We start from the raw sequence: 57671 nt of genomic DNA, 5'->3' as shown, positions 1-57671 counted from the left end.
GTCTCGCCACCGTGCGCGCATCTGGCCGGTCTGCCGCCGACGCTGTGCTCCATGCCGCGCGCACCGCGCTCACCGACTTCGGCGGCTTCGCCCGTCAGCACCTCGGGTGATTCCGCAGGTGGGTGGCACGAGCGCGCTTGTTCTCCCATCATGGTGACGAAGGGCATGGCTGTGAGCGCTCAAGCTCTCCGCGGCGTCGCCCTTCATCCGGCAAGGGGATGTCGGTGGCCGCCCGTTGACCTGACGGCACACCTTCGCTGAAGGAGGGAGACACCGATGAATGGAATCGGATGCCGACTGCCGGGCGCCCTCGTGATCGCGGCGTCGGTCCTCGCGCTGTCGGGGTGCTCACTGATGATCCCCGTCGGGCCGATGACCTCCGAGGAGCGAGACATCGACGAGGTGTCGCATGTGGTCCTCGACACATCCGGTGATCTCGTCGTGTCGGAGGGGGAGCCGGCACTCACGGTGCACGCTCCGGAGGGGGTGATCGAGCGTCTCACTTCCGAGGTAGACGGCGACACCCTCGTACTGGCCGCCGAGCCTGGCTTCACGATGGGGCTGGGCGACGTGCGGTACGAGCTGACCGTGCTCCGGCTGGAGCTGATCGAGCTGAACGGCTCCGGCGATGTCGAGGCGACGGTCTCCGCAGACGGCACCGTACAGCTCGACCTCGATGGCTCGGGCGACGTCGACTGGTCGGACCTCGACGCCGATCGTGTCGAGGTACGGCTGTCCGGGTCGGGCGACGTCGTCCTGACGGGCTCCGCCGCCGAGCTCTCCGTCGACCTGGAGGGCAGCGGCCACGTCGACGCCCAAGAGCTCGAGGCGCAGGATGCCGTCGTCAACCTCTCCGGATCGGGCGAAGTCGATGTTTCGGCGAGCGACAGTCTCTCCGTCGACCTTTCGGGCAGCGGTCAAGTCACGTACTCCGGCGACCCGAGCACCGACGTGCGCGTGTCGGGCTCGGGAGACGTTGTGCAGCGCTGAGCGGGAGAGGACTCACGACCCGACGCGACGGCGGGAGTCGAAACTCCGGTTGGCTGGTGTCCGCGGCATCCGTTTGAGTGCGGAATCTCACGGGTCGGGGCGTTCTGCTCCGGAAAATCAAGGGCTTCCGCCCCCTGGAGTGTCTTGTCTCGTTCGGTCTCGATCAGCCTTCTGGGTTGCGATCTGCACGGCTTGTGTCCATCTCGTGTCCACGATGGAGGCGACTGCTACCGCCCAGCTAGCGCACAGCCAACAGTCCGCCGACACGTTACGAGCGCGCACTCGTCCGGCGATCCTAGGATCCGCCGACGCCATTGAGTGGCACTGGTTGGCTAGGCCAGTTGCTGCTCAGCGCTTCATGAGCCTTTGCGGGTCTGCATATGGCGTGTCCAGGTAGCCCGAATCTCGTAGCCGCTTCACGAGCAGGTCGATCGGTCGCCGCATCGAACGACGGAACCAGTCCCGATCGCCGAGCAAGCGAACTAGGTGGGGACTGAAGGCATAGTACGCGGCAACGAAAGCGCGGCCCGCCGCATTCGTTATGAGACGTGTATCGCGCCAGCGACGCAACACCCAGACCTCGGGGCAGTCGTAGTTGCCGTATACGGCAGTGGCGACGTAGCACCCCCCGGAACGGCTGGTCGGGGTAGCTGAAGCAGGCGCCGACGCGCTTGCACGGTGGGTGCTACCCGCAGACATTGGCTCTTCGGGTCGAACCGCGTTGGTCGTTGAGGAGACCTCCACTTGCAACGACGCGAGCATCTGCTTCTTCTCCTCTGAGATGAGGAGCCATTGGCCGGCTGCCGTGAGCACGCCCCGGAGGTAGTCCGCTACTCGCTGAGTTCCCACGGCGGACAGTGACCGACCATCGGCTTGGAAGAACTCAGGTCCGGCTGGCACTTCCTTCGCATAGACAGTCCAGGCGCGGCCATCCGGGCCTTCGAGGCGCAGGTGGTCCAGATCTGACCTCTCAGCCAGTTCCGATTCTGCTCTTGCTGCGAGTTCCCGCTTTGCCGGGTCGCCCTCATGCCCTGAGAAGAGCGGTCCACCGACTGTAACTCCGAGGAACGAGGGGAAAGTGCACAGCAGGGCCCGCTCCCGCTTGCGATCAATAAGGACGAGCACGCTGTCCAGGATCAAGCCCGACACGGTATGGAGCGCTCTGTACGCTTCGACTCCGACGGGGTAGGTGTATCGGCCCTTGGCCGCGTCCTGATAGTGATCTGTGAGTGTCGATGTCCAGTACTTCCAGTTGCCCCACCAGGTCATGTGCGCGGGCAGTCCAGCTTGGTACCAGTCAGGCATTGTTCCCCAGATCTCGAATGCCGATATCAGTTTGCTCCACCGTAGTGGGTGCGCATTGCGGCGGCGACTGCATTCTTGGAGGCCCGCATGCGCAGCCTTGGTGGTTGCAGTATCCACGACGCAAACGTTCGGTCCCGCCTACGCCACTACCGAACGGGTCGCGCTCGTGCGGTCGGATCCGATTGATCGAGTGGTGACGTAGGTCGCTGGTTCGACACTCCATGCCCAGTCGCGGAAATCAGTTTGGCAGTCGGAGCGGAACGCATCACCCACCCGCTGGCCTGCCCACATTCGACGTCATGCCGACCAGCCACCCTGCCGCGCGAGCCTTCTGGATCCAGTCCGAGGCAGTGCGCTCCGGCACTTCGAGTTCGAGCGCGATGAGCTTGACAGGCGGAAGGTCCGCGAGCGCTGCTGTGCCGTAGAGGATCTCGATGACCTCCCACCGCTCGTCCTTCATGCCTCGCTTCACGACGGCTTGCGCCATCCATGGGGGGATGATGCGGCCCTCTGCAGTCGTGAGGTCCGCGACCGTCGTCCACGGTGCCTCGGGATCCTCGTGGAGTTGAAGAGCGACGCAGTGGGGGATGGCGACTTGCAGGATCGCCTGCGGCGCTGCGTGCTTCAAACGATCCTCGTTGAAGTCCTCGGCGATCGCGCGGTTGACGATGGTCGTGATGATGTAGCGGCCGCGGACTGCGCTGTAGTGAGCCTCGATCGTGGTCTCGACTCCAGTCGCCTCGTCGACGGCCGTGGCGACGAAGGCTGGTGCAATTCGCAGCGCGGATCCGACCGACTGCGAAGCAGCCTCCGCCGACATCGTCTTGCCATCGGGTGTCTTCACGTCGACCTTCACCCCCTCATCTTGTCCTACTGCGGAGGAGTTCTGCAGAAACCTCTTGACTAAGGATACGCATTAGGGGTGTACTGCTGTCAAACGTCCGATTGAATCCGCAAAAGGAGGCGACCTCCATGACGACAGCGATGAACTCTGACACTTCCGGTCTCAGCCACGTCTTCTTGAGCCCAGACGAACTCGCGGCGGCTTTGCCCGGCGTGACCAAGAACACCCTCGCGATGTGGCGATACGAGGGCAAAGGGCCGCGCTATCGCAAGCTCGGCCGCATCGTGGTCTACGCGCTCGATGAGGTCGAGGCCTGGATCGAGGACGGTGCTCGGGACGGCGGCGCTCATGCTCACTAGGCATCAGCTGCAGCATCCCGGACTGCATGCAGGCTCGTCGGCGGAGGTGATCACTGTCTACACGACCGGGCCTGCGTGCATGCGGTGCACGCTGACCAAGAGGATGCTCGCGCAGAAGGGCGTTCGATTCATCGAGGTCGACATCCGAGACAACCAAGCTGCGCGTGAGTACGTTGTCGACGATCTCGGATACACCGAAGCGCCAGTCGTCGTCGTCAGCGATGAGGACCACTGGAGCGGGTTCCGTCCCGACAAACTCGATGGTCTCGCTTCGCGACTGGGGATCCTCTGATGAGCCGACTGAGCACGCCGGTGAAGGGGGAGAGTCTCGCCGAAGCCGGGGAGTGGATCCGCGCAGCGGCGCCGATCCGCGGTGCTCGCGCCACGGATGAGGATTGCCGCATCCGTCGCCAACTGATCAACGAGGCTCTCGCGGCGCGCGCAGTCGAGTCGGGTGACCGCAACTGGCACACGGCTCAGCTCATCGACGGTCACGTCGTTGGAGTGTGGGCGCACTCCGCGGAGGAGGCAGAACTGGACCTCACCGTGTGGTGTGGCGTCCGCTGCCACTGGATCGTCACGGATCCGGGATGCCGGCTGTTCCGGGAATACTTCCCGCGTGGCAAGCGGTCGGCGGCCGAGGCCGATCGTCGGTTCCCGCTGGCGCCGCCGCGCAGAATCCGTGATCGGTTCGCACCAGTCGATTCGCTGCTCGACGAAATCTGGGCACAGCCTCGGTCCGACACGTCGATGGCGAGGTGAAGACCGTGACCGACGACGAAGCCGAGCGCCTCGAGCGCGAAAGCGAAGACATCCGCCTGCAGATCGCGCACGCGCGTGCTGCGCTTCACAACCGCGAGAAGCAGCGCAAGGAAGCGCGCCGGCAGTATGCGCGCGACTACTACGCACAGCGCCGCGAGGAGTATCTCGAGTACCAGCGGCAGTATCGAGCCGAGCTGCGGGAGAAGGATCCGGAGGCGTACCGGCGGGGCAAGCGGGAGCGGAATCAGCGCTGGCGCGACAAGCACAAGGATGAGGTCAACGCGCGGCTCCGCGAGAAGTACCGCGAGCATCCCGAGAAGCATCGCGAACGTCGGCGCGAGTTCTACGCCGAGCACGCTGAAGAGCAACGGGCGCGCCGTCGCGAGTACTACGCCCGCAACAAGGAAAAGCAGAATGCCGTCCACCGCGCGTGGCGCGACCGCGAGAAGCGTCGACGCGAGGCAGGGCTGCCGGCGCGCCGCATCCATCGCACCTCGAGAGACGAGCGATTCGCGAACCGCGCAGCCGCTGACGAGTTCTTCTCGCGGGCGTGGACGAAGGAGGAGCTTGCGGTGGCGATGAAGGACGTCGAGACGCCCGCCGAGGCGTGGGCAGCGTGGAAGCGCGATTGCCTCAAGGCTCGTGCCGCGTACACGCTGGCACTGCAGAAGCAAGAGTTGGCGCGACTGCAGAAGGAACTCCGCCGCGCGAAGCCCGGTCCCAAGCCGAAGCCGCGTCCGACGCCGGAACAGATCGAGGAGGCCCGGATGAATGCCATCGCTCGACAGATCAACGAACGACTGCGGCACCGCGAACAGCCGCGCCGACCGCACCACCTCGACCCCGCTGCGCCGCACCCGATGCTGCAGCCGAACAACCCGATGGGAGTGAGGCGATGAGGACGATCGACCGCAGCCAGACCGAGAAGGTGCTCTACCGCGCCGCGATCTGCGCGTTCTCCTACTACCCGGAGAAGCCCGAACAGGAGCCCGGATACGACGTCGAGGAGGACGTCGCGTGGTGCACGGCGCCGTTCGAGAAGCGACTGCCGCAGCCAGATCTCGAGGTCTTCCGAGATGTGATCCGGATGCTGATCACCGTGCCGACGGCAGACCGGCGGCCGTTCATCCAGAAACTGGCTGCGCTGTCAGGTGAGGAATAGAGAGTCGGTCCTTCCTGGCGGCTGATGGTAGCGACCTGCGCCGTGCTCCGTTCCGGCCCTGCGGCATATCCTCCCTCGCTGCGCTCAGTCCGGTAATCCTCGGGCTCGGCACTGCGCACGCCTCCGGTCGCGATGTGAGCCACTGCCAGGAAGAACCCGAGGAGTGGTCAGGGGCGGTCGGGAGACGCTGCAAGGCAGCGTTGAACCGCGTTCGCGCTCACCCCGAGCACGCGGGCAATATGCGTCACCGGCCGGCCGAGATTCCGAAGCTCCAGTGCCATCGCGACTCGCTCCGGAGTCATGACGGTCGGGCGACCGGGGCGCCGGCCCTCGGCGGCCGCGGATGCCATCCCCGCCCGAGTCTGGAGGCTCGATAGCCGACGTCGCAGTGACTCGAGCGCAGCGAACACGTCTGCCGGATCGACCTGCACTCCGGTGGAGAGGGCCGACTCAGAGAGCGAACGGAAGCGAACGTCTCTTGCCGACAGCCCCGCGATCGCACCTAGGAACTGTGGGACGGTCGGTGCGAGCATCGCCGCGCTGGTGACGATGAGCGTGTCGCCGGGCTGAAGAGACTCGAGGCACGCGCGAAGCCCGGTGCACTTGGTTGAATCGGCAGAGTCGTCATCCGTGAACACAGCAGTGGCGCCGGCGAGCATCAGTTGCTCCGCATCCGACGTCGTCCCTAGTCCCGGTGCGAGCGCGCGCGAGTAGCCGACTACTCGGTTCACCGCGAGATACCCCCACGCTCCGGACCGACAGGCACGATCACCGGCGCCGCGACATCCACTGCCTGCTCCCGCGGGAGCGAACGGCGCAACGCGACGAGGTTCGCCACCGTCTTCTGCTCGATCGCGATCGTGAACTTGCCATCGCTCGGAACGTGCAACTCAGGAATCACCTCGCGAAGCGCCACCTCGTGCAGATCCACAAGCAGGTCGGTCACGCCGCGCGGGAGATCGCGACGGGATGCCGCGAATCCGGTGACGTGGTGCAGTTCGCTCAGCCACTGCGTGGCGTCGAACCGGCTCAATCGGGCTGACTGGGCATCGTCGAGCGCCGCACCGGCGCCGCGGAACGCCTCATCGCCATCGACACTGTGAGCATCGAATGCAGTCTGGCCATTCCGCTTCAGGATCGTCAGGCGGTCTACCGATGCCGCATCCCCTACGGCCTCGACGAGCTTGCGCGTCGCCTCGAAGGCTCGGTCATGAGCATCACGGCTCACTAACCGAGCGGGGCCGGAGGACTGAACGTCGCGAAGGTAGAGGGATGCAACCGACAACAGACTCTCAGCACGTCGGGATGCCACGACGACGACGCGCGTCTGGAACCCCTCGCCCGCGAACCGCTCGGCCGTCCCGATAGCGACCTTCGGGTCGAGGAACGCTCCCTCGAGCACCAGCGAGTATTTGTTCTCACGCGCGTAGCGGATGCAGTCGCGAACCCACCCGGCTGTTGCGCGTGCTAGCCCATCCCGGTCTTCCGATGTGAGTGGATGACCGCGTTCAGCGAAGCGAGGATGGAAGGCTCTCAGGTCGTCCCCGCTAACGACGGCCGTCCCCGACCCGTGCTCGGCGACGACAAGGCCAACTGTGCGCGTTCTCCCCGCGCCTGGCTGGCCCGCAAGGAGCGTAAAGCTAGGGGGGGCGCCGCGCAGTTCGGTGTCGGGAAAGTACAAGGGCAGGATGCTGCGGCGCAGGATGTCGTCGTGCTCACCATCCTCGAGCGCCCACTCGCTCATGGCTTCGGCTCCTCCAGGTCCGCGATGCGGCATCTGATGCGCGCGGCAAGTTCAGACACCGCGATGCGATCGTGCCCATCCACGTGTAGAACGTCGTGCCGGAAACGGACTAGCTCCACGGGTACACCGGAGCCCTCGGATTGAGCCATCAGAAGGAGCGCCGCAAGTCGAGTCGCAGACTCGCGCATCGCGTCGTACTCGACGACGTCGTTGGCCCGCCACGCCGAGGTCCCAGCCAATTGTGCCTCCCGCGCTAATGGTATCGGCGCGCTGCGGAAAAGGGGCTGGACGTATATTGGCGCCGGTTCATGCGGACTCGCACACAGTCCGGAGGGGCGGACGTCGATGCCGTTGTATAGGCTCGCGTCGGGGAAGCGCTTGCGCTCATGTAGGACGATGATGGGGAGAGTTCAGCGTTGGATTCGGGGTGTGCGCGATGGAGCGGATATCCGGCAGGTCAGCTGCCGTTTCGCGGGTTAGGAGATGCTGAGTGAGGGTTGGCAGTTTCGTAACCTTCGCAGGTGCACCGGGCATTGGCCGGGTTGGGCAGGCTGAAGACTCACAAATCAGGGTTGACTTCTTCGAGTCGCCGGCAGAACCTCGGGCTGACTCGGTGTGGAAGACCGTGTCGATCGTTCGGAGGGTCCAACTGGAGGAGGAGACGCGTGTCTTCTTTCAGGATGGGAAAAGGCGTTGGCGTGCCGGTCGAGTGATCGGAGCGAAGGACGGGTTCTACTACATCAAGGTTCCGAACGTCGACGGGCGCGTGGAGATCGACGAGTGGAACCTCTACACACGATGGGACAAAGCGCCCCGCGATCCGCTGCAGGTATTGCTCAGCGGAGCCAATGAGACACCGCGTTATCGGGACGCCCGCGAACCCGTTCGACGACTCCTACTGGAGGAGCGCGCCGCGACGGCCTCTGCAACGGGGATCATGTCCGCCGGCGTTCGGATTCACGCTCACCAGGTCAGCGCCGCACTTCGCATCATCCGTGATCCCGTTCAGCGCTACTTGCTTGCGGACGAAGTTGGCATGGGCAAGACCATCCAAGCCGGCCTTGTCATGCGGCAGTTGCTCATCGACCAACCTGGGCGACGCATCGGCGTGATCGTGCCAGACGCGCTGATCGCGCAGTGGCGCTCCGAACTCCGAGACAAGTTCCACCTCGATGACTTTCCCATCGGGCCCGGCGGGTCGCCGTACGAGATCTTGGGTCACTCCGAAGTTTCGAGCTGGCGCGATCTTGGAGACGTTGACCTTCTGGTGGTCGACGAGGCGCACCTCCTGGCGAAGACAAACTCGCCGGACTCGTCGCCATACGCTGAACTGGCGGCGGTCGCACACGCTGCACCTCGAGTGCTTATGCTCTCCGCGACTCCGTTCGCTCGTAGCGCCACTACGCACCTCGCCCTACTGCACTTGCTCGACCCGCAGTTGTTCCGGTGGGAGGAGCGAGACCAGTTCCAACGGTTGCTCTCAGCACGGCGTGAGCTCGCTTTCGCGGTCTTCGGCCTAGATCCGGACCCGGACCCCGACAACCCTGAGTTGCTCGAGCTTCAGTTCGACGAGATCCGCTCGCTGATTCCCGAAGACGAGGTCCTCCAGGAAGCCATGTCCCGTACGATGGCCGTCTTCGGAACCAGGGGCGAGACCCCACAGGTCGATGAGGAAGCGCTCCGCACCGCCGTAGAGGCAGTCCGCACTCACATCTCAGAGACTTATCGACTTCACCACCGAGTGATTCGCAATCGACGTCACGAGATCGCTCGCCAGAAGTTGGACGATGACGGATTGCTGACGCCGTTCGAATTCACCGGCCGGACACGCCCGAAGGCTATCCGTCTCGAGGCAAGCGTGGAGGACGAGGCCGGCGCGCGCGCTGTTGCGGCGTGGGCGGCAGGCTGCGCCGCCGCAATCCTTGACCACAACATTGACGCGGCACGGTATGGCCAGGTGCTGGGGGTGCTGGCTTCGCGCGTTGGTGGGCCTGTCGATGATCTCATCGAGATTCTGGAGTATCGCTCGGGCGCGGGCGCTGATGACTCTGTGCTGGACCCGGCAGAGCGCTCGGTACTCGATGCTGCGCCCATCCACGAATTCGAATCGCAGGTTCTGACCCAACTCAGGGACCTGAGTAGTTCCGACGGTCTCCAAGCCCTCGTCGGCGCCCTCATCGCCCGCCTGAACCCGTCCGATCGCACCCTGGTCTTCTGCGGCCGCGGATCCTTGGGCAAGAAACTCGTCGCGGCAGCTCGCAATGCTCCTGACTTCGCATCCCCTGTGCACGCGCACCTCCGCGAACAATCCGAGGCCCAACGGGAACACTCAATGGGTGCATGGCGGACCTCGGGCGGCCTGCTGGTCGTCGATGAAAGCGGTGAGGTCGGGAAGAACTTTCAGGACGCGGCCGTCGTCTTCCACGCGCGACTGCCATGGAGCCCGAATGCGCTTGAGCAGCGGATTGGTCGTGTTGATCGCTATGGCGACAACGCTGCCGCCCAGCAGTACGTCGTGGTCCCGGGTGAGCGTGGCGAGATCCTCGACTCTTGGCTACGGCTTCTCGCAACGGGGTTCGAGATCTTCAGCGATTCCATCTCCGCACTCCAGGAGGCAGCGGACGAGATTGCGCTCGAAGCATGGATGGTCTGCGCGACGGACGGAGTTGAGGCCTTCCTCGAACGCACCGAGGGGATCCGGGATCAACTTCGAAAGGAGCGGAGTCGAATCAATGAATTGGATGCGCTGGAGTCGAGTTTCGGTACGCACTCCGAGGGTGAGTCGATCGCGGCGTCGATCGCTCGCTACGAGGAGAGTCCCCGCGGCCTCGAGGATGCTTACCTCCGGTTGGTCACGGGCGCCGAAGGCTTCCGGCTGACGGCGTCGCGCGACAAGGGCGGAGCCCTCACCTTTGGTCGCGACGCCATGGAGCAACCGTTGTTCAGCCCGCGTCTGCTTGCGAGGTTGATGTCTGTCGATGCGGCGCGGACGGGCTCCTTCGACCGATGGCTTTTGCGTCCCCGCGAAAGACTCTTCCGTAGGGGCAATCCGTTCATCGACGGCATCGAAAGTCTTCTCAATCTCGATGACCGTGGACAGGCGGTCGCGATGTGGCGGCTCGATCCGCGTTGGCCGAACGACCCGTTCACGTTCTTCGGTTTCGACTTCCTCATCGAAGCGGATCTCGATCCGATAATCCAGGTCCTGGAGAGTGACGCCATCGCCGAACCGGTCGCGCGTCGGCGGGCGGATGCCGCGTTCCCTCCGCAGCGCCGGCGAGTCTGGGTCCCGGTCCACAACCGAGAACCCGTAACGAGCGCCAACTTCGCCGCCTACTTGGACCGCCCCTTTGAGAAGGGGCCGGACCAGAATCTGAATCATCAAAGGATTCCGGCTCTTCATTCGATTCTCGGCGGCGAACAGAATCTCGCCCCCAACGCGACGGCGTGCTTCGAGGCAGCGCGTCGCCACGTCGGCATCCTTGCGGACGTCGTCGAGGTGTCTGAGCAGGCTGCGCGGAAGGTGCGACGCGAGACTGAGGTAGTTATCGCGCAGAGTCGAGCTCGGGCGCGAGCCACGGGGCTGGTAGGTGATCCTTCCGCACTCGAGTTTGAGGTTGCGATCGGGGGAGCACTCGAAGCCGGAGTCAACAATCCCGTCATTCGATTGAGCGGCGTGACGTGCGTCGTGGTCTCGGCGCAGCCATGGAGGGCATATGTCGAGGGATGACATTTCGACCACCCAGTCCGCGCTTGATCGGTGGCCCGAAGCCGTATCGACCATCGGGCGAGACGTCTCGGATGCCTGTCGGCGCCTGCTCGACGCACTGAGGGGTTTGGAGGCGGGCAAGTCGGCATGGCGCGATGTGGCAGCGCTCATTCGACAGGTGCTTCTCACGGCTCAAGAGACGTATGGCGGAGATCGCGCTCTCGCCCTGCCAGACTCCCGACCATGGCCCACCGCAGCGCAATGGGAAGACCTCGAATGTCAAGCCACGAGACTGGCGGATGGACGTCTGTCCGTCCGGGCATTGGATTGGGAGCCTCCCGCAACTTCCGAAGGGGGCGATGTCGGCCGAGAGGCAGCGCGTCAACAGGTCCGAGACGTCTACCGGGACGTCGAACCCGACGAACTGCGCGTTATCGAAGCGGATCCGTTCTGGAAGGAAGCCCACCACTATCCGACGTATCGCGGTGAGCCGCAAAGGCAGGCCGCCCGAGCGGCCGTGCTCAATGACGAAGGCTCTCTGGTCATTTGTCTTCCCACTGGCCGCGGCAAGACGGCCGTCGCTTGGAGCAGGGTTCTCCTGTCGACAAGTGGGGTCACTGTCATTGTCGTTCCGACGGTCGTTCTTGCTCTAGACATGGAGCGCCGGACCCACGAGATGGCACGGGATCGGGGAATTCAACTCAGCCCGCTCGGTCGGTACGCCTATGTCGGTTCGCTCGACGCCGACACCAAGGCTCAGTTGCGCGAGGCGGTACGATCCGGGAGTCAGAGGCTCCTATATACATCTCCCGAAGCGTTCGTATCCGGACTCGCGCCGGCGATGCTCGCCTGCGCTGAGGCGGGGATGCTTCAGCAAGTCGTGATTGATGAAGCTCACCTCGTCGATCAATGGGGTACCGACTTCCGACCGGAGTTCCAGACCATGCCCGGCTTGATTCGAGATGCGTACGATAACGCTCCCCAAGGACGCAAGCCATCGGTCCTCCTCTTGAGTGCAACCCTCGCTCAGCGTCCGGTCGACCTCCTGACGACGCTCTTCTCCGTGGGGGAGGCGCGTGCCCAATTGGTGTGGGGGTCTGAGATCCGTACCGAGCCGGCATACTTCATCGACTCGCATGCTGAGGAAGACTCGCGCGTCGCAGCGGTTCTCAAAGCGGTCAGTTGCCTTCCGCGCCCACTGATTCTCTACGTCACCAAGGTCGAGGATGCGACCGCATGGGTTCGGCGGTTGAATGAGGCTGGCTTCAGTCGGGTCGGTGCTGTGACCGGTAAGTCGTCTGATGAACAGCGTCGAACGGTTATGGAGCAGTGGCGTAGCTCGGGCGGCGACGCGACTGGGTACGACATTGTTGTCGGAACGTCCGCGTTTGGCCTTGGGCTTGACATGCCCAACGTGCGCACCGTGATCCATGCCTGCCTCCCCGAGACGATTGACCGCTATTACCAAGAAGTGGGTCGTTCGGGGCGCGATGGAAGGCCCTCTATTGCGTACCTCTCTATCGGGCCAGGTGACCGCCGACTTGCTGAACGACTGAGTGACGTCACGATGATTGGTGACGAGGTGGGCTGGACGCGATGGGAGCAGCTTCGTCGCGGCGGTGTGGCGCTTAGTGGTCTTCGATTTCGGGTGCGAAAGAGTTCACTCCCGGAACACCTTGACAAGGGCTACGGGCGCAGCGCGGCATGGAACGTAAGGACCCTCACCCTCATGGCTCAAGCGGGCATCATTGAACTACGGGTGCCCCAGTTCACGCCAGATCCGCTCGCCTCATCGGACGAGGTGGAGGAGGCGCGCGCAAAGTTCTTCGACGAGGTCGAGGACTACATCGAGTTTGAGTTGAAGAACGGCGAGTACCTCAGTCGCAGCGGGTGGACCTCAGCGATGGGAAAGGTGCGCGACCAGGTGAGAGAGGCGCAACGTCACGCCTTGTCGTCATCGCTGGGACTCGCGACGGGCGCAGAGTGCGTCGGTCGACGCATTGCAAAGCACTATCGAGTCTCACACCGGGGCGGCCAGCTCATCACGCAGTCGGCGTGCAGGGGTTGCCCGTCCTGCCGACGTGATCCGTCGTCGGCGCCACCAAATCCACCGGAACCCGTTCCGAGCCTGCCTGAGCCGGGGCCGGTGCCGGATCCGTTGGCAAGGTGGCGCGGAGAAAGCGCGACGCTGTTCGTCTGGTATGACGACGGGGAAGACGTCGAACCACTTATGGTGCGGATGGCGCAACGCCGCGTTCACGTCTTCGCCGGGTTGAGCGCGCAGGCTGCTCTGCGACTGCAGCGCGCCGCGGCACACACGCCGATAGTGCTGGATGACCCAACCTCCGTGGCTCCTCTGGCACAGTCGTACTCAGGACCTGTCGCCTTCATCCTTGAGGAGTCCCATATTCCGGGCGAGGCGCTGGATCGCAATAGCTTGGGAGACGTGTCTTACATCGTGGGGCCAAAGGACACCCCCAACCCGGACCGGCCAGGCTGGCCGCGCCGTGACGCGCAAGACTCGATCTCCGCACGCGCACTCATGAAGGAACTTTGACGTGGACGTCCTAAACCCGAGCCCAGCGCTCTGCCTGCCACAAACCATGTGGTTGACATACCAGGTGATTATGAACTCGCCAGGACTCGGCCCCGACGATGTCATTGCGATGGTCGCGCCGGAGGGTCTCGCCTCGCAAACGCAGCATGGCAAGCGGGCCCTATCTGGATTGCGCGACTTCCGCTTGGTGGAGCAAGACGACGACGGCGCCCTTTCGGCGGAGCCCATTGGCAGTGCCTCTCAGTTCCTGCGTGTCCTTCGTCGACGTGCCGTCGTCGCGCCATTGGACCAAGGTGCTGACTTCGTTGGCGCGCCTGACCTCCGCGCCGGACTCATATGGCTGATGAGACAGGCCCCGATGCTTCCACTCGACTACGACACGGTGCAGACGGAGGCGACGGCAAATCCGTTCGTGAACGACACCCGCTGGAATGGATTTCGGCTGTGGAGCCAGGCTTTGGGTTTCAGTCGGCCGGCGTTGGGAGCACTGTCCAAGAACGCAAACCGGGGGGCAAAGATTGTTCCCGATCCGACTGAGGCCCTCATCGATGCGATTCGCGCACCTTTTGGTGACCCCCTTCCACGTGATCAACAACTCCCCATCGGACAGTTGCTGAGTTTCTTGCGCACCGAGTTGCCGGTGCTGCCTGGTCACCCGAGCGCTACGTATGAGGGCATGCCAGTGGACGACGACTCCAGCCTGCGCGTGCTCGGTCTAGCCCTGTCGAGCGCCGAACAGCGGGGCGTTTTGACCATGGCCTATCAATCTGACCCGTCGGGGGTCATGGCACTACCCGATGCGCAGGACTTCGGCCATAACCGCTACGTCTCGACAGTGGCAGTCAAGGGATAACGAGAATGAGCGCACAGATCAACTACGTCTGCTGGACGCCGGAAGATGTCATCTCCACAATTCCCACCGAGGCCGCCGTTCCGTCTGATCAGGTCCTTCTGGCAACTCACGCACCGCTCCGAATCACAAGGCGAGGTGGTCATGGAGGACACCAAGCTTCCGAACTCGTCAGCGAGAAGCAGGTACTTGAAGAGTTTCTCGGGGCTGCGCCCAACAACGGTGTGCTTGTGGCAACGGTTATCGGGGAGTCCGGAGCCGGCAAATCCCACCTTGTCCGGTGGGTCAACGCCACTATCCCGCGCACGCCAAGGCGACACGTTGTCTACCTCCAGAAAACCGAGACGAGCCTCAAGGACGTCGTCGAGGCACTTCTCGTCGGTCAGCGGGATCCTGAGTTCGAGGAGCTCCGGCGAAAGGTGTCGAGTCTCGGGAGTGGGATGACCCTCGACGAGATGGAGCACAAGCTGCTCGCGGAACTCGCCGAAGCACTACGCACTGCTGATGCCGACAGCGCTTACGGGAGGGCTTTGGTAGGGGAGAACGGACTTCGGCTGTTCTTCACGGATCCCCTTTTCGAACAGCATCTCTTGAGAGATGGATCATTCATTCGCCGTCGCGCGGAGCACGCGCTCCGTGGCAGGGACGCAGATGAAGGCGACGTTCCGTTGGAGTTCACGGCGGCCGAGTTGCCAACCGACATCGGCGACTATGCGAACGTTCAAGAAGCGGCCGCCGCGACCCAGAAACTCTTCCGTCGGATGATCGCGCAACCGGCAATGCAAGCCGAAGCCGCACGTCTAATAAATGAGAATCTCGACATCGCAGTGATGAAGGCAGCGAGTCTCGCAGTAGGTGACATCGGACAAGCCTTCAAGAAGATCCGCGAAAAGCTGGTCGGCGACGAGATCATTCTCCTGGTCGAGGACGTCGCTCTGATTCAGGGCGTGAGACGCGACCTCCTCGACGCGATGATCGAGGTCGGCGTTGTTCAGGGCGTCGAGCGGTACGCGACGGTTCGCACGATGATGGCGGTCACCCCGGGCTACTACCGAGAGTCATTGCCGGAGACCTTCAGACGCCGGTCTGAGGCGACGTCGCCGATCTATGCGGTCGACGTTGAGTTGGATGGAAGTAGTGAAGGCGAGGACGACCTCGTCGACTTTGTGGGGCGCTACCTCAACGCAGCGCGAGTCGGCAAGGCGACCCTCGAAGCAGAGTCGCCGAACGTTCCAAACGCCTGTTTCACGTGCCAGTTCCAGACCTCCTGCCACGACACTTTCGGGACCTCCCGGCAGGGCTACGGGCTATATCCGTACAACAAACCCGCAGTTCTTCGGGCGGTTCGGGCTTGCGCGGAGAGGGATCCCGGGCTCGACCACGCGTACTTCAACCCCCGCAAGGTGCTGTCCCGTGCAGTTCGGAATGCCCTTACGGATAACGTCTCGACCATTCGGAATGGAGAGTTCCCGCCTTCGAACTTCCTCGCTGAGGAGTCGGCGGAGATGCGACTTACACGTCTGCCGATCCACATCCGCGAGCACATCGAAGGATCTCTCGCGGACGACCAGGCCGGGCGACTCGAAGCGCTTGTGACGTTCTGGGGGAGCGTCGGCACTCAACCGATCTCGCACGGGATTCTCGAAGCGTTCTCGCACCCGCCAGTGTCCCCGTCGATCTACGCGCCGGACGCAGCGGATCGACCGCGCGGGGATGAGTCTACTCCGCGGCCGAATCGCTCCGTCGACGGTCTCCCGCGGTCTGTCCAGAGCAAACTCGACTTGATCGACGCTTGGTCCGAAGGAAAGCCGCTACTCCAGAGCCTTGCAAATGATCTCCGAACCGTGATCCGCGAGGCCCTGCTGGCTCGGATCGACTGGCTCGACCCCGTCATCAAAGAACCGGACACCGTCACGGTCACGAAGGCGGTGCCGGTTGGTGCGCGCAGCGTGTCGATCGACGGTGCGAACGAGAATTTGGCGCTTGGGTCGGCGCCGCTCATCCGCCTGGAGCGTTCAGCGCGAATGGCCGTCACGTTCAAAGGTCTCGTGCTGATGATGGAGGGCTTCCCCGAGCGGGCTGGCGATGCGCTGCCACGATTGGACGGCCTCGTCGCCCCGGCCGTGGGTGCGGCCAAAGAACGGATACTCGCAGAACTGCGTGTGTCAGAGGCCGAACTGGTTGGAGCGACCGCATCGCTTATCCGTGGGGCGTTGGCTTGCGGGATTGTTCCGCCGAAGTCGGATCTCGACCGCGTGTCCATGTCACTTTGGAGAGACGCTGCCCCCCGGGCCGATGTCGCCTCCCGCTCGGTCGAGTGGGCCAGCGCCTATCAGGCGTATGTCGCATCGAGATCGGCAGTCATCGAGCGACTCCTCAGTGGCGTCGGTGCGGCGCAGGGTACCGGTGCGGTACACGCCATCGACTTCACCCGCTTCGCCGCCATCGCCCGCAAGGCGGAGAAACTGGCGCTCGGTGATTCTGAATACGACGTCCCCGACTGGTGTCGCGAGTCTGAGCAGAAACTCAAGGCGCTCACCCGTCTCGGCAGCCGCCAACTAGCCCATTGGCAGTCCCTTCTTGACCGCGTGCGTATCCACCTGCCTCACGGATCGTTCACCGACACGATCGACGCCATCGCTGCTGCGGTTCGTGACGGACAAACAGAAGGTCTCGTGATGGTCAACGACCTCGCGGGTCTGACGGCGCGGAACGACGCGGCGCGAACCCTTGACTCGAAGTCTGTGGGCGAGGTTGAGAAATTGCTCACTACTGCCGCATCCGCTTCAGGCTTGAATCTCGCGAGGCTCGTCGGTACGAACGCGGGAGCCGACCTTCAGGCGATTGCCGACTATCTCGAATTCAGTGCGCGATGGGTTGCGGCTGGACTGCGGCAGGCTGAGAACAGTGGCGGTACAGCCGCGGATGTGGACGAGATGCTCGAGTCTGTCCTCGCGGATTGGTTCGAGATCACGGGAGGCGAAGTCAGTGAGTGAAACAACGCTTGCCGAAGACGCGCGGCGTTTGGCTGCGATCGCTAGGGCGAAACGCGAATCGGAGACCGATTCGCAGGAACAGCGTCGTCTTCAGGCCCAGATTGACAAGTTGAGCACTGAGCTGACGAGGCTCCGCAAAGGCCTCGAGATTCATCGGCGTCTCGCGGAGATCGGCGCTCCCGTTGACGACTTGTCGGACCTATCCGCGGCTCCGCGAGAGGTCCGCGATCAGATCAATCGGACCGGCCGTCCAAAGTGGCAGTACATCAACGCGCGGGTCAGTCGTCTCGAACGTGTGAACGGTGAACTTGCCCTCGCAGACAGTCGGGCCTGGACCTCGTGGGCCTTTGGCCAGATCTCAAACCTGGCCACGACTCTGATCCCAAGACTCGGTGCTGAACGTCGTAGCGCCGAGGCCCGCGTTCAGAGCCTGGAAAGGAGCGCCGGCAAGGCTCCAAGTCTCGCGGCCATCGATGAGTTTCAGGTCATTTGGCGGCGCGTCAGGGATGACCTCGCGGATGTCGAGAGCGCGGGGGTCAACGCCGTATTGAATCGGTTCGTTCAGGGTCGAATTCGCCTGTTTGACCTTAGCGAGGACGAACTCGAGTTGCTGCGCGCAGATGAGACACTCCGCAGTCAGTTGTACCTCTCGCTGTCATGAGTATCGATCCCTGGGGTGGGGTGCCCGACCTCCTAAGCCGGCTTGAGGACCGCGAACTCCCGCTTCTCTCGTGGGGCATTGTTGATGGGTTCCTGAGCAAGCGTGATGTCGAGGACGCAATCGATGCTCAACTCGACATCGACGCGGCTTCCCCAGACGCTCCGCTTCATTCGCCCGACGAGTACTTGCAGTATCTGCTCGACGCGGGTCTGCTTCACCGCATCCCAGACACGGTGCCGAAGTACCGGACCAGGCTTGCGGAGACACTGCGACTGCTTCGGACATTGCGGCAGTTGTGGCCGAAAGACACCTCCGTTCCTGGGTGGTGGAGAGACTCCCAAACTCTCGTCGCTGACTATCGACTTAGGGTTTCTCCACGGCGGTATCCGCGGCGAGAGATCGTGGCGAGTGAGGCCGCGGTGTCACTCGCCACCATGCCGAACTGGGCGCTTGGCGGCGCCGACGTTCTCCAAAGAATCATCGGCGACGGAAAGCTTGCAAAGTTCCAGTTGGACGCCACGAGAGCGATCCTGGAAGGTCTCAGCGCGCCTCGTCTGACTGCCCGCATCGTGACCGCCGGCACCGGTTCCGGAAAGACACTCGCCTTCTACATACCGGCGATCCTCGATATAGCGGCCGCCCCGGATATCAAGAGGTCGGGCGCCCACACCTTGGCGCTGTACCCACGGAATGAGCTTCTTCGCGATCAGGCTCGTGAGGCGCTGCTCATGTCACAACGCCTTGGCGGACTCAAGGGCGCAGGAACGCGGCCCCTCCGAATTGGTCTCCTGTATGGCAGTACTCCCAAGGCACGCGACCTGGACGGCAACCGCGGCCCGGTCGGGTGGACGAGGCTTACCGCTGGCTGGGCGGCCCCATACTTCCCGTGCCTGACGGACGGTTGCCTCGGGAAAATGGTGTGGCCCGATTCCGACCGTCGCGCAGGAAACGAGCAACTGAAGTGCGACACGTGTGCGACCGAGACGCCGCGTGGCGCGCTAGCCATCACCCGCGAGTCCATTCGACAGACCCCGCCCGACATCCTCTTCAGTTCCACTGAGATGCTGAGCAAGCAATCCACCGACGGCGCGCTGGGAAAGGTGCTGGGGTGGCGTGGTCCGACGGGAACCAGGATGGTGCTGCTCGACGAGGCTCACACCTACTCGGGTGTGCATGGTGCTCAAGTCGCACTGATGCTTCGCCGGTGGAGGCACGCCAACCGTCAGTGGGGCACAGACAGCCCGGTGGTGGTCGGCCTCTCCGCAACCCTCCGCGATGCCGGTGACTACTTCGCGAATCTGACCGGGGCTGATCGGAGTGATGTCGAGGTCATCGCGCCGGCGCCTGAAGACCTCAACGCGATTAGTCGTGAGTACGGGATCGTCCTCCGTGGTGACCCCGTGTCAGGCGCTGCCCTGTTGTCAACCTCGATCCAGACCGCGATGCTCGTCGGTAGAACGCTGGACACCACACCCGGCACGTACGGTTCTGTGACGTTCGCCTTCACAGATGATCTCGACTCGATCAACCGCCTGTATGACAATCTCCGCGATGCAGAGGGGCACGCCCCTCGAGGTCGAGCACGGGGCACCGTGCTGGCTAGTCTTCGGAGTCCCGGAGACGCGCAAGCGGGACCCCGCTACATCGACGGTCAGTCGTGGGACCTCCCGGCACAGCTCCACCGCATGGACCGAGGCCTCAATGTGGCGCGGACGAGTTCGCAGGACACCGGGGTCGATGCCGGTGCTGACGTAGTAGTCGCAACATCCTCCTTGGAAGTCGGATTCAACGATCCCCGAGTGGGGGCGGTTATCCAGCACAAGGCTCCTCGCGACCTGGCCTCATTCCTCCAGCGACGCGGTCGCGCGGGGCGACGACTCGCCATGCGTCCCATGACCGTTGTCGTGCTGTCGGACTACGGGCGTGACCGGATCGCCTATCAGACCTACGAGAAACTCCTCGACCCTGAGATCGACGAACGATCGCTGCCGATCAACAATCGCTTCGTCGTCAAGATGCAGGCGACCCACGCGCTTGTTGACTGGTTGTCGCGCAAGACGGGCGCCAACGCGAGGCTCGTGCTGACGCCGCCGAAGGACTCGCCGTGGCCCAAGACCGATGACGTTCGCTCGCTCCTTGTGGCTGTCATCGAGGACGTCGCGGCGCGGGATGAACTTGCCGAGCATCTCTCTCGTGCGCTGCGACTCCCAGCCGATGAAGTGGATGCTGCGCTGTGGGAAGAGCCCCGTTCACTGATGCTCTCGGTCATTCCGACAGCACTCCGTCGCCTCGAATCCGCCTGGAGACCGTTGCCGGGGCAGAACGACGCGGGCGCTCTTCCGCGGACGCCACTTCCGGAGTTCATGACGAACACGCTCTTCGGCGCACTGAACACCCCCGATGTCACATTCGAACTGCCGTCCAACTTCGGGGACGATCAGCCGTCGATGCCGATCAGTCAGGCTCTACGGGAGGCTGTCCCCGGTCGGGTGAGCCGCCGGTACGGGTACGCACACGCGACGTTGAGCACGTGGCTGCCTGTCCCTGCCGCCGGAAACGACCTCCCACTCACCGACGTCGTGTCGAAGGGGCACGCGCTAGGGGAGTGGTCGACATCCGGCGGCGACACATACACAGTGGTTCGTCCACTGGCACTGAAACTTGTGGCTCCACCCACCACAGTTCTGGACACCTCGAACGCCCAGCCCTTATGGCGATCGGCCTTTGAGTTTTCACCGGACAGTCTCTATCCCGCGGACTTGCCAGTTCCGTCAGCGTGGGCGAGTCTCATCACTGGCTGCTCCTTCGCGCTCCACGTGGGGGGAGGCCCACTGAAGGTTCGTCGAATGGCTATCGGTTCCGACGGCGAACTTGCCAATCGCGATGGCTCGAGGACTCCTGTGCACGTGAGATACGAGCACCAAGGTCGCCCGGCGGCCCTTGGGTTTGAGTTGGAGGTCGACGCGATGCGGGTCGCCGGCTCGCTGCCGGTCGACACCCTTAGCTACCTTGGGAACTTCGCGGAGTCGCCCGCGGGACGGACGCTCTTGTTCCGCCGCCTCATTTTGGAGGACGAGCGCCTCGACGACGTGGCCAACTCTTTCCAGAGGCAATGGCTCACGGAGGCCTATCTTCACGCGTTCGTGCAAGCAGGCCTCGCAACGCAGGACGTCTATTCCGTTCCCATCGGACTTACCCGTGGGAGATGGGCGGATGACCTGCAGCGATTCCTCGCAGTTGCATACCGAGCCGACGTTGTAGGTCAGCTTGGACAGACGAGGACGCTGGATGCACTGACGGGACTGGCGGCGAGTCAGATCGTGCAATCCGTGATTGAGGAGCACGCGAACGTCCTGATCACGGACGACCCGACGACGACAACAAGCGCAGCACTACTCGACCGTGTCGTTCTCGATACCGTCGCGAATGCCATCCTCACTGCGACAACCGAAGCCCTGCCGGATGCTCAAGATGGGGATCTCGCGGTCGACGTGGAGTTCTCGCCGGCAACGCGAGATTTTCAGATCTTCGTTTCCGAAACGTCGATCGGCGGGCTCGGGCTCATGGAGAAGCTGCATCGGGACTACGCACAAGATCCCCGTCGCTTCTGGGATGCGGTCACCCGCGCAACCGGTCCCACTGAGGCTGAAGACGTCGATGCAGCGATGCAAACGATCGTCGCGGACCTGCTCGTCCCTGAAAGTGCCATCGCGCGAGGAGTCCACGCTTTCCGAGCGGCGAGCGGAATCGATGCGATGGACAAGGCGCTCCGCAGCTTGCTCGAGTCGTGGACGGAGTCTGAGGGACCCCCGTCGCACCTTCTTGTCTCCACGCTGGCGGCGCGGATGCTGCGGCCGGGCTCATCGCCGGCGATCGACCAGATTGTCGCCGGACTCATCCAGGCGTGGGTTCGCGAAGAGGCCAGGCTCGGAGTTGAGATCGACGCGAGGACGATCACCTACCACGCCTCGCAACGCAACCTCGGCGTAGATCTTGGAGCGATGAGCGCCGACTCGGCATTCTCGCTTCTGTGGCTTCGGGGCCCGCAGGCGCGCAGCCAGCGCCTCGAACACTGGCATCCATACCGATCCAACGTGGCCGTCGAACGACGGATTCTTGAGAAACTGACCGCCCAAGATGTGCTTACCGTCGACGTGACGACACCAGGGTGGATCGACGACTACTCGCAGGCAATGGAGGAACAGGGGCGCGTCATCCTGAGTTGCCCGTACGCCTCTCGAGCGCATCTCGCGACTGGGGTTCGGACCGCGGTAGTGACGCCGGTGGAGCGGAATGGGCTGAGAACGTATGCCCGGGTCATCGCGATGCGTCAGAGGCACGGAGTTGCGCTCGCGGAACTCTCACTCGCGGAGGAACTGCAGTGAGCGGGCGCAGGATGGTGCGGACGCGCCCGCGAAACGGCTTGGCAATCGGAGACGTACTTACGGCGGCGATCGTTTCCGAGTTGTGCTGGCCGAGTGACGAGGTCTGGCTGGTCTCCGGGTGGGTGACGGACATCCCGGTGCTGAACAATGCGGATCGACAGTTTGATGCTGTGATGGGTGCCGAGCCGCGATCTCAGATGACGCTCAGCGAGGTGCTCGGGGCGCTCACAAGGCGCGGGACGAGTTTGCATGTTGCTCTTCGCGAGGAAGATCACAACCAACTCTTCATCGATCGGCTCACGCGGGCAAGCGTCGGCGATGCTCTCCACATCTACTCCAGCGCCGATCTGCACGAGAAGATGATGGTCGGTTGGTCCTGGGTGCTGAAGGGATCCATGAACTTCACCTGGAACGGCGTTCAGCGGAATGAGGAGAGTCTCGAGTTCGAGGTGGGGCAGGCCGAAGCCGCTAGACAACGCCTTGAACTTCGGACTCGATGGATCGGCGGATCAGCGTGAGTTCGATTGGCAACGACGAGTTCACCGCGCGGTTCTTCTCCGATCCGAACACGACATGGCCCGGGCAAGACCCGGATGCGGCAGTCGCAACTGCTCTTAAGCCGTTTCTGGCCGCGCTGACCAAGCGTGGTGAGTGCCCGCTTGTCTTGCCCCGGAGAGAGGCTTCCTGGCACGCAGCGAGCTACTACGTCATTTGCTGGGACACCGCTCACGCGGGCCGGGTCAGGGCCTTGCTGGATGCTGCAACCGCGGCGAACTGGACGCCGTTCGATGGTCGGGTGGCTCGATTGAACCGCCAGGATCCCATCGACGCAGCCGTGCTTGAGTTGGTGGGTGACGGCACAACCTTTGTGTTGCGCCCGGATCCTGCGACAGCGAGTCCGACCTACAGAGCACTTGGGCGCCTCGTTCGATCTCTCCATGAGATTCCGCTGCGAAACCCGACCCCTCCCCGGCCGATCGGTCGGATGCTTCGCGAGTTCGACCTCGCCTTGGCAGCCGGTGCTGTCGAGACCTCGGGCCGTCTCCTTCAGGAGATCGAGATGCTCGGGGGGATCTCACACGAGAACGTCGCGTTCCTTCAGATTCGTCGAATGGCGCGATTGGGGAGGGATACGGAACTTCTCGCGCATGGCTCATTGCCGTCGGTCGTCTACGCCGAGCCGCCTCGGCTCGTCCGGGAAGGCGTCCTCGGGGCGTGGGCGCGAGTGAATCTCGACCCGCCGGTCGCCGACGAGCAGATCGACGACGCTGTCGAACGGATTCGTGGGGCGAATCCTGATGTGGCCATGCTCGTCGAACCGAGACTCGCAGCGTCCGTCGATCGGGATGCGGTTACGGCCGGCGGATTGGTCGCCCTCGCGCGCGGCGACGTAGACCTCATCACAGAATTCGCATCGAACGATTTCGTCGATGATGCAGTACAACGAAGGCTGCAAGAGATCCTCGGGACGAAGCCTGCTGCCAGCGCAGAGCAGGAGAGCCGTTCCGATCAGATGGCACCACCACAGGCCGAGGATGCTCAGATTTCGAGGCCGCCCCAAGAGACCGAAGCGATCGCCGGTTTGGCGGCTGAGGAGTTGGCAGAGCATGACGCTGCCGCAGTGGAGGTCGACGACGAGCTCGGGCGTGAGGGCGAGTCCGCCCATGAGGTCGAGGTTGCGCCAGATGTAGAAGTACATGCGGCGCCAGCGATCAACTCCTGGATCGACTGGGCGCGTGCGATCGGCCCTGGCGTACCGGTCGCTATCAGCCAAGATCAGGCGGCATCGTGGCCACCCGTGGCGACGATCGACGGTGTATTCGCCGACGCAATCGACGATGTCGACATGATGGCCACCGATGATCTCCTCTTGAGCATTGCGTTCTTCCTCGAGGCGGACGACTTCGAACGCCCGGCACCACGAAGCGCTGAGGCGTTCCTTCGCAGGTACCTCCTCACCGAGCGATTCGCGCCGGCCGACCTTGCGGTGATCTGTGCGTTGCTGGATGTGTTCCTTCGAGGGGCCCCAAGCGCGGCGAGGTATCGAGAAGTCCTCGGTGACGTCCGCGCGTCATCTGAGCGGTGGGTTGCGATCGCGACTGCTTCGCGCGCACTCGACATTGCTGACACCGTGGCGCTCGGACCGACTGTTGACGCTAGCGCGCGGGCTGACTTCGTTACGACTCTGCTTTCGCCGCTGAATCAGCAGAAGCGCCGACTCGACGGCACGCTCCGCGACCTCGCTGCGCTGGTGACAGCGGACGTCGGGTTGGACTTCGATTGGTCAGTTCCTCTTCTGCCCGAGAGCACAGAAGGCGGACCCGACTTGTCCGTCGCTCTCCGCATTCTGCTGTACAGCCTTGACGAAGGAACTCTCGCGCGGGTGGAGAAGGCGATCGGTCAGCGTTGGCCGGCGGCGACGGTGCGTACTTCTTCAGAGAAGGACGGCAGTCCGATGCTGAAGCAGCACGCAAGGAACTCCGATCTCATCGTGGTTGCCACGCGGCGGGCCGCCCATGCGGCGACCGGTTGCATCGGCGACAACGCCGGGTCGGCGTTGGTGAGATATCCCGACGGCGCCGGATCGGCTTCCATGTTGCGAGCAGTGGTCACCGGCATCAGCGAACTGACCGATTGACGCTACGGGCCCTATCGCTGTGACGCGAGCGATCCTGACGTACGCACAACTCGAAGCAGATGACTCGTAAGCAACCGCACGTCGTTCGGCGTGTTCTGGATGCCGTTCCATCGGCGAACCTGGTCAGGGCCGAAGTTCCACGTGCCGTCCGTCCAGGCGCAGTGCTCTCGCAGGTCCACCAGGATCTCTTCGATGCCAAGGCCGGGGAGTTCCGCCGCTGGCACGCCTTCGGTCAGAGAATCCATGACATAGCCGAGAGACTGGATTCCGGCGCCATGGGTGAGGCGCGACTTTGTCGGGGGGAGGCGCCATTCAAGCGGGAAGACCCGTGCAACTGCACCCCAGAAGTAGTTGAGGTGCATCAAGATGGACGGGATGTCACCAGTGCCGTCCTCCGGATTGCGGTACTGGTAGAGAGCGCCCTCGTACAGGCTGTTCTCGATCATCTTGAGGACGCTGTTGTCGCGGATGTAGCCGTCCGCCATCGTCGGGGTGCTGATCCGCCCAGTGAACGGACCTTCCCCGCCACCGACGCCGAAGTTCAGGATGTTGAGCACGGACGCCGGTAGACGGCGACGTGCGTACGCTGCAGGCAGTTCCGCCGACGTCGTCGGCAAGAGCTCGTGGATCAAGCCCTTCGGAAGTGGCTTGGTGTTGTTCACTAGGATGAACTGCGACCGCTGTTCGGCCTCATCTTTGGCGATAAAGCCGACGGCTGCCACGGGGAACTCGTCGACGTCAGCGTCACGAATCGCGGCGCTTCGCTGCTGTCCGTCGACGAGCCAAGCGGGCTTCTCGTCATCGGCAAGATCGGTATCGACCGGAATGATCAAGTGACCAACTGTCGAGTACGCGGCCTCCGACGCGCCGGCATCCAACGCCTTGAATTCGACGCGATCGTCGAAGGCCAAAACGATCGCGTTGGGGAGGATCGCAGCATCCGTTTCGAGGTATCGGCGAATTGCGCGGATGTGAGAGAGGACCTCGGGTCGCTGGTAACCGGCAAGCGTCTGATCGGTGCGATGTACGCGGCTTACGGCGGCGAACTCGTGCACGCGCTTGCCATCGATGCCGAAAGCGAAGATGAACTGGTTGCCCTGTCGAATCCGGATCGCAGGGAGAACGATGGTCTGCTCAGGCATGGGAAGGGGACGAACTCCGGTCGGTAAGGGTTGCCACCTTGGTGGCCAGGATGGTCAGGTTGTGGAAGCCGCGACGCTTGTTCCGCTCGGTTCCGCGGAAGATGGCGATCTCGATTCCGTGGGTGCGGCACAGCCGGCAGCGGCAGTCTTCCCATGGAGCGGCCACGAGCGTCTGCTCATACGCAGGCAGGTAGCTCTTCTTTGTGCCTCCCGCGACCGTCTCGTAGTGACCGAGTGCGTCGAGAGCGCGGTCGATGCCGGCGCGTGTTCCGTCGAGGGCGCGCAGCGCCTTCAAAGTGCTTCGCTCGGCCGCGATCGCGTCCTGCTGTGAGACGGTTCCCGCAAGGATCGCTCGGCGAAGCGTCGGGTTGCCATCCACCTGCGGCACGCGAAGTGCAACGTGCGCACCCTGAGGTGTGTGGAAGTTGTTCCGGTCATCCATGAACGCTTGCCGAAACGGCGATGTGCTGTCAAAACTCGTGACCCCGAGCTGCGAGAACTCTTCCATCGCGTCGACACGCGTCAGCCCAAGCAGGTGCAGTTCCGTCGACGAGTTCCGCACCCTGTCGATCTCGCGAAGGCACTCAAGTACGTCTTTCGTCTTGAGCGGGACCATGCCTCCGAGCGCGATACGCGTGTAACCCATCTCCTGCAGACGGGCCACGCTATCGGCATAGGTCAGAGGGCTCCAGCCCTGCGCGGCACCGACCGCCTGAATCTGGGAGCCGCGTTCTTCCACGCGCCGGCGGAAGTCGGATGCCAGTTGAAGCGTGAGTTGGCGCCGGCTGCTCCAGGCGGGGTCGACGTCGTCCAACCCCGCCGAACTCTCATAGCCGAAAATGATGTGGTCGACGCTGACTCCGGCGTCGAAACCGCACTCCTCGTAAAAGTCGAGGGTCTCGTCCACGGTTACGGGGGGAACCTCCTCGCTGACGTAATTGAACGCTCCGTTGTCGCCGAGCGTCTCGATCCCCGCGGGAAGACGGAAGAATCGCCGGACACCCATGCGGTAGAGCCGCGCCCTCTGCGAGGAGGTGTACTTACCGGACCCCGAGACGCTTCCGTCAACGATCGCCTTGCTGACAAGGATGCCGTGGTACGGCGGGGAGTCCAGCACCTCGTGCGCATAGCGGTCGTCGCGTTGCCGTACGCGAGTCGGCAGGTACTCATCATGCGCGAAGTCGTATGTCGGACTGACGAGATCCTGGCTGTCAGGGAAAAAGAACTTCATCGCGCGGCCGACCTTTCGGCGAGGTAGGCGCGAGCAAGGAAGTTTGAGAGTGCACTGATGTGTCGAGGGGTGTTCTGGAGCTCGTTCCAGGGGAGACCGAGGTCCGTCCACGTGCCGCTGGTCCAGTGGCACTGGGACGCGATTCGACCAATCTCGAGCCGAGCCTGCGCCGCGGCATCCTCCGAGTTCACATCCACGTGCGCCATGACGCGCTCCATCAAGCGCCCCATCGCCCGAATGCCAACGCCCCCCATGAGTCGGGACTCCGACGGGCTCTTGCCCCATGCTGAAGGGAATGTCTCCTTGACTGCCTTCCAGTACACCAGGAGGGTGCGCCGAATCCCTTCGGTGTCGGTGGTGCCGGCCGCGATGTTCCGGTAGGGGAAAAGCACCCCTGAAGGGGACTCGACAGACTCTCGCAAGGCCTCAACCAGGCCGGTGTCCGTCACCATGGCGTTGGGCCGATCTTCGGCCGCCGTCGACGCACGGCGGATCAACCCGTAAAAGGGTGATTCGGGGTCCATGTTGAGCATGTCTACGAGCGCGGACGGCAGTTGTCTTGTGGACATGCGTGCCGATGGGACGCGTGCGATCTCTGGCAGAAGTTCGGTCACCAATCCCACGGGAAGCGGTTGCACAGTGTTCACACGAAGGAACTGCTCGCGCTGGATCTCAAGATCCTCCGTAACGAACCCGGCGACAGGCACGGGCAGGCGGCGATTGCGAGTTCGGGCCAGTGCGAGGCTACGCTGCTGGCCGTCAACGATCCATGCGGGGCGGGGGCCGCCCTCGCCATTGACGATGGGTATCTCGAGTGTGCCGGCGACGGCAAGCCCGTCGTTCACGCCGGGCCCCCGACTGGACTTGAATCGCACCTCCGGCGGAAGAGCGAGGATCAGGCCGTTGGGGAAGAGTACGTCGTCTCCATCGAGATACTCCTGAATCTGATTGACGTGCTTTCGCTTCTCGGGTCGCTGGTAGCCGATGAGTTTGCCAGCCTTGTCGCGCGAGATGCGAGCCACATCCGCTACCTGATCCACTTCCTCAGCGGCGAGTGTGAAGAGGTAAAGCGGGATCTCGCCCTGAAGTACCCGCAGTGCACGTCGCTCAATCCACTCCTGCGTCACGATGCTCCTCCTCGAGCGCTTTCGAATAGATGAGCGAAGCGCTTCTGCTCACAGGCGAAACCATTGTCCCGAAGCATGCGGAGTGCGCGAGTCCGACTGATGGCTGGTTGTTCAGTACGGATAAGCCGGACCGCTTCAAGGACCTCATCGTCACCAAGCGGGGTGCGCCGGTACTGCTCATCTCGCCTGGCGCCCTCCGCCCAGGTGTTCCACGACGCACGGGCTCGAGGTGAGTCGATCGCGGGTTCCGTCAATCGCTCCATCCAGGCCACAGCCGTACGCATGTTGAGGGCGCCAAGCGTCCCGCCGACTGCAGACCGAAGTCTGGCGTCGGCCGGAAGTCTTAGGGAAGGGGCAACTGCATTCGAACCGCCAATGACGAGCACGGAGCTGGCGACGGCCGACTTCGCTACCAACGGAGCAAGCACGTCCGCATAACGCTGAGAGAGGACGAAGAGAGTCGGATTTCCTTCGGGGACCTCGCCCCGGGATCCATTCCACTCGTTCAGTCCGTCCCACCACACCCTCTGCTGCTCGACCGAACCCCGGATCGAGTCAGGTTGGTTCGGTGTGAACGTTGCGCCGTAGGCTGGTGCAACACTCGACACGGGGCGAAGTCCAAGTCCAGCGGACGCGACGTAGGTTGTCGGCTCGAATCCTGCCACGCGCGACGCTTCCTCCAGTCGCGGGAGTTGCGACCAGGCATCACCCTGGTAGAGCGTTCGCAGCGGAACTACACGCACGGCAGAATCGATGCGTTGAGTCCACGTCGATACCGCCGGCGGGGAGCCGGGAAGCGACCGGAGCATCCTCTGCTCAGGAACCGAGAGGGACTTGCGGTCGGTGCAGGTCACGACGATCGTGAGTTTCTGCGACAACGTGACACCACCTAACTGCGTGTGTTTCGATGCTACTGCACCTGACAGTTTCGATCTATCATTGCGGTGCGTGCAAACCTCGGAAAGGGCGGAGGCTCACATGTCCCAGCGCAAGGCAGTTGTTCTCCTCAGCGGTGGACTCGACTCCACCACAGTTCTCGCGATCGCCAAGAGCCAGGGGTACGAACCGTACGCTCTGAGCTTCCGGTACGGTCAGCGCCACGTCGTGGAGCTTGAAGCCGCGAAGCGCGTGGCGCAAGCACAGGGCGTTGCGCAGCACGTCGTCTGCGACATCGATCTGAGGACGTTTGGAGGGTCGGCGCTTACGTCCGAGACCGATGTGCCGAAGCACGACAGCGCCGAGGAACTCTCCGCCGAGGAGATTCCGGTCACCTACGTGCCGGCACGTAACACGATCTTTCTTTCCTTCGCCCTCGCGTTCGCCGAGGTCGTGGGCGCAACGGACATCTTCATCGGGGTCAACGCGCTTGACTACTCCGGCTACCCCGACTGTCGGCCCGAGTACATCGAGGCGTATGAGGCGATGGCGAACCTCGCCACTCGCGCCGGCGTTGAGGGCGCGCGACTGAAGATCCACACCCCGCTGATCTCCATGACGAAGGCAGACATTGTCCGGGCGGGCACCGAGCTCGGCGCCGATTACTCACTGACGTTGTCCTGCTATGACCCCGACGAATCGGGCCGGTCATGCGGGCACTGCGATTCCTGCCTGCTGCGCATTCGAGGATTCCAGGAGGCTGGGTCGAGCGACCCGGTCACGTACCAAGCGGCCTGATGTCCTACAAGGTCAAGGAAATCTTCTACACCCTCCAGGGAGAGGGAACACACGCCGGGCGCCCCGCGGTCTTCTGCAGGTTCAGCCTTTGCAATCTCTGGACCGGGCACGAGCGGGATCGTCCTCGTGCGATCTGTCAGTTCTGTGACACGGACTTCGTCGGGACTGACGGCCCTGGCGGCGGCAAGTTTGCTACGGCCGACGACCTTGCCGACGCAGTCGAAGCTGCATGGCCGCTCGGCTGGACGTCTAATCGGATGGTGGTTTGCACCGGCGGTGAGCCGCTGCTTCAACTTGATGAGGCGGCCGTCGAGGCGCTTCACCAGCGCGGCTTCTACGTGGCTGTCGAGACCAACGGCACGCGGGTTCCCCCCGCAGGAATTGATTGGCTCTGCGTGAGCCCGAAGATTGGATCGGATCTGGTCGTAACGCGAGGCGACGAACTCAAGTTCGTCTATCCGCAGAAGGACGTGAACCCCGCCAGTTTCGAGCACTTGGAGTTCGGAACGTTCCGAGTCCAGCCGATGGATGGCCCGGACGCCGCGGCCAACACCGCGCTGGCTGTCGACTACTGCCTGAACCACCCGACGTGGCAGCTCAGCCTGCAGACACACAAGTACCTAGGAATCGCATGACCTTCTACGCCGAGCTGGCGCGAGAGTTCTCCTTCGAGTCCGCCCACTACCTGCCGAATGTCCCCGAGGGGCACAAGTGCGGTCGCATGCACGGGCACTCCTACACGGTCGGGATCCACGTGCGCGGTGCTGTCGACGAGCACACGGGGTTCGTCCAAGACTTCGGTGATCTGTCGGCGGCATTCGCTCCGATCGGCAAGCAACTTGATCACTGTCTCCTCAACGAGATCGACGGTCTCGAGAACCCGACAAGCGAGCACCTGGCCCGTTGGCTGTGGGAGCGACTCAGCGGCGAACTCCCGCTCCTTCACGCGATAGTTGTGAGCGAGACGCCGCGCTCGCGGTGCACCTACCGTGGCCAAGCGAACGGAGGCGAGTGATGCTGCCGGAAATGACACGGGCGCTGCCCGACATCCAGGACGAGCAGGACACCCGCGGCATCGCTCTCGACTCGGTCGGGGTCACCGGCGTTCGTACCCCGATCCGCATCACGGACGGCGAGGTGAATGCTGCCGGCGTGGGTTCGGCCGAGTTCGTGGTGACGCTCGCCTCCGATCGCCGCGGTACCCACATGAGCCGAATGATCGAGACCATTGCCGCGGAGTTGCGTGAGTTCGACCCCAGGGGAGCGGCTGCCCTAGTGGCTGGCGCGGCAGACCGACTGGGCGCTGCGAGCGCACGTATCTCGTTCGATCTGCCCGTCTCGTTCGAGGTTCGCGCACCTGTGTCTGACGTGCCGGCCTGGCAGGCGGCCGACGTGAGTTTCTCCGTCGAGGGATCGGCCAAGTCTGCCGCGATGACCACGACGCTGACGACCCATGTGACGAGCCTGTGCCCGTGCAGCAAGGCCATCAGCGACTACGGCGCCCACAACCAGCGGAGCGCGGTGACGCTTTCAATCACCGGTGGTCAGGATGACCTCTACCCGCTGACTCTCAGTGAGATGTTCTCGCTCGCCCGCCAGGTCGGCTCTTGCCCCATCTACCCAGTGATCAAGCGCCCCGATGAGCGATGGATCACGATGGAGGCATACGACCACCCAGCGTTCGTGGAGGACATGGTCCGAGATCTCTCATCGACGTGTCGTGCGCGCGGGCTCAGGCACTCGATCCATGTCCGGAACTTCGAGAGCATCCATAGCCATGACGCGGTTGCCTCGCTGTCGTGGGCGCCCGAAACCAATACCGATAAGCAGGAGCAGCATTGAACGCCCAGACCCGCGACCCGCGCCGCCTCGCATACGGGGCGATCGCGCTCGCCGTCTACATCGGCGCAATCCTCGCCGCGAACATTCTGTCGGCGAACTTTGGTCTCGTTCCGGTCGGCTTCGGGCTTGTTGTCTCAGCAGGAACCTACGCTGCCGGCTTCGCACTCCTTTCGCGCGACTTTGTCCACACCTACCTCGGCGTTCGTGGGGTGCTCCTCGGCATGGCGGTCGGGCTGGTGCTGTCGTGGTTCCTTGCGACTCCCGCGCTGGCAATGGCTTCTGCCGTGGCGTTCCTCGTCGCAGAACTCGCCGACATGCTCGTGTTCCTCTGGGCACGTCCGCGCGGCTTCGTTCGGGCGGCGCTCATCTCCAACTGCGTGTCGGCGCCTGTGGACACCGTGCTCTTCCTCTGGATCGCCGGCTTCCCACTCATGTTCGAGAGCATCGTCGGTCAGATGGTTGGCAAGATCCTCTGGGCGACCATCGTTCCACTCGCGATCTACGTCGGGGTCCGAGCAATCGTAAGATCGCGGACGCGCGGCCGGATGGCTCCACGAGTTTCCGCGCGGGTCGTCACGTCGCCTTCGAAGCGTTCATGAGGATGAAGTCCTGGAGCGCGAGAACCTGGAGCACGTGATTCCCGGTTCCTTTCTTGAGCAGATGCGTGACCCCGTAATAATCACGTTCGTTCCAATTCGACGTGTCGAGTTTGACGACATCAAAGTCCCCGATGGCGTCTCGGTCGGGGACCTCCCACACAACTGCTAGGTCAACTAGGTCAAAGTACTTCTTGCTGGCGCTCGCATCATCGGAGCCGAAGTCGTCGACCAGATCCTCTAGCTTTACCTTGAATTCAAGCCACTTGGTTCGGCGTTGAAACGCGCCGTCTCTGGCTTTGCTCTCTGCGATGCCGAGCGGCACTGGCATGTCCGCGGTGGGCTTCCCGAAGTCGGCCGTTTCGAAGTCGAAGAGACCGTCGAGGCGAGTTCGACTGCCGGGCACAGCTAGCAGAGTGTAGCCAGGGAGATCCCCGGTGCTGAGATGAGCGTAGAAGAGTCCCACCAGTTCGGCCTCGTAGTTGGGCTGATACGAGAAGGCGAGTTGGGCCGGCAAGGGAGAGGTTCTTTCGACTTGCTTTCGGATTCTCTCCGCCTGCTGAGCGATTTCTTCCTTGGCCTCGGCGAACGTGCCCGCCTTGTGAGGTGCCTCATCGTTAGAACGAACCAACCGATCGACGTGACGCGTAAACAGGTTCTGAATCTGCGGCTCTAACCATTCCAGTAGCGCTCGATCGTGCGCAGGGATTGTCTTCCTGCCAAGATCAGGCGAGTACAGCTGGTTGAAGGACACGAGCATGAAGAGGCGCCGCCGGTACTCCGGCTTCATCGTTGCATAGGGGTGATCGGTGGTCTCGCCGATCGGCATGCCTACGGAGGCGACCAGAAGACCACCCTTGACATTCATGTATTGATAGCGCTTGGCGCTGGGTTCCTCGATCGCGGTTCGATAGATGTCTTCGTAGAGGGTGTTCTTGTATGCCCAGCTGGCATAGACCTGGGTCTCATAGCTTCGCAATCGCTGCAGGATCTCCTGGTCGTCAGCCTGGTCGCTGTTCTCGAGTTCCTCGATCTGTGCCTTAAGGTGCTGCTCTAGCCCCTCATGTGTGAGTTCCAGGTAAAGCATCTCGAATCGATTGCTGTCACCCACCTGTCCCGTCCAAATCTCCGCGAGGCTCGCTTTGGTGGCGGCGAACGAGTGCGGGTACTGGAACGTTGGCGTAATTTCGGCCTTTCCGGCGCCAGCGACCCCCTTCAGTTCTAGTTCGACTTTGAGTTCTCGAACCCACTCCGGGCGGCGTCGGTCGGTGGCGCCGACGTTCACCATACCGATTGCCGTGTAAGTCCGGAGGACCAAATCCCAAGTGGAGGTGGTGTTGTACTGCGCGTTACGAAGCCGACCGAACCGGGTGCTGTCATCTACTTTGACAGTGATGCTCGTGCCCCGACCGAAATCTGTTAGGCGGGCTTGCCCATCGACCACATGCTCGAACTTTGGCGGGGTGTCTGCACTTCCGTTGCGAACCCAATCGGCGCCACCTTGGATGGCGTAGGCGACTTCATCGTCTTCGGCCTTCGTGCGAACTTCGAAGGCCGGGTGTCCATAGATGAGGAAAGTCGTTCCGACTCCCTTATGACCGCGGCTAGGCTTCTCGGTTGCCAACTTCGGGCTCAGGTGGGGAGTGAACACCTCTTGCAGTCGGTGGCTCGGTATCCCAACACCGTTGTCGGTCACCGTGATGGTGTTTGCTGTGTCCGCGGCATCCAGTTCGACGCGAATAGTCGGGAGCTCTCCGGCCTTTCGTCCCGGCGCCGCGGAGATGCCATCCCCCCACCGCTCTTCAAGCGCGTCCATAGCGTTTTGGACTGCCTCGGCGAGGACGTCGAACTTTCCGGTGTAGCTATCGAGGACGTTCTTGACGATGTTCCGCGCGTGCGCGGCCAACTCACTCTCTTCCGATGGGCGGAATTGCAATGGATCAAAGGACTGAGGAATGACCTGCACGCGCGCTCCAGAGACTCTCGATGGACAGGTCGAAGACTACCGGTCAAGTCCAGGCTGGGGCACGGATCACGATTCGAATGCACGCAGGCACTTTCTGTGGAACGTCTAGCGAGTTAAGCAATTGACGGCCTATCCTGGACTCGTGCGCGGAGGCCTGGAGCGCTGGAAAAGGGGTGTCGGATCCCACGGGGTTCGACAAGCACTCGCGTACGCGTTCCAGGGGTCGTGTGACTCACACCTCCGCGAGGTGGCCGGCGTCGATGCGCTCACGATCTACGGCGAAGCCGGTCACGTGGGGGTTAGCCGATTCACCGTCGAAGCCGGCGTCATCACCACGGATACCCTCGACGAACAGCAGCTTCGCCGCTGGGTGGACGGCCGTGACCCGGCGACCGATGAGCGTCGAGGTCGAGACCTCACCTCGCCCGCCGCCGACCTGATCCTCGACGGGACGATCAACGCACCGAAGTCCTACAGCATCGCGGCGATGATCAACCCCGACCTCGCGGATGAGTTCGAAGCCCTGCAAGATCGGCTCCGCGACGGCATCATCAAGACCTGGCAGAGCGAGCTGAACGCGCGCCGTGGCGCTGGCGGGAGCATCCGGGAATCCCTTCACCGCATCGAGGTCGTCGAACTACAGCACCGCAGATCGCGGGCGCTCGACCCGCACGTCCACCGGCACCTGTGGCTGAACGTGAAGGTGCTTGGCGAGGATGGCAAGTGGTCGAACGTCGACTCCCGAGTGGCGATGAAGATGCAGACGGTCATCAACGCCGAGGGGGAGCTCGCGGCGCGGACGGATCCGCAGTGGGTCGGCGCCCTCGCGCGTCACGGACTCAGGCTGAACGCTGATGGCGAGATCGCTGAACTCGCACATGCGGTGCGTCCGCTCTCGCGGCGGTCGACTCAGATTGAGGCCAACCGAGCGGTGTTGCTCGCGGCCTGGCGTAGTGACCATCCGGGTCTCGAGCCGAGCCCGGACGAGCTGCACCGGATTGACAGGTTGGCATGGGCGAAGGCGCGCCCGAACAAACCCGGCGACATCAATGAAGAGACATGGGAACGGCTCATCACCGACGAACTCGTCGCGATCGACGACAGGATCTCGCGCGAGCGCGACGAGATCCCCGTGAGGTCCAGATCTCTCGACGAACTGGACCTCGGAATGCTTGCAGCTCAGGCAGTGGTCGAGGCAGATGCGCGGGCAGCGAGTTACGGCGGACGCTTCAGCCTGTTCGACATTCGGGCCGGTGTCACGCGGGCGGTCGCGGCATCCGGGGTGGTCGCGCCGCGCGGAGATCTGCAGGGGCTTATCGACGGGGCCATCGATCGCGCGCTCGAGCAGACGGTCGACCTGCTCGATAGTGAGACAGAACGCCCCGCGCACATCAAGGGATACATGGCTTCGGCCACGGCTGTCGCCAAGGTTGAGCTGGCCGCCCGCTTCGATGCGCTGAGCCGCGCTGGCGTGCGTATCAATGATGACGAGATTGTGGATGCTGCATCCACGGTGCTCAGCGATGGCATCGAGCTCGAGGAACGCCAGGTTGAGGCGGTGGCGGCGATCGCGGGTACGGATTGCCTGGTGTCGGTGACCGGCCCGGCGGGGGCGGGAAAGACCACGATGCTGCGCCTGGCGAAAGCGGCGCTCACGCACCGCGGGCGCCGGATGATCGTGGTCGCCCCAACGAAGAAGGCTGCGTCGGTCGCCGGAAGGGAGATCGGTGCATCGGCCTCAAGCCTGCATGCGCTTCTTGGCGATCACGGATTCCGGTGGGGACGCGACGCGGCCGGCGCCGAGGTCTGGACGCGGCTCACTGTTGGCGAGATCGACCCGGTCACCGGAATCACCTATTCAGGCCCGCGGCGGTATCCGTTCGCGGCAGGCGACCGGATCGTGGTCGACGAGGCCGGAATGGTCGACCTTCACACGGCCAATGCGCTCGCCACAGTCGCTGCCGAGTCCGGTGCCGGGATTGCGATGGTCGGCGACCACCTCCAAGCTCGTCCCGTCGGACACTCGGGTGCGATGGCGATGATGACCCGTCGCGCGACGGCCGTCGTCGAGTTGACCGCCGTACACCGTTTCGTCGATCCGGACTATGCGGCACTCACTCTTCGCATGCGGGAGCCGGCATCCAAAGAAGCTGCGCTCGACGTTGTGAGGGAACTCGCTTATCGCGGCCAGGTCCATCGCGTGTCCGATCACGTTCAAGCGCGCGACGTGATGGTGGAGTCTTACTTCCGCTGGGCTTCCGGTCACGGTCGCGTTGCTCTCGTGACGAGCACCAACGAAGAGGCGAACGCGATCAACGGGGCCATCCAGCAGCGGCGGGTTGAGCGTGGGGAACTGGTGCTCGCTCGCATCGCTGTTGGACAGGGTGAGCAACGGCTGCTCGAAGGCGACGTCGTGCAGACCCGGCGCAATGATCGCGCGACGGGCGTGGAGAACCGCGCGGTGTGGGTTGTGCGTCGCATCACGTCGGCCGGGCTCGAGTTGGTGAGCGTGAATGACTCTGTTGACGTCCGCGTGGTTAACCGCGAGTACGCCGCCGACCACATACATCTCGCATACGCATCGACCGTGCACGGCATCCAGGGTGAGACGGCGGATGCGTCGATCGTCGGCCCGGGCGTGGACGCCTCGGGCCTGTACGTCGGCATGACGCGCGGGCGCGCGCACAACGAGGCGATTGCGATTGCGCGAACGGATACCGCCGCAATGGAGCAGATCGCGCAGAGCATGATGCGCGGCATCCCCGAGGTCAGCATTGACGACTCGGTGCGCGCGGCGCGGAGCGAACTCGGGAGGGCTGCCCGTCCAGCCGAGCATGCGGTCGGCGAGGAAGTGCGGCAACTGAACCATTGGATGCGCACGACGCGACAGACACTGCTCAGCCTCGACAGCCAGGTCGCGGCGAAGGAGGCGGGGGGTCATGGTCGAGCAGGAGGTGACTCGTCGGACGACGATCTGGTCCAGGTGCGTCGCTCGCTGCGCGCTCGGTACGAGTCGGCGGCTCGACGACACGAGGACCTCCTGCGGCGGTACCTCGAGACTGAGCGCAGCGTGGCTGCTCGGGCCCAAGCCGACGATGCCGCGGCTCCGATTGCCGCGCCCGAAGCGCGGACAAGTTCGTTGCTGGGGCGCTGATGCTGATCGATCGGTGCGTGGGCGGTCGAACGGTGGGCGAAGTACCTGATAGAGATTCCTCATGACCGAACTGATTGGCTTTCAGACTCGCGAGGACTGGATGGGGCGCGAGGTCCTCACGCTTGCTGATGTGTGGCCCGACGTGCCCCGCGCAATGATCGTGGGTCTCAACCCCGCGTCGTCGAGCGTCGAGGCGGGCCACTACTACCAGGGCCGGGTTGGTCAGGGTCAGTTGCGCAAACTGGCTGCCGCCGGGTTGTTCCGTGCGCCGGCTGGCCGAAACTTCGAGGATGCTGCGCTCGCCGCAGGAGTCGGCTTCACCGACATCGTCAAGCGGCCGAGTCGTGGCGAAGGCGACGTCGGTGCTGACGAAATCCATTACGGAAGCACGCAACTCGCGGACAACCTCCGATCCCGCCACGTCGGACTGATCGTCAGCGTATTCCGCCACCCCGTGAAGGTGCTGCTCGGGAGCGAGGGTGTGGCGGGCATGCAGTCGAAGCGGACGTCGTGGGGAGCACGAGTGTTCCGGATGCCGGGTCCGTTCGATAAGCGCGAGAATGTCGAGCGCGTCATGTTAGAGCTCTCGTCGCATCTGAAGTCGGGCGGGTAGCGCGCGCGTTCATGGCCGCAGGCGAGTTGAAGCATTCCGCCGATAGCGTGGCGACACTACTGATTGAAGGCGAGGGTCCGCCGTGACGGCAATTGCGATTCACAGTGTCAGGACTGGCAAGGGAATGCCGTTCGAGCCGGTCGGCGTGTGGGTGATCGATGGCGAGCAGGCGGCTCCGTTCTATCCACACCAACACGAGCAGTATCGCGACCGCGGGTGGAAGGCGATTGTTGAGCGGCCCATGGAGTCGGCGGAGCATTGGATCGGGTACAAAGCGAGTACCTCACCGAGCTGGCAACTGTACGAACCCAAGACCCCGCTGTTCGACATCGGCGAGCCCGACGCTGAGTCGGTCTATGAAGAGGTTCGTGGCCAGTTCGAGGCCCAGATGGCCCGCCCTGCATCCGTCGCTTCGCCGGACGGCACGCTTCGCGTCACAGGATTGGCCATCGAGAGCGCAGATCCCGCACCCGGCAACTGGGGATCGAGCCGCTTCGCCATCGCCCAATCCTGGTGGATCGCATCAGAGCTCGTGCGGCGCCATCCCGAGTTGATGGTCTATGAGATGCATCCCGGTGGGGGCCAGTACGATGTGCTCTGCGTCGCGACCCCTGATCAGTTCACTCCAGACCCGCGCATTGTCGCTCCCCGTGTGATGTTGAATCGAGCCGGGACCATTCAGATCCATCGCGGTGGCCAGAGCGAGATCGTGGCTAGCTGGATCTCGGTTCTCGAGGCCGCCGGCCCACATGAGCTCGTCAAAGACATCGAAGCAAGGGCCGGGTGGGGCTCGCCATCATCCAGTCCGTCAACGACCGAACGGGCGATCGGCTATCGCTTCTTCGCGGCCGCGCTCGCGATGCTTGTCAACGACCGGCGTCCGTGGGATGTGCGGAGTGAATCACTCGACAGCTCCGAGTGGGGGCTCTCACGCGCGGGGCTGATCGGCGAATTCGCTGATGTCGATTCTGAGCTCGCCGGGACGCCCAGGCTCGGCATCCATGGGGAGCCCTATAGCCACTACTGGGCCCTTCGGAGAGGAGCCGAGACGGTCGCCGTCGTCTCGATGGAGGGCTACCTCTACCGTCCCGGGGTGGAGCCGCGCGCCTTGATGGACGCGTACCTCAAGTCCGACAAGCGGCTCCTTGCGATGACCACGGATCTGTTGCGGAAGTGGCTGTAGCTCGGACGCCCAGTTGGTGGATCGATGCCGACATACCGGACCGGGTCGACGAGCCCGCTAGTCACCGGCCACCCTGTTGGGTGAAGCGCAGCATCCGGGGGGGATGCCTGGCCACCGTCGCGCCGGCACGCGCAGAGCGGCGCAGGAGTACGATGACTCCCACGCCGCTCTCCTGTTGCGATGGGTCAGCGAGCAACCCCGGCGCCGGTGGATGAGACCGGCTCGGCTACTGGCCCCGTGGCGGAGCGATCCGCAGCGGGGCCGCTAGCTTTTGGGGCGCGGTCGACCTGGACGGTCGCGAACTTCAGCGACGCGCCGATGTTGTCGGCGACGATGTCGCGGGTTTCGCGAGTGTTGCCGGTCTCCTTGTCGGTGTAGGTGCCGAATCGGAGGTCGCCGGCGACGATCACGCTGTCGCCCTTGCGGAGCGACGTCGCGACGTTGCGGGACTGCTGGTTGAAAACGACGACGCGGTGGAACACCGTGCCGACGTCTTCCCACCGGTTGGTGGTCTCGTTGAGGCGCCGGTCGTTGACCGCGATGGTGAAGCGGGCGTACTCGTTGCCCGACTCACCTGCGCCGTGCTCGGGGTCACCGGTGAGGTTGCCCTCGATGGTGACGGGGATTCTCGTGGTCATCCTTCTTCCTTCCGTTCCGAGGTGCCTGGGCGCCTCACTCGGCATGAGCCTGGTTGGCCCATGCGTTCCACTCCTGCTCGTCGACGGCGTTCGCCCACGAGCGGGGCTTGTACCGGTTGTGTCCACGCGAGCATCCACCGGCGTACGCGTTCCTGAGACGTGGGATCGCCAGGCTGAGGCGTTCATGCCACCCGATCGGTCCGAATCCGGCATCCGATGAATCGAACGCGACGCCGTGCGCGATGTGCAGCGCCGAGAGTTCCTCGACGAGGTTGCCGTGCTTGTACCAGCACACCGGCACGATCGATTCTGAGATCTGATAGCGGACGGTGAACCACTCCACCCACTCGCGGAGTGAGTCCCACGCCGCACGAGCGTCCGCATCCGCCAACGTGCGCCAGTCGACGACGCGAGCGCCGATCGGCTCCGATGAGCCCGACCGGGTGCCGGGATCGAAGTCGCTCATGTCCTGAGCCATCAGGTCGTCGAGGTCCGGCGGGTCGCCGTAGTTGGTCATGACGCGGTCCCGTTGAGCGCCTGGAGCTTGCGGCGGAGTGCTTTCAGCGCGATCTCGGATGCTGCGCGACGGGTACGGTGGCGCGACAGCACGGCGTCGCGATCGATGAGTCGGTGCAGCAGTTCGTGGCAGTAGGGATGCATCGGCACGAGGTCGGCGTGACGCTCGCGTGCGACCCAGCGGCCGTCGTCGGTCTGGTGCACGCGGGCGTAGTCGAGGTGGTGCAATTCGAGGTCCCGCTTGCTCGCCGGTCTACCGCAGCCGGCGCAGACAAGGGGATGCAGCACCAGCGACTGCTCCGCGAACCACTCGTCGCGACGCGCGAACCATGCGCGGGATCGGAGGAACGCCGACCGGTAGGCATTGGCATGCAGGGGCTTCCGTCGGTTGGTCATTCTTCACTCACCGCCTCGGCGCGATCAGCAAAGGGCGGGGCAGCGATTGTCGCGCGACGAGCCTCCTCGAACGTGGTCTGCTGCTCTTGCTCGGTCTCGCGCTTGCCGGTCTGGATCGCGCGGGCGTCGCGGCGCTCGTCCCACCCGGCAAGGTCGAGAAGCACGCTGCGCCTGTTGCGATAAGCGAGGAGGCCAGCGCTCGGCGGAAGCCGGCGGATCTCGTCGACCGACATCAGCGGTCGACGCTCATGGTGCTCGCTGGTCGAGTACCCGGCATCCCGCGTTGACCATGAGCGCTGCTCCCGTCGCGTCTCACGCATGCCCAGGAGAGACTCGACGTCGCGCAGGTGATCGACGTGGCTCGCACCGCCGAGAAGGACCTTCGCGGTGGCGGCAGCCCAGATCGTGTCGGCTTCAGCGCGGGACCATGACGTCTCGGCCTGCGAAAGCGCCTGCAGCACTATGAACGTGCAGATGCCCCGGCCGCCGCCGTCGGCCATGATCCGTGGCAGGCTGCCCCAGCGGAACATGTTCGCGATCTCGTCGAGGATCAGTCCGAGCGGGTGGGCAAGTCGTGCACCTGGTGAGGCGAGCGCCCGATTGCGGGCAACCTCGACGATGTCGTCGAGCACCGCGCCGAGCCATCCGCCCATCGCTGATGCACCCGCGGACGAGCCGATCAAGTACAGCGTGTTCGCGGCATCCAGGAACTCTCCAGGTGCCAGTTCAGGGTCGCCAGGCCGAGGCGAGAGCGCATCGCGAATCTGCGGGACGGCGAGCGGCGCGACCGCACCGCTCACTCCGAACCAGATGGACGACACGAGTTTCTCGTCGCCGGCGATCGTGGCGCCCAGGCTGTCGCCCCAGCCCGGCGCGCCGTCTGCCTTGAGGATGTTGACCGCGTCACGGGTCTGCGCCGGGCTCGTTCCCCAGTCGTACAGTTCAGCGATCGACTTACCTCCCACGGCGGCCGCGTGAAGCAGGCGACCCAACGCGACGCCCGCGGCCTGTGCCCACTCGCCATTGGTGCTCGACGCGCCAAGCGCGGTGCCAGTGATGATCGCGTTGCCGCGCTGCATGGCGACCATCGGGTCTTCACAGCCCGCGATCGGGGAGATACGAAGTGGATGCCGTGCGCCTGAGAGCCTCTGCGGGTCGAAGACGTGGACGTCGCCACGCGTCTGCCGCATCCGCATCGTGGCCGTGAGATTGTCGTTCGTCGTCGAGGTCGTGATCAACGGTCCGGACCAGTCGACGATGGCAGAGATCAGCACGCGGTAGCCCTTACCTGAGCGGGGCGGACCTTCAAGTGCGACGGAGTCTTCGATCGAGACGTGGACATCCTGCCCGCGCGAGGTGCCGACGCGCCACCCGACGTCGGTCGGGGTCGGCTTGGCGAGGTCGGGGCGAAGCTGCTTGGCACGCCGCAGGACGGCCTTCCCGGAGAGGTGGTCGCGGACCTCGGCCGACGTGGCGAATCCAGGTCGCGCTCGCAGATCGGCGAGGAAACCGCGGTCGGACTCGCGGTAGCGCCGCAGCGCGACGAGCCCCCACACCACCAGCGCAGCGACGACGATGATGATCGCGACGTCGAGGATGCGGATCCACACGACCGGCATCATGCATCCGCCTGGCGACGCGTACGCGGATGGGTCACCGGTGATCGCGAGAGCGAGTCCCGCGAAGAGGTGTTCGGGCGCTGGGCGGGCGCTGCACACGAGTTGTGTGACCGACTCCGCCAGGAATCCGAACGCGAGAGACAGGACCACCGCTGCCGCGATCACGACCGCGATGGCCTTTCCGAGCATGCCCTGGTTCATCGCGCTCACAACCCCTCAGCTGTCGCCGCAGCGGCGGCGAACCAGGCATCGCGCGTGCGTCGGCGAAGGGCGTCGAAGCGCAACGGACCGGCTTTGAGAGCCGGATCAAACGGGATGATGTGCACCGCCCGGACGTGACCGGCGAACCCCTCCGCGATCCGGTGAGCCGCGGTTGGCGCGGACTCGGATTGCGTGACGATCACGACCGCGCGCTGGGCGAGGACGCCCGACCGCTCATCGCGTCCGCGCAACGCGTCCAGCAGCAATGCGGCTGACTCCGCTGATTCTGGCGTTGCCAGCGTCGGGATGACCAACTGGTAAGAGCTGTCGACCATCCGCAGCCACCGCTCCGCCGACTCATCATTGCCTGAGTCGAAGATGACAAGACGGTAGAACCGAGCCGCGACCTGCATCAGCAGGTCGAACTCGGCCGACGCGATCCGCTGATCGGTGGCAAGCAGTTCCGGGTTCGAGCGGAGCACGTCGTAGCGGTCTGTGGCCTGGTGGTGCACGAACTGGGCGATGTCGGAGACCCCTGCGCTGAGCGTCAGGAGACGGGATGCCTCGGGCAGCAGGTCACGCAGCGTGGTGTCGTACATCCCCTGCTCGGTGCGCCAACCGAGCGTGCCTCGGGTGTCGTTGTTGTCCCACGCGAGCACGTTCCCGCCGCCCTCGCGTGCGTAGACGGCGGAGAGCATGGCGGTTGTCATCGTCTTGCCGACGCCACCTTTACCGTTCGCGATCGCGATGGTGCGGCATCCCGCCCACTGCCTTGAGACGACGGAAGTCCACTCGGCGCGCTGACGATCCGCGGCCGAAGGTCGAACCGCGATTCCGATGCGTCGTGCGACGCCGCGCCAACCCCCCGATGCCGTCGGTGCGGTCGTCGGCGGCTTGAGGAAGGACGGACGAGCGGGCGGCTCCGCAGCCGGTGCGGCGGCGGTCTCCGTCGCAGTTGGCTGCGGAGCCTGTTCGCTCACCTCCTCTCCATCCGTCTGGGTGCGCCCGATGGGTCGGTCGGGCGGGGTGGGTGCGGGTGCCGGCGGCTCGAGGGGCGTCACCTGCCCGTCGGGTGCGACGAGGAGGCGGTGCTTGCCGTGGTCGCCCGAGGTGATCAGTTCGAGCGGCGCACCCGATCGGCGGGCCTCGCTGGTCGCACGCCGGATGATCGCGTGGCGCACGTCGGCGTCGGAGTCAGCTTGGATCTCGTCGCCGTAGCCATCGTGTGTGACGAACGTGATGTGGCGTCCGGTCACGTCGGCGTATGCGCGAGGGTGACTGATGATCGTGCTCATGGCTCACCGCTCCTCGGTGTTCTCGCGGGGACCAGCGCTGAGCCAGCCCTCTATTCCTGTGTCGGTGTCTCGTGCGTCTGGCCACAGTGCGTCGAGCGTCGCGGCGTCGATGACAGGGGGTTCACTGTCATCGCGGTCTGGGGCCGTTACGGCGTCGTCGGTGGTGAAGAGCCGGTACTCCCACTCGGTCGAAGTGGCGAAGCAGTCGACGAGGTAGGCGTACTGGCCGACGTAGGCGAGGAACTCGCCCTTGCGTAGATGCCGAGCCATCTCGACGTGCGGCGCCGGCAGATTGAGGCGGGCGCGGAGTGCCGCCTGCTCCTGGTGGTTCACGCGGAAGATGAACTTGTTCTCGATGTCGCCAACGATCGAGTAGGCGAGTGACCGCTCGAGCGAGCCCTCGTCGCCCACGGCGTCGAGGTCGCCCATCTTGTGCAGGATCACGATGTTGCTGATGCCGTAGTGACGCGAAAGCTTGAGCCACTGCTGGAACATCTGCAGCGACGACAGCGACGTCATGTCACGCCAGCCCTCTTCGCGCACCACGTAGCGGGTGCGCTGAGCCGCGCGGTCCGAGATGACGGCCTGGATCCAGGCGGTCGAGCACACCTGGGTGAGCTGCGCCGCGAGGTCGCCGCGGGCGAAGAGTTCGGACGTGTCGGTGACCACGATCGGAGCCGCCTGGTCGAACTCGACCGTCGACTCGTCCTCGAACAAGCCGGAAAGATCTCCTTCGACGAAGCGGCGGAGCACGAATCGCGGCTGGATCGCGCCGTCTGCAGCGTGGAAGTCGGCGCTCGTGTCTCTCGCGATCGCGCCGAGTTCTTCGTAAACGCCGCGGAGCGTTGGGCGATCTGAGGTGCGGTCGATGCATCGGTCGAGCGCGTCGAGGAGCGCGGCATGCTCGACGGCGGAGAGGCGCGAGCCCAACGTCATCTCGATGAGAGAGATGAGCGTGTTGATGCGGCGCTGCTTGACCATCTGCTCGTGCTGCTCGTCCGTAGCGTCAGTTCTGCGCGGCCCGCGGTCGAGCGGGTTGAGCCGGGTGCCGGTGCCACCGCCGAGTCGGATCACGCGACCGCCCGGAATCGCTTCGGCCACGGTCACCCACTCGCCTTTTGGGTCGGACGGAACCACGACTTGGTGGCCGAACGCGATGGACCGAGTGACGAGGGTCTTCACCGTCGCGGACTTCCCGCCCCGGTATGCACCGAGCACGAGGATGTTCGTCGAGAACGTGCCGCGCTCGGAATCGTCGACGTAGGCCTCCCACGGCGAGAAATGCCAGAGCGCATCGGCGTTCAGATCGACCCCGAGGATCGGCCCGCGGTGGCCCAGTCCGGAGTCGGCGACGAAGGGATAGATCCCCGCGATGTGCTGCGAGGTTGCTTGATGCGCGGGGATCCACGCCTTCGCGAGGTTCCAGTACCCGCCGTGGACGAGACCCGGACCGAACGGACCTGGGACACCAGCCTCAGGTAGGCCGCGGTCGCGACGCGACGTGCGCGCCGGCTTCTGATCCTGGCGAGCTCTGTTGACCTCCCGCTGCAGATCGCGCCGCTCGCGCCTCGTGAGTTCAGCGGGGGTGAAGGATGCCGCGTGCCGCACCATCACTTCATCCCCATCCCAATCGGCAGAGCGTTGACCATCAGCGCCTCCGCCTGCTGGCAGTAAAGGATCTGCGCCTCCATGCCGGCGCGGGAGAGCGCGTTGCGCATGCCGGCGATCGCCTGATCAAGGCGTCCCTCATCAGGTGCGGTGACCGTGAGGTAGGCGCCGTACTGGAACTCGCCGTGGCCTCGAGCTATCTCTTGTTCGCGCTGTTCGAGTGCACGCCAGTCCGCAGCATCCGCCGCCGATCCGTCTGCACCGCGCTTCGCCCGTAGCGATTCGTTGCCGCGCCAGACCTTCTTCTCGTCGCGGATGCGCTTGAGAGCCTTCGATACCGGAACCGGGGTGAGCACGATCGAGAAGATGTGCGTGATCGCTTCGCCGGTGTGGGGCTGCCGTGCGAACACCACCGGCGACAGGAAGCCGACGGGGGAGTCCGAGCGCGGCCACTCGTGGATCCACATCGTGGTGTGCACGCCGGAGTCGGTCATGACGATGCCGTTGCTGCCCTTCGGCTCCTCGAGGTACATCGGGCCGATCGCGGCTGGATCGACGCCCGCGACCCTCTCTGGCCGGTTCTGGACGATGGGGGCAAACTCGGGGTCGAACGACAGCCGCCCGAGCGCGGCGACATCGCGCGGCGAGAGCCAGCGGCGCACCATGATCTTGGCGGACGTGAGGGCGTCGGAGAGGTTGCCAGCTTCGATCTGCGCGAGGGTGATAATCGCTTCCTTGCCGCCGCCGAGCGCCTTCAGTTGAGAACCGAGCGAGACCAGATCGAGGGTCAGCACTATGTAGTTGCGGTGCGCGACCTCGAATCGCTCGGAGCGATCCATGACCTCCTCGTAGTTGTGCGCGACGGGGGAGTCGGGGTTGAGCTTGCGAAGGCGTTGCACCTTCTCGTAGTGCTCGCGGGCCGCGCGGATCGTCGTGGGCAGCGTGCGCTCCTGCAGCGTGACACGCTTGACGCCTGGTCGCTGTGTGAAGGGCCCCAGCACCCGGTCGAACTGCTCGGCGAGATCGAAGCGCTCGGGCAGATCCTGCATGAGGAAGCCCTGCACCTCGAGTTCGGCGATCACCGACACCGAGCGATCGTGTGGGTTGTACGTCGCTGCGATGTTGTTGACATCCCAGAGTTGAATCGACGCGCGAGTGCCCGGAAGGTTGAGGGTTCCGGCCATGCGCGGCCGCTCCGGGCGGAACTTCTCGGTCGTCGCGCCCGTCGCATGGCGGAGTTGCTTCATGAACCACAGTCCCGCCATCCGCGGGGTAGAGACACCGTGGATGCTGGTGAGGGCAGTGACCCCGAACGCCAAGTAGATCGGTGCGCCGTAGAGCAGACCAGGAGGCCCGAAGCGGTTCACGAAGATGAGCAGGACGAGAGCGGCCGCTGTGACGAACGCGAGTTGCCACGGGTCCATGCCCATGACGACGCCCTGCCGCGACCGGCGCGGCAGACGTACGGGGCGCGCGTACTCGGGAGTGCTGGTCATGACGAACTCCGATCAGGCATGGGGGTTTGCGGAGGCTGTGGTGAGCGAGGCGGTGACGTAGAGGCCGGGAGAGTCGGGGTCTGCGCTGCGCGCTGTGTTGTCGTGGTTGAGGTCGCACGCGTCTGGGCGGGGGTCGACGCGCCACGCGGAGTGGTGGACGTCGAGCGGGTTGTCGCGGGCTTTGGCGACGGAGTGGTTGAGCCCGGTCGATTACCCGCAGGGCGGATGCCCGAGGGGAGTGCACCGAGGCGGGTAGGTATCCGGGCGGCGGAGCGACCTGCGCCAGCGGCCATTCGTCCGCCGTGGGAGCCGAGGCGCGATCCAACGCCGTCTGCGGCGACCGCGCCCGCGAAGCTGAAAAGGCCGAACAGCGCGAACGGCGCGAAGGCGACGAGGACGAGGCCGATGATCAGTGGCCACGACTGCGGATTCCAGATGGTCTTCACCGATGCGAGGCCGTTGATGATCAGCGTGACGAACCCGATCGTCAGTGGACCGGTGAGAAGCAGCACCACGACAGCCGACACGTAGCGCACGACCCACTGCGGCCCGATCCCGCGGACGGGGAACAGCATCCATGCCACTGGCCCGACCATGATCAGCGCTGCGAGCACGATGTTGCGGAACGCGAAGACGAGCATGAGGAGCAGCATCCCGAGCATGAGCATGAAGTGGATGAGGAACGCGAAGAAGTAGTTTGCCTGGCCGCCGGCCCACATAACCGACTGGAGCGTGGAGTAGAGGGCGTCGCGGCCGTCGCCGGTGAGGATGTACCAGGTCATGTCATCGACGGCGTTGAGCAGATGACCGGTGAGCCAGAGGGTGATCGGTACGGCGGGGATGGCGATGAAGGAGCGGACGAGCGCACCGACGAGCTCTTGGCGGTCGCCGGAGACGACGGCGGCGGCGATCGCCCAGACCATTGCGCCGAAGGCGATGATGAGGATCGCCCATTGCCAGAAGGACCATTGGTCGAGCGCGGCGGCCCACAGGAGCGTGGAGGTGTCGAAACGCATGTTGTCGGCGACGGAGAACATCATCCCTGTCGCGGCGAGGGCCATGCCGCGGCCGGCGTTCTCGAACGTGACGCAGACGGCGTCACCGATGCTGCAGCCGTACTTCACTTCGAGCGCGCGGCCACCGTCAGCTTGAATCGCCTGCACGTGTCCGTCGAAGGTGGTGCAGACAGTGTTCTTCTTTCCTGTGATGTTCACGCCGATGAAGCACTGCTGCGCTGTGACGCTATTCGGATCCGCCGGCGTGCACGTGACCTGTTCGCTGGCGCTTTGGCAGTCGACTGGGTACGCGGGTGCTGACCATGGCTCGCCGCTGACGGACGCCATCGGCACAACGGCTGCGGCATCTGTCGTCGTCGCGTGCGCAGCCGTTCCTGAGCCGAGCACGAGTGCGATCCCGACGGCGAAGCCGAGGCGGACGACTCGGACGAGGTTCATCAGAATCCGAAGTCGAAGTTCACGAACCAGCCGAAGAGGCCGGATGCCGCGCCCAGCACTGCGGCGGCGATGAAGATCCAGAGGATGTTCTCGCCCGCCCAGGTGCGCACGCGGTCAGATGCGAGACCCCGGAACGCGAGCGCAGCGCCAGCAATGATCAGCATGACCAGGACGACGAGCATCGCCCCCGCGAGGATGTACGACGCGATGACTTGGAAGCCCTGGAAGAACGGGGCCGAGAAGTCCGGTTGGATATCGGGGATATCGACATCCGTCGGCACGGTGTAGGTGTTCATGATCGTTCTCCTTCGCGGTGACTACTTCAGTGGCAGGCCGAGTGCGGCCATGAAGGGCTCGGGAGGTATCGGGTTACCTGATCTGCGGACTTCGAAATGGAGGTGGCAGCCGAAGGACTTGCCGGTGTTGCCTTCGGCGCCGATGGGTGTGCCAGCGGTGATGTCGTCTCCGACGGAGACGCGCAGGGAATCCCACTGCATGTGGCCGTAGAGAGTGACGATGTCGTCGCCGTGATCGATCCGGACGGTGTTGCCGTAGCCCTGATACGAGCCGGCAGTGATGACGCGCCCTGGGCCGGCCGCGAAGATCGTCGCCCCGCATCCCTGGGCCATGTCATAGCCCTGGTGATTCACCGAGCAGTAGCCGCATCCGGTCACCGGATTGTGACCGAAACCACGACCCTTGGAGTAGCCGCCGGCTAGCGGGTAGTTCCAGTCGCCGCTTACGGCGGGTGCGCCATCCGTCGTCGTCTCGGTGGTGCTCGCGGCAGCGCCCATAATCGCGAATGGCATCGCAATGAGCGGGGTGACAAGGAATCCCGCAATAAGCAGAATGCCGAGGAGCGCCCCTGTCAGGATCTTCCGACCAGTCCTCGTGTTGAGGGCTGCTGCGGCGATCACCGGGGCTCCCATGTCAGGGCTCCAAGGGCTCCGTGAAGTAGCGAACCACCTTGCAGTCGCCTGCCTGCTGGTTTGAATCCGGCGTCGGCACGGATGCTTCGCCGCAGAGTACCTGCACGCTCACGCGCACCTGCTCGTCGTAGGACGTTTCGCCGCCGGAGCCGTCTGAGCGAGTGAACGTCAGCGTCACGTCCGACGTGCCGATCGACATATCTCCCGATGCATCGTCCGGTACTGGGACATACGCAATGTCACCCGTCGTCACCGCCACGACGCGGCCATCCTCGCCAGAGAGCGAGTCCCACTCCTCCCGTGGCAGCGCGACGCCCGTCCGGAGTTCGACCTGCGAGTCCTCCATCGCGGATAGCTGATCTGCTTCGGATGTGTAACGGGTGTCGGGTGTGAACCAGGTGTCGAGGTAGCCGAGCCACTCCTCGCGGGTGCTGAGGGTGGTGTCGAAGGTGGAGGCCGCCGCCACGGCGGCAGCGATGTAGGTATCGGCATCCGTGGTGATCGGCTCGGGCGTCCAGCCACGGTCGGCGGCCGACGGATCGACGAACGTGCCGGCGGGCTCGCCGGTCTCTGTCGGCCTGGGTGTGCTCGAGGACGTCGGCTCGCTCGTCGGAGTGGGCCCCGGTTGCGCGAGCATGGCGCCCACGATGATCGCGACAATTCCGGCGATAAGGACGAGTCCGCCGATGATCGCCCACGCGACACCGCGTCGTCCCGAACTCTCGCTCATCATCATCGGTCAGCCCTCCTGATCCTTCAGGACGGCCACCGTGCACGGACGATTTTGCTCGCGCGACGGTCGCCGTGACCGCATCCTAAACACGCGGTGCGGTCGCGGAAAAGGAATCGATGCAAGGTTGTGGATAAGTCTGTTGCGGCTGCCGCCTGTGGAGGAGTCGACCGATGCTTTCCTGAGGGTCGCGTAGTTTATCTCCTGGATCAGGATCTTGTCTGTCGGTCGAACGGGGGACACCGCCGACGGCGCATTTGCTATGCGCAGTCCAACAAGTACCCTACCGATCATCATGGCCACACGGTATACGAGTGTGGGGCGAAAGTAAACAACTAAATAGGATGCTTTGCTGGACTTCGTCGCGGCCCGTGGGCCAGAATTGCCCCATGCCTCGTCTCGCGCAACCAGCGGGCTCTGAAGATGCCCACGACCCGATCGCGCTTCTCGGCAATCTCGTCAAAGCGGCGATCCTCCGCTATCTGCGTTCACACCCTGACGTAACGGTCGGGCCGATCTGTGACGCGCTCGATCTGGGGCCGACGACAATCCAGCCGCGGCTCAATGAGCTCGAGGCGGCCGGCCTCGTGATCGCCGACCCGCCCAGCGTTGCGGGCGAGTCCCGTAAGGGCGTCTGGGTCAAATACAGCGTGAACAACGAGGCCGTCACCGACCTCTACCTTCGTCTCGGGATGGCGATCGGAGAGTTCTGAGCCGTCGTGTGTCGGTGGCCGGAGGTATGCCTGGGGTTAGCCCGAGGAGGTGGTCGCGGTGGATGTCTGGATCTGGGCGGTGGTCGCTGGGCTCTTGCTCGTTGCGCTTGCTGTCGTGCGGTTGAAGCGGCGCGCCCGCGGCGTGTATGTGATCGATCATGTTCAAGTAGAGATGCACCCTGCCTGCGTGGTGGAGGACCGCGTTATTGAGCAGGTGTGGCGATCCGCGCTCTCGATGACGAATCTGTCACGTCGGCCGCGCGCCGTCCCAACCTTCGCCGAGCGGTCTACTGTGCGCGCCGGTCGACGCGAGTACCTCGCGAGTGTCTACTTCGACGTAGACGACCTCGAGATGAATCCGCGCGCAGTTGCGCTGGCATGGATCGAGTACGTGCTGCCGATGGATGCGGTACCCGGTCGGGGTCGCTTGACCCTCCTGGGAGACGATCGACGGCGAAGGGTGTTGGCCTTCGCGATGCGTCCGGAGAGCGACGTGAAGCGGTCGGTGGCCGGGCGCGGAAATCTGCCCAGCATGACCTATCTGTAGCGACTCGGTAAGACCTCTGTCGCCACTCATCTCAAGGTGCCCCCGGAGGGATTCGAACCCCCGACCCTCTCCTTAGGACGGAGTGGCTCTTCCACTGAGCTACGGAGGCCAGCGTTCTGATCTTACCTGTGAGTGTTTGCTTCGATGAATGCCGTGAGCGTCGCCCGCGAGATGTACTTGCCGGACCCTACTTGTGTGTGCTCGATGACCCCATCCTTCATCAGCGCGTGCAATGTCCCGTAGGAGATGCCAAGTTCGCTCGCCGCGTCCTTCAGCTTGAGCAGCATCGGCCCCGACGCCGACAGTTGGCGCTGATCCGAGGTGCCCGGCTCAGGCTGCGATTCGACCACCTGCACGTCGGTGGCCTTCGTCTCCCACCTACCGGCGAACGCCCACGAGGTGGTCAACTCGTCCTTGACCTTCTTCGCTGCGGATTCTTCATCGGCGGCTCGAACCCACAACTCGGCCACTTCGACCTTCGTCACCATCACCTTGAACCGCATGGTCCCTCCTGCGAACGAAGGCCCCGGGGTTGCCCCCAGGGCCCGAGCAGCTCCGTCCTGGAAGCATCGTACGCCGCAAATGCGCCAGTGCGCGGCCCCCCTTGACGTCTCTCTCGGGCTTCCAGGCCATTCGGTTGGGTCCGGGCGTCTGGGCTCGCCGGTCGCGCACCGAGCCCAAATTCTCGAATCTTCGGCACCGGGTCGACCGACAGCCCTCATCGATTTCGGAGTTGCTGCATCGGGGGAAGTTCTATGTCGAATGTCGCTACATCCAGCAGCGTGACGTTGCCGTCCTGCATGTCGCGGTTGAGGCGGACGTCGCGTCGGCTGTCCGTCGTCGTGCCGTCGGCTTTCACGTGCATGTGGCCGTGGCACAGCAGACGTGGGTTGAGCGCGTTCCACACTTCGTCGATGCGAGCACAGGAGTTGGCTGATCTTCGATCAACTTATGGGCGGCGTCGTGCGCGGACGAACCCATCTGGGCGAGCATCTCGTCACGCTGCAGCTGCGTCATCGCGTAGACGACGACGCCGCCCCCGTCGAGCGAGCGCATCATTCTCCCAACCCGAATCGCACAACGCCGTCAGATCATCGGTCCGCGTCCGCGTCCTCGGCGTCAGTAACTTCGGGAGCATTCGTCTCGCCCGTGTGTTGGAGGCGGTTTGCGATCTTGCCCGCGAGGCGTCCGGTCGACATCCGCGCGTTCTCGAGTGTGTTGTTGCCGAAGCGGCCCACGGTCTGAAGCCCGTCTTTGCCTGCGCCGACAACTCCGTCCCGCACGTCGGCGGCCGCGGCAGACCAGCGGCGCGCTTCGAGGAAGTCTCGCTCGTCTGCGAGGCCGAGCGTCAGGTGAAGGTTCCTGACTCCAGCCGCGACCTCGTTGCTTGCGTTCACGACGACCTTGGCCGATACCGGGTTCAGCAGGACCTTGGTGTTCGCGCGACTTGCCGCTGTGTCCATTCTGGCGACGAGTTGCGACGTCGCCTTCGAGATCGCGTCCGTTCGCCGCTGACGCGCCGTGTGCAGCGCGAGTCGATGGCTGTCGAGCTCGTCGGGGGAGGCATCGAGCACGCGGTCGATCTCCAACACCGCCATTGCATCCTGCAACTGGAAGCAACGGGCAAGCACTGCGAGCCACTCCACGACGGTGTCCTGCGCCTGCTTCGACAACTCGGCGAGGTCACCGATCTTCGTTTCCTTTTCCAGCTTCTCGGCTAGCGCGTCGAGTTGGCGCAGGGCATACGCCTGTGTGCGGGCGATCGTGGATGCCGATCCCTGGATCTTCGACCACGTCACCTCCGACACTCGGCCGACCTCTGCCCGAACAACCATCGCCTCGTCGAGCATCATTTCGACGCCGATCATGTCAGCCAGTACGGCGTCTTTCTGGGCGCGGAGGACGTCATCGACCTTGGCGTCGATCTTCGCGAGGTATTCGGTGATCTCCTCCATCTGCTGCTGCATCGCGTACTGGGCCATGATGCCGCCGACGCCGGCGAGGATCGCGGGGTTGGTGAGCATGGCGGTCGCGTTGCCGGGCTTGATGAATTGGAGGTTCTTTGTGAACTGTCCCTCGGCGCCGCGAGTTGTGGCTTGCACGAACTGTCCGCCTGACCGCTGGACTAGGTTCGCGTTCTGCGCGGCGCGTGCGGATTCTTCGGTCAGCTTCATCCAGCGACCGGCATTCGCCGATACCTCTGACGCGGTCTGCAGCGCCGACCCGCTCTTCGCCACTGCCGCGTTCAGCGGTCGCAAATCGAGTTCCCGCGACGGGGCTCCGGTCGATGCGACGAACAGTTCGACGGCGGCGGGTTCGCCGAAGACGAGCAGGCCCCCGCCGTCACTGATCAGTTCTATCTCTTGGCCGGGCTCAATGCTCGGCAGGCCGTCAGGGTCTTCGGTCATGAGGTCGTCCTCTGCTACTGGATTTCGAGGGTCAGTTTGCGAACTCGAACGAGACAGTGGCATCAGGGTCGATACTCGTGATGATGCCCTTGTAGTAGTCCTGCGACTGCTCCTTCAGCAACTCGATGTGGTCGTCGATGTAGGCCTGCTGCTTTTCATCGCTGAGGATGCTGTTGATCATGTCGGTCTCTTCGATCTCTTCAGTGATGAAGCTCAGAAGTCCGTTGCCCTCGATTGGGTCTTCGAAGTGCGGGTCGTCGTACCCGATGAAGATGAACTCGGGAATCGAGATGATGAAGGCGTTCTCCCCAACCGACGCGTCGTCAATCTGCACGTCTGCGCCGTCGATACCGACCTTTGCAGTGAACTCGTACTGGATCATGGTTGTCCGGTCGCCCGCGGGCAACCGCACTCCGAGGATCTCGCCCGGCTCGTTCTCCCTCGCAATCCCCTGAATTCCAAGGGCCAGCAGCGCCACTTCCTCTGTGCGTTCGACCGACTGATAGATCTGCGAGTCGCTCATCTCCGTGGCTGGCATGAAGAATCGCCCGATCACGACACCCGCGACGGCGACGCCTCCGATCAACAGGGTCAGCAGCACGACTAGCAGGACCCTTCCGAAGACCGACCTCTTCCCAGGCGGCTTAGGCGCGGGTGCGGTCACCGAAGGCGGCGCGGCCGTGGTGGTCATGCGTTCAATCTCCCCAGATGCATGCGACGGTGCAGTCCTGTGACTCTATCCGTTCCCTGCGACAGCGAAGGCGCAGACGAGTCAGGAATCGGACGCGGTCGATGTCAATCGGCCGGCAGAGTTTTGCGCTCATCTCACGCGAGGCCGCACACATGTGCGGGCGGCGACCATGCCTTACCGTGCGATGACCGGAAGCGGAGCCGTCGGCGCGCATTTGGTCGGCTCGTGATCCAGGGGGCCGTACAACTCGGCCAACCTCCATTCCCTCGGCAGCATGTTCAGACGCACCATTCCGCGAGCCGACGGCCGTCCGTAGAACGCGGTCGTGGAGCGTCACGCGGAGGCCACCGCCAATGCGCGCGTGATCCTGCGATTCCTTGCTTCGACGAATTCGACTTGGCGTTGCATGAACTCCCCGTACTGTGTGGACGAGGTCGGAAGTGTCGCACCCGTGAAGCCGTCGAACGGCAGGTAGAAGCGGACGGATGAGGAGTCATCCACCAGATCCTGCAGCAGGAAGAAGTCGACGTACCGGTCGAAGTCTCGGAAGAGTTGGAAGAAGCCCTCGTTGGCCGTGAGGACCAGGCTCAGCGGGCTATCTTCGCCGGCGTAATGCCGGCGAATGCACTCGAGCGTGAGATCGAAACGGTCTCTGATACGCGGATGAGTGCCACGTCGTTGGTTGACCGTCTGCATCCCGTTCACGCGCTCCGCAGGGAAGATTAGCCGGCCACCGATCGAAAGGCCGACCGAGTGGAAGTGGGCGCGTACATCCTCGGGGACGAGATCGTAGAACTGTCTGCACGGGCGCTTACTCGAGTTGGCGAGGATATCGCTGGATAGGTACAGGTCATCGCGGTCACCGCTGTACCGCAATAGGAACGAACCCCTGCGACGCACTGACTCCAACTCGAACATCGTGCCGTCTGGCAGCGGTCGGCTCCACAAGAGGCGGTGATACGACTGGAGCGTCGGGCTGTGCCTGTCCGAGTCACGCCCGCGCGAGTCTGCTCGGAAGTCGAGAGTGGTGTCGATCTGAGCGCCGTCGATCATGCTTCGGACGATACAGCCACGGTCCGACGACTAGCACGCCACTCTGCCTCCTCAAACCAGTCATGGCCCGGCCAGGTAGGATCCCCTTTCGAGCGGTGCGCGATTAGGGGACCGCGATAGGCGATCGGATTTCACACCAGGCGTTGACCAGCAGTGCGGTGATTCATCGGCGACCGTGTGAAGAACATCAGCATTCGAGATCGTCGACTCGCAGGAGCCGAGGTTTCTCACTCGCTGCTAGTCATTCCCCGAAGGAGCCGTGGCGACGAGGTCATGACCGTCGGCCGCGCCGTCCACCCGTGTGCACCACCAAAGGATGTCACCCACTGTTACTGCCGCTCAGAGGGGTCATCGCGGCCGATGAAGCTGAGCACACGCTCCCCGAGAGATGACGCCCGACGCTTGGGATGCGATCCCGGTGCTGCTTGAACTCTTACCGACCCGTCTATCAGTCCCTTCCTGCTGAGTTCTTCGCATGCGATACGCACCATCTGGCGTTTCTCGTCGTCCGGCCCCCCTAATGCATCCTGGAGAAGGCCGTCGCGCTGTTCGCTTCCTTCGTGCATCCGCATGGGCATGCCGCGGGTCTCAAACCATTGGCGCGGGTCAGCGAAGTACTCCAGCGCAACCACCTGTAGGGGCGTCATGCCAAGCACGATGGGGAGGAGGCTCTCACGTTGGTCCAAGGAGAACGTGGACCATCCGTTTGAATTTGCCAGAACACGTGCAAGCAACTGCCGCCGGCTTGTGTCAGCTGTCTCTCGAGCCTCGCGCACAATTCGGTAGGCGGTAGCGAGGAATTCGTCGTCCTCACCCCGCGCGATCGCGGCCACCCGCTCCTCGGTGATCGCTCCCTTCGCAACTACCATCGCGAAGAACTCCTCGTCTCGCTCGCGTTGACGCGCACTCGCGACTGCGGTGAACGATCCCACGATTGCGCCGACAACCGGGATCTCGCCTGCGATGGCGTCGACGATCCCTGCGATGGTGTTCCGTGCTTGACCGCTATCTGGAGAGGGCATGGGCTGATCGTATTCGGCGGTAGCGGTGGCCGCCGCCGTGGTCTCCCTCTGCGAGACTCGCGAGATGGACTTGCAGCAGGCTGTTGACCAATTCCATTTTGCCCTGAAGCATTGTGACAACATCGTGGAGGTTCATCGTGACCACGGGGGTCCACGGCGAGGACGCCGGCCGAAGGAGGCATCGCTCAACCGCGCGTCGTTGTTCTTGCGGTAGCGGCATGGCAAGCCGCTGTCGAGGACATGACGACCGCGATTCTTGACACAGCACGTCCGACCGGCCCGGCGCCGATCGACGTTGCCCGATACGACGCGAATGTTGGGCCGATTCGCAAGGCGATCAATGACTTCGCGACTCCGAATGCACGGAATACGCGCCGCCTCATGTCGAGCGCTGGATTCGATCCGCAAGTGCACTGGACCTTCATCACCGCTGGTGGGCGCGGAAAGCAGGGCATCAGGTGGACCCCGGCCATGACTGAAGCGCGCCTCGATGAGTGGCTCCAGGTACGGCACGCTTTGGCGCATGGCCACGACTCGCTCCCTGAAGTCGACGCCTTGTTGACGGTGCGCCTCAAGAAGACCGCGGGTGCCCCGTGGCTTGAACTCAAAGACGCGGAACAGTGTGTAGCGTTCCTGAACCGGCTCGTTCGACTCACTGCGAGTGCCGTCGCGAATCACCTCGGGGTAGCGATCGATTATCCGCGATCGTAGCCTCCCACCGCTCGGTAGCGCCCACTGTCCGCCTCGATCCGCATGCGGTCACGTGCACGAGCGGGATCCCTAAACGGGCAGTGCGCGCTTGAGGGGGATAGCGGGCAAGCTATGTGGGCGCGCGGCGTGCCACGGCACCGTAGAGCCGCTGTCG

The 57671-nt window shown here is 64.0% G+C and carries 50 protein-coding genes and 1 tRNA gene; 25 read left to right on the top strand and 26 right to left on the bottom strand.

Going from position 1 to position 57671, the window contains the following annotated elements; genetic code table 11:
* Window positions 1–276: 276 nt before the first annotated feature.
* Window positions 277–990 carry a head GIN domain-containing protein gene (locus B2K11_RS09645; protein WP_163618063.1) on the top strand — a complete coding sequence of 238 codons (714 nt, stop codon included), beginning with the start codon at window positions 277–279 and terminating at the stop codon, window positions 988–990.
* Between the two features lie 348 nt (window positions 991–1338).
* On the opposite strand, the gene B2K11_RS09640 is transcribed toward B2K11_RS09645, so the two are convergent.
* Together B2K11_RS09640 and B2K11_RS09635 are read right to left on the bottom strand one after the other, a co-directional pair.
* Complete coding sequence (locus B2K11_RS09640; protein WP_163618062.1) at window positions 1339–2412, bottom strand: CFI-box-CTERM domain-containing protein; 1074 nt, start codon at window positions 2410–2412, stop codon at window positions 1339–1341.
* Between the two features lie 148 nt (window positions 2413–2560).
* Window positions 2561–3139 (bottom strand): hypothetical protein, encoded by a 579-nt coding sequence (locus B2K11_RS09635; protein ID WP_239525906.1) that lies wholly within the window; start codon window positions 3137–3139, stop codon window positions 2561–2563.
* Window positions 3140–3267: 128 nt separating this feature from the next.
* Between B2K11_RS09635 and B2K11_RS09630 the strand changes: the two genes are divergently transcribed.
* Genes B2K11_RS09630 through B2K11_RS09610 form a run of 5 tightly spaced genes read left to right on the top strand, consistent with a single transcriptional unit; the run spans window position 3268 to window position 5422 of the window.
* The gene (locus tag B2K11_RS09630; protein WP_239525905.1) at window positions 3268–3498 is read left to right on the top strand and encodes a helix-turn-helix domain-containing protein; all 231 of its coding nucleotides are present in this window, start codon (window positions 3268–3270) and stop codon (window positions 3496–3498) included.
* Window positions 3488–3790, top strand: coding sequence for a glutaredoxin family protein (locus B2K11_RS09625; protein ID WP_163618061.1), 303 nt, complete (start codon window positions 3488–3490; stop codon window positions 3788–3790). The genes B2K11_RS09630 and B2K11_RS09625 overlap by 11 nt, the downstream gene beginning before the upstream one ends.
* Window positions 3790–4260 (top strand): hypothetical protein, encoded by a 471-nt coding sequence (locus B2K11_RS09620; RefSeq protein WP_163618060.1) that lies wholly within the window; start codon window positions 3790–3792, stop codon window positions 4258–4260. Before B2K11_RS09625 ends, B2K11_RS09620 begins: the two co-directional genes overlap by 1 nt.
* Window positions 4261–4265: 5 nt before the next feature.
* On the top strand, window positions 4266–5159 hold the full coding sequence (locus B2K11_RS09615) for a hypothetical protein (RefSeq protein ID WP_163618059.1): 894 nt from the start codon (window positions 4266–4268) through the stop codon (window positions 5157–5159).
* Complete coding sequence (locus B2K11_RS09610; protein ID WP_163618058.1) at window positions 5156–5422, top strand: hypothetical protein; 267 nt, start codon at window positions 5156–5158, stop codon at window positions 5420–5422. Before B2K11_RS09615 ends, B2K11_RS09610 begins: the two co-directional genes overlap by 4 nt.
* Window positions 5423–5589: 167 nt before the next feature.
* Here the strand turns inward: B2K11_RS09610 and B2K11_RS09605 are convergent, their stop codons facing one another.
* Together B2K11_RS09605 and B2K11_RS09600 are read right to left on the bottom strand one after the other, a co-directional pair.
* Window positions 5590–6081: a recombinase family protein gene (locus B2K11_RS09605; RefSeq protein WP_239525904.1), complete on the bottom strand. Its 492-nt coding sequence runs from the start codon at window positions 6079–6081 to the stop codon at window positions 5590–5592.
* Between the two features lie 68 nt (window positions 6082–6149).
* The gene (locus tag B2K11_RS09600) at window positions 6150–7166 is read right to left on the bottom strand and encodes a zeta toxin family protein (protein WP_163618056.1); all 1017 of its coding nucleotides are present in this window, start codon (window positions 7164–7166) and stop codon (window positions 6150–6152) included.
* Between the two features lie 490 nt (window positions 7167–7656).
* Here B2K11_RS09600 and dpdE point away from each other — a divergent pair, with 490 nt between their 5' ends.
* The 8 genes from dpdE to dpdD are packed head-to-tail and all read left to right on the top strand — an operon-like array spanning window position 7657 to window position 24962.
* A complete protein-coding gene (gene dpdE, locus B2K11_RS09595; RefSeq protein ID WP_163618055.1) occupies window positions 7657–10896 on the top strand; it encodes a protein DpdE in 3240 nt (1079 codons plus the stop codon).
* Window positions 10883–13432, top strand: coding sequence for a protein DpdF (dpdF, locus tag B2K11_RS09590; RefSeq protein ID WP_163618054.1), 2550 nt, complete (start codon window positions 10883–10885; stop codon window positions 13430–13432). Before dpdE ends, dpdF begins: the two co-directional genes overlap by 14 nt.
* Before the next feature lie 46 nt (window positions 13433–13478).
* Window positions 13479–14285 (top strand): hypothetical protein, encoded by an 807-nt coding sequence (locus tag B2K11_RS09585; RefSeq protein ID WP_204260073.1) that lies wholly within the window; start codon window positions 13479–13481, stop codon window positions 14283–14285.
* Window positions 14286–14290: 5 nt separating this feature from the next.
* Window positions 14291–17278, top strand: coding sequence for a protein DpdH (dpdH, locus tag B2K11_RS09580; protein WP_163618052.1), 2988 nt, complete (start codon window positions 14291–14293; stop codon window positions 17276–17278).
* Window positions 17271–17939: a hypothetical protein gene (locus tag B2K11_RS09575; protein WP_163618051.1), complete on the top strand. Its 669-nt coding sequence runs from the start codon at window positions 17271–17273 to the stop codon at window positions 17937–17939. Before dpdH ends, B2K11_RS09575 begins: the two co-directional genes overlap by 8 nt.
* Window positions 17936–22324 carry a protein DpdJ gene (gene dpdJ, locus B2K11_RS09570; protein WP_163618050.1) on the top strand — a complete coding sequence of 1463 codons (4389 nt, stop codon included), beginning with the start codon at window positions 17936–17938 and terminating at the stop codon, window positions 22322–22324. The genes B2K11_RS09575 and dpdJ overlap by 4 nt, the downstream gene beginning before the upstream one ends.
* Window positions 22321–22842, top strand: coding sequence for a phospholipase D-like domain-containing protein DpdK (dpdK, locus tag B2K11_RS09565; protein WP_163618049.1), 522 nt, complete (start codon window positions 22321–22323; stop codon window positions 22840–22842). Before dpdJ ends, dpdK begins: the two co-directional genes overlap by 4 nt.
* Window positions 22839–24962 (top strand): protein DpdD, encoded by a 2124-nt coding sequence (dpdD, locus tag B2K11_RS09560; RefSeq protein WP_163618048.1) that lies wholly within the window; start codon window positions 22839–22841, stop codon window positions 24960–24962. Before dpdK ends, dpdD begins: the two co-directional genes overlap by 4 nt.
* An 11-nt stretch (window positions 24963–24973) precedes the next feature.
* On the opposite strand, the gene dbpB (B2K11_RS09555) is transcribed toward dpdD, so the two are convergent.
* Genes dbpB (B2K11_RS09555) through dbpB (B2K11_RS09545) form a run of 3 tightly spaced genes read right to left on the bottom strand, consistent with a single transcriptional unit; the run spans window position 24974 to window position 28462 of the window.
* Window positions 24974–26104 (bottom strand): DGQHR domain-containing protein DpdB, encoded by a 1131-nt coding sequence (dbpB, locus tag B2K11_RS09555; RefSeq protein WP_163618047.1) that lies wholly within the window; start codon window positions 26102–26104, stop codon window positions 24974–24976.
* Window positions 26097–27335 carry a tRNA-guanine transglycosylase DpdA gene (dpdA, locus tag B2K11_RS09550; protein WP_163618046.1) on the bottom strand — a complete coding sequence of 413 codons (1239 nt, stop codon included), beginning with the start codon at window positions 27333–27335 and terminating at the stop codon, window positions 26097–26099. The genes dbpB (B2K11_RS09555) and dpdA overlap by 8 nt, the downstream gene beginning before the upstream one ends.
* Complete coding sequence (gene dbpB, locus B2K11_RS09545; RefSeq protein WP_163618045.1) at window positions 27332–28462, bottom strand: DGQHR domain-containing protein DpdB; 1131 nt, start codon at window positions 28460–28462, stop codon at window positions 27332–27334. The genes dpdA and dbpB (B2K11_RS09545) overlap by 4 nt, the downstream gene beginning before the upstream one ends.
* Window positions 28463–29440: 978 nt before the next feature.
* Here dbpB (B2K11_RS09545) and queC point away from each other — a divergent pair.
* Genes queC through B2K11_RS09520 form a run of 5 tightly spaced genes read left to right on the top strand, consistent with a single transcriptional unit; the run spans window position 29441 to window position 32577 of the window.
* Window positions 29441–30136, top strand: a complete 696-nt coding sequence (gene queC / locus B2K11_RS09540) for a 7-cyano-7-deazaguanine synthase QueC (RefSeq protein WP_163618044.1) — start codon at window positions 29441–29443, stop codon at window positions 30134–30136.
* Window positions 30136–30771 carry a 7-carboxy-7-deazaguanine synthase gene (gene queE, locus B2K11_RS09535; RefSeq protein WP_163618043.1) on the top strand — a complete coding sequence of 212 codons (636 nt, stop codon included), beginning with the start codon at window positions 30136–30138 and terminating at the stop codon, window positions 30769–30771. Before queC ends, queE begins: the two co-directional genes overlap by 1 nt.
* Entirely contained in the window at window positions 30768–31151 is a 384-nt protein-coding gene (gene queD / locus B2K11_RS09530) for a 6-carboxytetrahydropterin synthase QueD (protein WP_163618042.1), read from the top strand. Before queE ends, queD begins: the two co-directional genes overlap by 4 nt.
* The gene (locus B2K11_RS09525; RefSeq protein ID WP_239525928.1) at window positions 31151–31978 is read left to right on the top strand and encodes a GTP cyclohydrolase, FolE2/MptA family; all 828 of its coding nucleotides are present in this window, start codon (window positions 31151–31153) and stop codon (window positions 31976–31978) included. Before queD ends, B2K11_RS09525 begins: the two co-directional genes overlap by 1 nt.
* Window positions 31975–32577, top strand: a complete 603-nt coding sequence (locus B2K11_RS09520) for a VUT family protein (RefSeq protein ID WP_204260071.1) — start codon at window positions 31975–31977, stop codon at window positions 32575–32577. Before B2K11_RS09525 ends, B2K11_RS09520 begins: the two co-directional genes overlap by 4 nt.
* On the opposite strand, the gene B2K11_RS09515 is transcribed toward B2K11_RS09520, so the two are convergent.
* Window positions 32552–34480 (bottom strand): ATP-binding protein, encoded by a 1929-nt coding sequence (locus B2K11_RS09515; protein ID WP_163618041.1) that lies wholly within the window; start codon window positions 34478–34480, stop codon window positions 32552–32554. The genes B2K11_RS09520 and B2K11_RS09515 overlap by 26 nt on opposite strands.
* A 307-nt stretch (window positions 34481–34787) precedes the next feature.
* On the opposite strand from B2K11_RS09515, the gene B2K11_RS09510 reads away from it, so the two are divergent.
* The 3 genes from B2K11_RS09510 (at window position 34788) to B2K11_RS09500 (ending at window position 39490) form a co-directional block, all read left to right on the top strand.
* Window positions 34788–37694: an AAA family ATPase gene (locus tag B2K11_RS09510; RefSeq protein WP_239525901.1), complete on the top strand. Its 2907-nt coding sequence runs from the start codon at window positions 34788–34790 to the stop codon at window positions 37692–37694.
* A gap of 61 nt (window positions 37695–37755) precedes the next feature.
* Window positions 37756–38307 (top strand): uracil-DNA glycosylase family protein, encoded by a 552-nt coding sequence (locus B2K11_RS09505; protein ID WP_163618039.1) that lies wholly within the window; start codon window positions 37756–37758, stop codon window positions 38305–38307.
* 82 nt (window positions 38308–38389) lie between these two features.
* Window positions 38390–39490, top strand: a complete 1101-nt coding sequence (locus B2K11_RS09500) for a hypothetical protein (protein WP_163618038.1) — start codon at window positions 38390–38392, stop codon at window positions 39488–39490.
* A 185-nt stretch (window positions 39491–39675) separates the two neighbouring features.
* Here the strand turns inward: B2K11_RS09500 and B2K11_RS09495 are convergent, their stop codons facing one another.
* Genes B2K11_RS09495 through B2K11_RS09445 form a run of 11 tightly spaced genes read right to left on the bottom strand, consistent with a single transcriptional unit; the run spans window position 39676 to window position 50378 of the window.
* Window positions 39676–40128 carry a single-stranded DNA-binding protein gene (locus tag B2K11_RS09495; RefSeq protein WP_163618037.1) on the bottom strand — a complete coding sequence of 151 codons (453 nt, stop codon included), beginning with the start codon at window positions 40126–40128 and terminating at the stop codon, window positions 39676–39678.
* Between the two features lie 34 nt (window positions 40129–40162).
* Complete coding sequence (locus tag B2K11_RS09490) at window positions 40163–40645, bottom strand: hypothetical protein (RefSeq protein WP_163618036.1); 483 nt, start codon at window positions 40643–40645, stop codon at window positions 40163–40165.
* A complete protein-coding gene (locus B2K11_RS09485; RefSeq protein ID WP_163618035.1) occupies window positions 40642–41040 on the bottom strand; it encodes a hypothetical protein in 399 nt (132 codons plus the stop codon). The genes B2K11_RS09490 and B2K11_RS09485 overlap by 4 nt, the downstream gene beginning before the upstream one ends.
* Window positions 41037–42848, bottom strand: coding sequence for a TraM recognition domain-containing protein (locus B2K11_RS09480; protein ID WP_239525899.1), 1812 nt, complete (start codon window positions 42846–42848; stop codon window positions 41037–41039). Before B2K11_RS09480 ends, B2K11_RS09485 begins: the two co-directional genes overlap by 4 nt.
* 17 nt (window positions 42849–42865) lie before the next feature.
* Window positions 42866–44155, bottom strand: a complete 1290-nt coding sequence (locus tag B2K11_RS09475; RefSeq protein ID WP_163618033.1) for an AAA family ATPase — start codon at window positions 44153–44155, stop codon at window positions 42866–42868.
* Window positions 44156–44158: 3 nt separating this feature from the next.
* Complete coding sequence (locus B2K11_RS09470) at window positions 44159–45766, bottom strand: hypothetical protein (protein WP_163618032.1); 1608 nt, start codon at window positions 45764–45766, stop codon at window positions 44159–44161.
* Window positions 45766–47259 (bottom strand): SCO6880 family protein, encoded by a 1494-nt coding sequence (locus tag B2K11_RS09465; protein ID WP_163618031.1) that lies wholly within the window; start codon window positions 47257–47259, stop codon window positions 45766–45768. Before B2K11_RS09465 ends, B2K11_RS09470 begins: the two co-directional genes overlap by 1 nt.
* A complete protein-coding gene (locus B2K11_RS09460) occupies window positions 47256–48713 on the bottom strand; it encodes a hypothetical protein (RefSeq protein WP_163618030.1) in 1458 nt (485 codons plus the stop codon). The genes B2K11_RS09465 and B2K11_RS09460 overlap by 4 nt, the downstream gene beginning before the upstream one ends.
* A complete protein-coding gene (locus B2K11_RS09455; protein WP_163618029.1) occupies window positions 48713–49009 on the bottom strand; it encodes a hypothetical protein in 297 nt (98 codons plus the stop codon). Before B2K11_RS09455 ends, B2K11_RS09460 begins: the two co-directional genes overlap by 1 nt.
* Before the next feature lie 21 nt (window positions 49010–49030).
* Entirely contained in the window at window positions 49031–49630 is a 600-nt protein-coding gene (locus tag B2K11_RS09450) for a M23 family metallopeptidase (protein WP_163618028.1), read from the bottom strand.
* A 13-nt stretch (window positions 49631–49643) separates the two neighbouring features.
* A complete protein-coding gene (locus tag B2K11_RS09445) occupies window positions 49644–50378 on the bottom strand; it encodes a hypothetical protein (RefSeq protein ID WP_163618027.1) in 735 nt (244 codons plus the stop codon).
* Between the two features lie 383 nt (window positions 50379–50761).
* Here B2K11_RS09445 and B2K11_RS09440 point away from each other — a divergent pair, with 383 nt between their 5' ends.
* Both B2K11_RS09440 and B2K11_RS09435 read left to right on the top strand, forming a co-directional pair.
* Entirely contained in the window at window positions 50762–51085 is a 324-nt protein-coding gene (locus B2K11_RS09440; protein WP_163618026.1) for a helix-turn-helix transcriptional regulator, read from the top strand.
* A gap of 58 nt (window positions 51086–51143) precedes the next feature.
* Window positions 51144–51632 carry a hypothetical protein gene (locus tag B2K11_RS09435; RefSeq protein ID WP_163618025.1) on the top strand — a complete coding sequence of 163 codons (489 nt, stop codon included), beginning with the start codon at window positions 51144–51146 and terminating at the stop codon, window positions 51630–51632.
* A gap of 37 nt (window positions 51633–51669) precedes the next feature.
* On the opposite strand, the gene B2K11_RS09430 is transcribed toward B2K11_RS09435, so the two are convergent.
* From B2K11_RS09430 to B2K11_RS09400, 7 genes are all read right to left on the bottom strand, one after another.
* Window positions 51670–51741: transfer RNA gene (locus B2K11_RS09430), tRNA-Arg, on the bottom strand.
* 13 nt (window positions 51742–51754) lie between these two features.
* Window positions 51755–52135: a helix-turn-helix domain-containing protein gene (locus B2K11_RS09425; RefSeq protein WP_163618024.1), complete on the bottom strand. Its 381-nt coding sequence runs from the start codon at window positions 52133–52135 to the stop codon at window positions 51755–51757.
* Between the two features lie 215 nt (window positions 52136–52350).
* Entirely contained in the window at window positions 52351–52539 is a 189-nt protein-coding gene (locus tag B2K11_RS09420) for a hypothetical protein (protein ID WP_163618023.1), read from the bottom strand.
* 184 nt (window positions 52540–52723) lie between these two features.
* Window positions 52724–54040 (bottom strand): hypothetical protein, encoded by a 1317-nt coding sequence (locus B2K11_RS09415; protein ID WP_163618022.1) that lies wholly within the window; start codon window positions 54038–54040, stop codon window positions 52724–52726.
* 31 nt (window positions 54041–54071) lie between these two features.
* Window positions 54072–54731 carry a hypothetical protein gene (locus B2K11_RS09410; RefSeq protein ID WP_163618021.1) on the bottom strand — a complete coding sequence of 220 codons (660 nt, stop codon included), beginning with the start codon at window positions 54729–54731 and terminating at the stop codon, window positions 54072–54074.
* A 333-nt stretch (window positions 54732–55064) separates the two neighbouring features.
* The gene (locus B2K11_RS09405) at window positions 55065–55784 is read right to left on the bottom strand and encodes a hypothetical protein (protein WP_163618020.1); all 720 of its coding nucleotides are present in this window, start codon (window positions 55782–55784) and stop codon (window positions 55065–55067) included.
* 329 nt (window positions 55785–56113) lie between these two features.
* Window positions 56114–56806: a hypothetical protein gene (locus B2K11_RS09400; RefSeq protein WP_163618019.1), complete on the bottom strand. Its 693-nt coding sequence runs from the start codon at window positions 56804–56806 to the stop codon at window positions 56114–56116.
* A gap of 240 nt (window positions 56807–57046) precedes the next feature.
* Between B2K11_RS09400 and B2K11_RS09395 the strand changes: the two genes are divergently transcribed.
* Window positions 57047–57517 carry a hypothetical protein gene (locus tag B2K11_RS09395; protein ID WP_163618018.1) on the top strand — a complete coding sequence of 157 codons (471 nt, stop codon included), beginning with the start codon at window positions 57047–57049 and terminating at the stop codon, window positions 57515–57517.
* Window positions 57518–57671: the final 154 nt, after the last annotated feature.

This window comes from Microbacterium sp. B35-30, from assembly GCF_010634855.1.
Lineage (GTDB): Bacteria > Actinomycetota > Actinomycetes > Actinomycetales > Microbacteriaceae > Microbacterium.
This window is presented reverse-complemented; position numbering and strand designations above follow the sequence as displayed.

Excerpts from the sequence above, each read along its gene's own strand:
- B2K11_RS09480 (WP_239525899.1), bottom strand. The coding sequence starts at position 42,848 with ATGCTCGGAAAGGCCATCGCGGTCGTGATCGCGGCAGCGGTGGTCCTG.
- queE (WP_163618043.1), top strand. The coding sequence starts at position 30,136 with ATGTCCTACAAGGTCAAGGAAATCTTCTACACCCTCCAGGGAGAGGGA.
- B2K11_RS09440 (WP_163618026.1), top strand. The coding sequence starts at position 50,762 with ATGCCTCGTCTCGCGCAACCAGCGGGCTCTGAAGATGCCCACGACCCG.
- B2K11_RS09415 (WP_163618022.1), bottom strand. The coding sequence starts at position 54,040 with ATGACCGAAGACCCTGACGGCCTGCCGAGCATTGAGCCCGGCCAAGAG.
- B2K11_RS09490 (WP_163618036.1), bottom strand. The coding sequence starts at position 40,645 with ATGACCAACTACGGCGACCCGCCGGACCTCGACGACCTGATGGCTCAG.
- dpdF (WP_163618054.1), top strand. The coding sequence starts at position 10,883 with ATGTCGAGGGATGACATTTCGACCACCCAGTCCGCGCTTGATCGGTGG.
- queD (WP_163618042.1), top strand. The coding sequence starts at position 30,768 with ATGACCTTCTACGCCGAGCTGGCGCGAGAGTTCTCCTTCGAGTCCGCC.
- B2K11_RS09410 (WP_163618021.1), bottom strand. The coding sequence starts at position 54,731 with ATGACCACCACGGCCGCGCCGCCTTCGGTGACCGCACCCGCGCCTAAG.
- B2K11_RS09465 (WP_163618031.1), bottom strand. The coding sequence starts at position 47,259 with ATGACCAGCACTCCCGAGTACGCGCGCCCCGTACGTCTGCCGCGCCGG.
- B2K11_RS09645 (WP_163618063.1), top strand. The coding sequence starts at position 277 with ATGAATGGAATCGGATGCCGACTGCCGGGCGCCCTCGTGATCGCGGCG.
- B2K11_RS09400 (WP_163618019.1), bottom strand. The coding sequence starts at position 56,806 with ATGCCCTCTCCAGATAGCGGTCAAGCACGGAACACCATCGCAGGGATC.
- B2K11_RS09455 (WP_163618029.1), bottom strand. The coding sequence starts at position 49,009 with ATGAACACCTACACCGTGCCGACGGATGTCGATATCCCCGATATCCAA.
- dpdA (WP_163618046.1), bottom strand. The coding sequence starts at position 27,335 with ATGAAGTTCTTTTTCCCTGACAGCCAGGATCTCGTCAGTCCGACATAC.
- B2K11_RS09470 (WP_163618032.1), bottom strand. The coding sequence starts at position 45,766 with ATGGTGCGGCACGCGGCATCCTTCACCCCCGCTGAACTCACGAGGCGC.
- B2K11_RS09460 (WP_163618030.1), bottom strand. The coding sequence starts at position 48,713 with ATGAACCTCGTCCGAGTCGTCCGCCTCGGCTTCGCCGTCGGGATCGCA.
- B2K11_RS09585 (WP_204260073.1), top strand. The coding sequence starts at position 13,479 with ATGTGGTTGACATACCAGGTGATTATGAACTCGCCAGGACTCGGCCCC.
- dpdJ (WP_163618050.1), top strand. The coding sequence starts at position 17,936 with ATGAGTATCGATCCCTGGGGTGGGGTGCCCGACCTCCTAAGCCGGCTT.
- B2K11_RS09445 (WP_163618027.1), bottom strand. The coding sequence starts at position 50,378 with ATGATGATGAGCGAGAGTTCGGGACGACGCGGTGTCGCGTGGGCGATC.
- B2K11_RS09610 (WP_163618058.1), top strand. The coding sequence starts at position 5,156 with ATGAGGACGATCGACCGCAGCCAGACCGAGAAGGTGCTCTACCGCGCC.
- dpdH (WP_163618052.1), top strand. The coding sequence starts at position 14,291 with ATGAGCGCACAGATCAACTACGTCTGCTGGACGCCGGAAGATGTCATC.
- B2K11_RS09505 (WP_163618039.1), top strand. The coding sequence starts at position 37,756 with ATGACCGAACTGATTGGCTTTCAGACTCGCGAGGACTGGATGGGGCGC.
- B2K11_RS09605 (WP_239525904.1), bottom strand. The coding sequence starts at position 6,081 with ATGCTCGCCGGCGCCACTGCTGTGTTCACGGATGACGACTCTGCCGAT.
- B2K11_RS09525 (WP_239525928.1), top strand. The coding sequence starts at position 31,151 with ATGCTGCCGGAAATGACACGGGCGCTGCCCGACATCCAGGACGAGCAG.
- B2K11_RS09600 (WP_163618056.1), bottom strand. The coding sequence starts at position 7,166 with ATGAGCGAGTGGGCGCTCGAGGATGGTGAGCACGACGACATCCTGCGC.
- B2K11_RS09405 (WP_163618020.1), bottom strand. The coding sequence starts at position 55,784 with ATGATCGACGGCGCTCAGATCGACACCACTCTCGACTTCCGAGCAGAC.
- B2K11_RS09620 (WP_163618060.1), top strand. The coding sequence starts at position 3,790 with ATGAGCCGACTGAGCACGCCGGTGAAGGGGGAGAGTCTCGCCGAAGCC.
- B2K11_RS09485 (WP_163618035.1), bottom strand. The coding sequence starts at position 41,040 with ATGACCAACCGACGGAAGCCCCTGCATGCCAATGCCTACCGGTCGGCG.
- dbpB (WP_163618047.1), bottom strand. The coding sequence starts at position 26,104 with ATGCCTGAGCAGACCATCGTTCTCCCTGCGATCCGGATTCGACAGGGC.
- queC (WP_163618044.1), top strand. The coding sequence starts at position 29,441 with ATGTCCCAGCGCAAGGCAGTTGTTCTCCTCAGCGGTGGACTCGACTCC.
- B2K11_RS09630 (WP_239525905.1), top strand. The coding sequence starts at position 3,268 with ATGACGACAGCGATGAACTCTGACACTTCCGGTCTCAGCCACGTCTTC.
- B2K11_RS09475 (WP_163618033.1), bottom strand. The coding sequence starts at position 44,155 with ATGAGCACGATCATCAGTCACCCTCGCGCATACGCCGACGTGACCGGA.
- B2K11_RS09495 (WP_163618037.1), bottom strand. The coding sequence starts at position 40,128 with ATGACCACGAGAATCCCCGTCACCATCGAGGGCAACCTCACCGGTGAC.
- B2K11_RS09425 (WP_163618024.1), bottom strand. The coding sequence starts at position 52,135 with ATGCGGTTCAAGGTGATGGTGACGAAGGTCGAAGTGGCCGAGTTGTGG.
- B2K11_RS09625 (WP_163618061.1), top strand. The coding sequence starts at position 3,488 with ATGCTCACTAGGCATCAGCTGCAGCATCCCGGACTGCATGCAGGCTCG.
- B2K11_RS09395 (WP_163618018.1), top strand. The coding sequence starts at position 57,047 with ATGACGACCGCGATTCTTGACACAGCACGTCCGACCGGCCCGGCGCCG.